The sequence below is a fragment of the Micromonospora sp. RTP1Z1 genome (assembly GCF_033804685.1).
GTDB lineage: Bacteria > Actinomycetota > Actinomycetes > Mycobacteriales > Micromonosporaceae > Micromonospora.
Genome location: NZ_JAPFQV010000031.1, coordinates 1 through 57,671, shown reverse-complemented (window position 1 = coordinate 57,671; position 57,671 = coordinate 1). Strand labels below are relative to the sequence as shown.

Genomic DNA, 57,671 nt, shown 5'->3' with positions numbered 1-57,671 from the left:
GGAGGGAGGGCCGAAGCGGGAGAAAATCCCCCAAAGCTCGCCACCCTCCGTGGCGAGTAACGGACGCAGCGTCGCCGACGCTGCGCACATTGAGCACCAATCCCGCCAGGCTTGACTACTGCACCACCGCGGCGTCGCCGGCCGCGACATGGGGAGGTTTCCAGTGATCGCCATCGAGCTCATGGGGACGGCGTCGTCCGCCGTCGGCCACGCGCTCCACGCCCTGGCGTCGACTCCACTCGCCGAGCCGGCGCCCAAGGGCATCGACACCGAGGGCGTCGTCACCTTCTTCGCCAGCAAGATCGCGCCGATCCTGCTCGCCGTGCTCGGCGTCATCTTCATCGGCCGCGCCAGCCGGGGCGAGATCTCGAAGGTGCTGACCAGCTCGGCCATCGCCATCGTCGGCCTGGCCTTCATCGCCGGCGCCGCCACCCTCTTCTTCGTCGGCGACTACCTGATCAACCTGATCTTCCAGTAGGCGCGGGCGACCATGCGGCTGCGCACCGACGACGACATCTACCGGGCTCGGCTCGTCTATCTCGGGCCACCCGGCTACACCCTTCCCGTGCACCTGCCGTACGCCCAGTACGGCCTGTTCATGCTGCTCGTACCCCTCTACATGTTCATCCACTGGCTGTTCACGCTGACGGTCGAGCTCTTCCCCGCCTGGGAGATCTCGCTCGCCATCGTGACCACCTCGTTCATCTTCCGGTACGTCGACCCGGACCGACCGGCGCGCATGGTCATCCGTACCGCGCTGACCGACTGGCGACGCACCCGGGAGCCGGCCGCCGAGCTGCGCGACCCGCGCCTGGTGGCGAGCCGGATCAGGATCCGGGAGGAACTGGCATGACCGGGCGTACGCCGATCGGGAAGACGAACGACGCGGGCGAGGCGGTCGCATGAATCGCTCTTCCACGCCGGGTTCCCCGGCCGGGGGGCACGCCGGTCCGCCCGGTGACCGTGCGCGATCGTTCGACTACCCGGAGGCCGAGGAACTGGACGAGGTCGCCCTCGACCCGGCCCTGGCGACCAGCCCCGGGCACGGGCGGGTCGGCGTCTTCCAGCCGCCCCGGCCCACCCCGCCGCGCGGCCCGTCGGCGGCGGGCGAGCAGACCGCGCCCCCGGTCGGCGACAGCGGCGACATCGACTCGCCGTTCCTCGACCTCTTCGGCGGCGCGCAGCCCGGCGGGCGACGCCCGACCGCGCCCCCCGCGCTCACCCGGTCCACGGCGCCACCCCCCGCCGAGCCGGACCCGGTGGTCGCGCCGCCCCGCCGCGGCGTCGGGCGGGAGGCGCTGCCGATCCCGCACCAGCACACCGCCCCCGCCGCGCCGGCCGGAACGACGCCGCCGGCCGCGCTCAGCCGCACCCGCGAGAGCGCGGCGGACGTTCCGCGCTCGGCGCCCCGCGCTTCCGAGCCGCCGGCCGAAGCCCCGGGCCTGGCGCCGACCCTCGATCCGACGTCCGGGACGACCGGCCGGAACCGGGTGCCGCACCAACCCGGCGACCGGCTGCCCGTACTGCGGACGACCGCCGAGCCCGAACTGACCGACCCGCCGGCGGAATTTTCGGTGGACCCGCAGAACCGCCGGCAGGCCGGCGGACTCGACCGCGGCGACCGCCGGGCGGACCAGGAGCGGACCGCCGCGCCGGGCGGACGGGAGGTGGCGGCGTCGGCCACCCGCGAGCTGGCCGCACCGCCCGGCCGCGAGGTCGCGCCGGCCCGGCAGCGCTCCGCCGCGGAGCGGAGCGGCAGACCCGCCAAGCCGGTCCGGGTCCGCCCCCCGAAGATCAAGTTCGGGGACCGCGACCCATCGGTCGAGCTGGCGATCACCGAGATCGCCGGTCACCTGACCTTCACCCCGAACACCGTCACCGCCTGGTACTGGCTGCCCGAGGTGCGCTGGGCGTTCCGCCCGGACGCCGAGCGGGAGGCGCTGCTCTCCGCCATCTCCGAGCAGTACGCCGGCCTGGCCGGCTTCCGGCTGCACCTGCGCCGCACCAGCCGGCCGTTCCCCGCCGACGAGTGGGCCCGCACCATCGACGCGCTCACCGCGTCCCCGCTGCCCGACGTGCCCGGCACGACCGGCTGGGCCGACCACCTGGTCGCCGCCCAGCGGCACCTGATGGCGGTCAACCACGCCGAGGGGCAGACCTACCTGGGGGTCACCTTCGCCCGCCGGTCCCTCGGCGACTCGCTCACCGAGCGGCTGCTACGCACCTTCGGCCGGGGCACCGCCGACGGCGAGCGCCGCAAGCTGGGCCGGACGGTCGAGCAGTTCGACGAGGTGCTCGGCGCGTTCGGCATGCGAGGCCGCCGGGTCACCGCGCAGGAGCTGGAATGGCTGCTCTACCGCTCCGTCGCGCTCTGCATGTCGCCCCCCGGCACCCTCTCCCCGGTGACCAACGGCCGGTGGGAGCGCGGCGACCTGCTCGCCCTGACCGAGCAGGTGGAGCGCTACCGCACCCCGTACGGCTCGACGGTCAAGCTGGTGAACCGGATGACCGGCGAGGAACGGCACGTCGCCGTCCTGGCGGTCGGCCGGATGGAGCCGCTGGAGATCCCCGAGCGGCACGAACCCTGGCTGCACTTCCACGAGCGGCTGCCCTGGCCGATGGAAATCTCCACCCGGGTGGACATCCTCGGCTCCGGTGACTCCTTCCGAAACCTCGAGCACCGGCTCCGAATGATCCGGTCCCAGCAGCTCGACTACGCCGAACACGGCATCGACGCCCCGCCCGAGCTGGAACGACTGGCCAAGCGGGCGCTGGTGATCGGCGACGAGATGACGACCGGGCTGCCGGTGGACTCGGCCCGCGCGCACGGCTGGCACCGGATCGCCGTCGGCGGCCGCACCCGGGAGGAGTGCCTGGAGCGGGCCCGCCGGCTCATCCAGCTCTACTCGCGCGAGCTGCGCATCTCGCTGCAGCACCCGAAGAACCAGGACTGGCTGGCCCGCGAGTTCATCCCCGGCGAGCCGATCGCCAACACCGGCTACGTCCGGCGGATGCCGGTCCCGCTGCTCGCCGCCGCGCTGCCGCAGGCCGCCTCCACGGTCGGCGACCGGCGGGGCGACCTGATCGGGCGTACCGCCGGCACCTGCCGCCGGCCGGTCTTCCTCGACCTGCACTTCCCGATGGAGGTGCGGGAACGCTCCGGGCTCGCCGTCTTCGTCGCCGAGCCGGGCGGTGGCAAGTCCACCCTGCTCGGCGCGCTCGGCTACCTGGCCGCCCGGCGCGGGGTGCAGGTCACCCTGCTCGACCCGTCCGGCCCGCTGGCCCGGCTCTGCGCCATGCCCGAGCTGCGGCCGTACTCCCGGGTGCTCAACCTGACCGGCTCCGAGCAGGGGACGCTGGCGCCGTACGCGCTGATCCCGACGCCGCTGCGCAGCGAGTTCGGCGCCGGCGCGGCCGGCGACCGGGAGTTCGAGATCGCCGTCTCCAACGCCCGGGCCGAGCGCCGGATGCTGGTGCAGGACATCTGCATGATGCTGGTGCCGCCGCAGGTCGCCCGCGAGGCCTCCACCGCCACCCTGTTCCGGCACGCGGTCCGCCAGGTGCCGGCAGAGGAAACCTCCACCCTGGACGACGTGGTCGCCTGCCTGCAGGGGCTCGACGACGACGCCGGCCGGGAGCTGGCCAATCTGCTGCTGGATACCGCCGAGATGCCGCTGGCCATGCTCTTCTTCGGCCGCCCGCCGGAGGGGCTGCTCGGCGCCGACGCGGCACTCACCGTGATCACGATGGCCGGCCTGCGGCTGCCCGACCTCAAGATCGAACGCGAGTACTGGTCCGCCGAGGAGGCCCTCGCCCTGCCGATGCTGCACACCGCCCACCGGCTCGCGGTCCGCCGCTGCTACGGCGGCTCGATGTCGTCGCGGAAGCTGGTCGGCCTGGACGAGGCGCACTTCATGGAGGGCTGGCGCTCCGGGCGATCATTCCTGGTCCGCCTCGCCCGGGACTCCCGCAAGTGGAACCTCGCCGCCCTGGTCGCCTCGCAGAACCCGAAGGACATCCTCGGCCTCGACGTGCAGAACCTGGTCTCCACCGTCTTCGTCGGCCGGATCGCCGAGGACACCGAGATCGCCTCCGAGGCGCTCCGGCTGCTCCGGGTGCCGGTCAACGACGGCTACGAGGCGACGCTGGCCTCGCTGTCCCAGGCGGACGCGGGCTCGGTCGCCCGGCTCGGGTTCCGCGAGTTCGTGATGCGCGACGTCGACGGCCGGGTGCAGAAGATCCGGGTCGACGTGTCGTACGTCGACGGGCTGTTGGAACACCTCGACACCACTCCCGCAGCGGTCGCCCAAGCGGCCGGGCAACTACCGACCGTCCTGGCTGATCTGGAGGCGTGACATGGCGAGGGCCAGGGCACGGATCGCGGCGCTCCTCCTCGCGCTCGGCATACTCGCCGTGGCCACCATTGCCTGGCCGGTGATCGGAGCGACACCCGCGTACGCCACCCCGCCGACGGCCCAGGCCCGGGCCGAGCTGTGCAGCACCACGGAGTGGCAGGCCGACTTCCGCGCCTGCGTCGCGAAGCTCAAGGAGGTCAGCCAGGATCAGGTCGAGTGCCGCAACGCCCCGGTCCCCGGGGCGCCGGACTCCGGTCTGGCCGGTTGGTTCGCCTCCCGCCCGGACTCCGCCAAGCTGCCCGGCCCGAAGGGCCTCTACAGCGACTACGGCTACGCCGGATACAGCTACACGACGTACGACGTCGACGGCGGCTGCGCGTCGTCGGTGCTCCATCCGGACTACCGCTTCACCACGATGGTGGCCAACGGCGAGTTCATGTTCGCCAACGCGGTGATCGGTGCCTCGAACGCGTTGCGGGAGCGGGCGTGGGATCCGCGGTCGATGTGGGGCTGGGCGGATCCGCTGGTGGAGCACGCCACCAAGGCCGTCTACCAGAAGGTGTTCAGCGTCTTCGGCATCGTCACCCTCTGCGTGGTCGGTCTCTACCTGCTCTGGCGCTCCCGTCAGTCGGACATGAGCAACGCCATGACGACAGCCGGCTGGGCGCTGCTGGTGATGGTGGCGGTCACCGCCCTGGCCGCCTGGCCGGTCAAGTCGGCGAACATCGCCGACAACACTCTGGTCACGACGCTGGGTGTGGTGCACGACGCGGTCGGCCCGGCTACCCGGGACACTCCGCCGGGCAAGTGCGACGACCCCAACCCCGAGGCTTGCAGGGATCATCGTCCCCCGGCGGTCCGGGCCAGCGACACGGCCACCGAGACGATGCTCTACCGGAACTGGCTGCGCGGGGTGCTCGGCTCGGCCGACAGCGAGACCGCGAAGAAGTACGGTCCGGCGCTCTACGACGCCAAGTCGCTCTCCTGGGAGGAGGCGGAGAAGCTCCGCCAGAACCCGGCCACCCGTGGGGCGACCATCAAGGCGAAGCAGCAGCAGTGGGCCCGGGTCGCCGAGCAGATCAAGACGGAGGATCCGGAGGCGTACGAGTACCTTCAGGGCGTCCGGGACATGGACCGGATCGGCGCCGGCTTCATCGCGGTGCTGGCCTCGCTGCTCTTCGCGATGTTCGACCTGACCGCCTCGCTGCTGGTCCTGCTCGGCTTCCTGATCTTCCGGTGGGCGGTGATCGCTGCCCCGATCCTCGGCACGGTCGGGCTGATGCGCCCGGCCAGCGCCGGCCTGCGTCGGCTGGCGAACGCGGTCGTCGCCGCGGTCTTCAACATCGCCATCTTCGGCACTGGCGCGGCCATCTACCTCTTCGCCGTCGACCTCATCATGAACACGCCCACCCTGCCCGGCTGGCTCCAGGTGGTGCTGGTCTGGCTCTGCGGGGTGGTCGGCTGGCTGCTGCTCCGTCCGTACCGGCGGATCACCCAGCTCGGCGGCAAGGACAGCAGCGAGGCGATCAGCTCGGCCGGTTCGTGGCACCGCCGGTTCTTCCGGGACGTGCGGGTGGCGGCCCGGTTGGACGTGGTCGAGCCCGGCGGCACGGTGGAGCCGGCGCTCGGCCGGCGGCGCGGCGTGCCGGTCGAGCAGGGCAGCCTGCGGCCGGAGGCCCGGCACGAGGACCCGTCGCACGCCGCCGCCGAGCGGCAGCGGCCGGACGGGCGCGAACGGACGGACGACGCGCCGGCACCGGAGCAGCCGGGCGGCGGGCGGACCACCACCGCGCCCCGCCCCCGGCGTCGCCAGCCGGCCACCTGGACCGAACCGAACGTGCCGGAGGAGGCCTCGGCGTTCGCCATCTACCGTCCGGGCTCCGCCGAGCCCGCGCCGGCCACCAAGCCGACGCCGCGGGTGCGCTCCGAGGCGCGGTGAGCACGATGCGACGGGCGCTGGAATTCCTGTTCACCCGGGTACTGCGGTCCCGGCTCGGCGTGGCGGTGGTGATCGCCGTCCTGGTCTTCGGCGTGATCGGGGCGGCACGCCTGGTCTCCGGCCCCGTCGACCCGTCCACCGGCCTCAGCAACCGGCCACGGGAGCCCATCAGCACGGTGGACCCGGCGGCCGGTGACGACGGGGTGCTGTCGAGCGCGGCGCCCGCCAAGCCGAAGACCCGGCCGGGCGAGCTGACCCCCGAGCAGGCCGCCGGCCGGTTCACCAGCGCCTGGCTGGCCGGACCGGGCAGCAGCGGGGACGAATGGCAGGCACGACTGCGCCCGATGTCGACCCCCGCGCTGACCGAGAAGCTGACGGGCGCGGACCCGGAGACCGTCCCCGCCCGGCGGGTGACAGGCCAGATCACGCTCCGTCCCCGGACGGAGTCCTTCGTGGAGGCCCTCGTCCCGCTGGACAACGGTCGTCTCCGACTGGAACTGGTGGCCCCCGACGGCCGGTGGCTGGTGGACGTCGTGGACTGGGAGCGCCAATGAGCGAGCAGTGGGGGGACGGCACTCCGCCACCCCGCCGCCGGAAGCTTCGGCTCGGCGTCGTGGCCGCCGCGGTGACGACCGCGCTCACTGTGCTCTGCTGCGTGGGCGGCGCAGCGGCCTTCTTCCTCACCGAGCTGGGCGGCGACGAGAAGGGCGACGCGTCCGTGGCCGGGCTGGCCTGCGACGCGGCCCACCGCGTCAGCATCATCGGTGACATGCCCCGCTTCGCCGAGTACGGCGAGGGGCAGCTCCGCAACGCCGCGGTCATCATCAAGGTCGGCCAGGACATGAAGGTGCCGGCCCGGGGCTGGGTCATCGCCGTGGCCACCGCGATGCAGGAGTCCACGCTGCGGAACCTCGCCAACAGTGGCGAGCCAGCCTCTCTGAAGCTGCCGAACGAGGGTGTCGGCTCCGACCACGACTCACTCGGCCTGTTTCAGCAGCGACCCGGCTGGGGCAGCGTCGCGCAACGCATGACGCCCACCTACGCCGCCGGCAAGTTCTACGAGAAGTTGGTCAAGGTCCGGAACTGGGAGCACCGGCCGCTGACCGTCGTGGCCCAGCGGGTACAGGTCAGCGCGATCCCGGACGGGTACGCCAAGCACGAGGAGCTGGCCGGCCGGATCGTCGACGCGCTGGCCGGCGGTGCCGCGCGGACGGTCCAGATCGCCGGCAAGGCGGTCTGTGACGCGGCCGGCGGCGCGCGGATCGCCGCGTCAGGCTGGACCGCGCCGATCCCAGGCCGCGCCGGCTCCGGCTTCCGCACCGCCGACCGGCCCAGTCACAACGGGGTCGACATCGCCGCGGACAAGCGGACGGAGATCCACGCGGCATCCGCCGGGCGGGTGCTGGTGGCCCGCTGCGACCCGGACCACGCCGGGCGACGGGACTGCGACCGCGACGGCTGGCCGGGCAAGGGCGGCTGCGGCTGGTTCGTGGACATCCTGCACGCCGGCGGGTACATCACCCGCTACTGCCACATGGTCGAGCGCCCGAAGGTGGTTCCCGGCCAGGCGGTGGCGGCCGGTGAGGTGATCGGCCTCTCCGGCAGCAGCGGCAACTCCTCCGGGCCGCACCTGCACTTCGAGGCGCACGTGGACGGCGACCGGTCCAGCCGTGGCGCGATCAACCCGGTGCCGTTCATGCGGGAACACGGCGCGCCGCTGGACGCCAGCACGTGAGGCCCGCCGACGGATGACCGGACCGCTGCCCGACCCCTTCGCGGACCAGCCCGACTGGGCACCGCAGCCGCCCCGACCGATCGAGATCGTCCCCGCCACCGGCCGGGTGGAGCTGCGCGGCCGACGGGTGCTGGTCGGGCTGCCCGGCCTGGGCTGGCGGGGTGACCTGCGCGCCGACGAACGGGTGGTGCAGGGCAGCCGGACCTACGTGCCCGTCATCCCCGAACACGAGTGGTACCGCGCCGAGTCCGAGCAGGTGGAGGTCTTCGCGCCGCTGGTACCGGTCGAACGTGTCTGGGTCGAGACGGTCGGCGACCGGAGGAACGCGCCCCGCGAATCCGGGATCCGGCTGGTCTCCCTCGACGCGCCGGCCCACCCGGGGCCGACCCCCGTCTTCGAGGCCGACGCGGTGGCCGGCCGACGGGTCGTGCACGTCGTCGAGTCGACCGAGCACCGCGACCTGCGGGCGGTGACCGAGACCTACTCCGGCGCCGAGGGAGACATCTGCGTCCGGGTCACCTCGGAACTGGACTGGTACCGCTGGGCCTGGCGCGGCCAGGCACCGACCACCCTGGAGGTCCCGGTCCACCTGCTCTGGATCGAGTAGCCGCCTCAGCCGACCTTACGACCCTCACAGACCCGCCAGCCGTCCTTCTCGATCACCTTGAACTGCCAGTCCTCACGACGGCTACTCCGCGTCTGGCCGTCTGCGGAGCTGGAGATGGTCAAGGTCGTGGTCACCAACTCCCCATCGCCACTCTGTGCTCTGGCGAGAGCGCCCCAACCGACCCGGACCACGACGTTGAAGTTCGCTTCGCGCCGCTCCAGTTCGTCTCGGAGACTTCGAACAGCGTCGAGGTTCCCGCCGCCCTCGCAGGCGAACTGGCTCGCCCTGGTGTCGTCGCGATCCACCAGGAAGGCGCGCAGGTAGTTGTCGACCACCACGTCGGGGGCGCTGCGGTCCGGGGCGGTGGCGCGGTCGTACAGGATGAATCCGGTGACGCCGCCGCCGACGCAGAGCAGCGCGAGCAGCCCGGCGACCACCGAGAGCACCGTACGCAGCCGGCGCCGGGGACGCTCCGGCGCCGGAGCCGGCGCGGGGGGCGCCAACTGCTCGGGCGGGGTCCGCTGCGCCGGTACGCGGGAGACCTGGGAACCGGCGGGGGGCTGCACTGATTCCACCCCCTGAGGCTATCGGCTGCGCGCCTCGTACCCAATGCCCCAGATTCACCGATCACGTCCGCCCGCCGCCCGGAGGCGGGACAATGTCCCGCCGATCGCGGTGACCCGGTCGCAAAGACCGCGCAGCGCCGGACGACATCCCGGAGCAGGGCCGTCGGCTGGGATACCGTCTCTGCTCGGGGAGCAGATGTCGGCCTCGGGAAGAGAGGTGGACGCGGTGGCCAGTCCGAAGGCGCGAGCCGGCCGGGCCGCCGCCCTGCACCGGCGGGCCGCGGCCACCGCGACCGCCGCCGCCGGCATCCTCGACGAGATCCGGCCCGCCCCGGCCGACCATCACCGGCAGTACGAGCTGGCGGAGCGGCTGCGGACGGCCGCCGCGCTCGCCGCCCCGGGTTGGGCCGGCGCGGCCCTGGAGACACTGACCGCGGAGACTCCGCCCGGCGACCACCCGCCGCCCTTCGTCCGGGTCGGCACCGCCGCGCCGCTGGACGACGCCCGGTTCCCGGCGCTGGTGCCGCTGCTCGGCAGCGGCCACCTGAGTGTCGACATCGACGCCACCGACCCTCGGGTGGCCGGGCTGCTGCGGGCCCTCCTGCTCCGGCTGCTCGCCGCCGCGCCGGCCGGCTCGCTGCTGGTCCGCGCGGTGGACGCCACCGCCGAGCCGGGCCCGGCCGGCGGCGCCTTCGCGGGGTTCGCGGCGTTGGCCGACGCGGGGCTGCTGCCGCCCCCGGCCGTGGACGTGGCGGGCCTGCGGACGGTCCTCACGGAGGCGGAGCAGTGGGTCGCCGCTGGCACGGCCCGGCAGCGCGGGCACGACCGTACGCTGCTGCTGGTGGTGGCCGCGCTCCCCGCCGGCACCGGCGCGACCGACCTCGGTCGGATCGAGGAGCTGGCCGCGCGGGGGCACCGGGCCGGCCTGCATCTGGTCGTCGCCGGCTGGTCGCCCGACACGCCACTGCCCCAGGCCACCCCCGTCGCGGTGCGCAACGCGTACGCGCTGGTCGGCGATCCGCCGGGGCGGGCGCTCAGCAGCCCGGGCACGGAGCCGGCCGGCGGCCTGAACTCCCCCGTGTTCGTGGAGGACGACCCGCCCGGTGAGCTGGTGACCGGGGTCTGCCGCCGGCTGGCCCGGCAGATCGAGGACGGTTCCCGGCTCTCCTTGACCGACCTGTTGCCCGCCGGGGAGCTGTGGGAGTCCGGTTCCGCCGACGGTCTCTCGACCGTGGTGGGCGACGCCGCCGGGCGGCCGGTCAGCCTCGGTTTCACCGAGCTGACCCCGCACTGGCTGGTCAGCGGCCGGTCCGGCGCCGGGCGGTCGGCGTTCCTGACCAACGCGCTGTTCGGGCTGGCCGCCCGGTACGGCCCGGACGAGCTGGTGCTCTACCTGGCCGACCTCGGCGACGGCGAGTCCTTCGTGGAGTTCCTGCAGACGGAGCGGGACCGCTCCTGGGTGCCGCAGGTCCGGGCCGCCGGGATGGCCGCCGACCGGGAGTACGTGGCGGACCTCATCGGCCAGCTCGAGGCGGAGCTGCACCGCCGGGAGGAGGCCGGCCAGCGGGCCGACGGGCAGCGCTACGCGGAGCTGCGCGAGCATCAGACGCTGCCCCGGGTCGTCTGCGTCGTCGACAACTTCCCCCTGCTGCTGCGGGAGCGGGACCGGCTCGCCAGGGACCTTCTGGCCCGGCTGGACGTGCTGGCCCGCGCCGCCCGGGCGTACGGCATCCATCTGGTTTTGGCCGGCGAGGGCGACCTCGGCATCGGTGGCCCGCGCGATCCGCTGCTGGGCCAGTTCCCGGTGCGGGTCGCGCTGCCCGGCGGGTCGGCGGTGCTGGAACCGACGAACGACGCCGCGGCCGGGCTGCCGGTGGGCAGTGCGGTGGTGAACACCGCCGGCGGCCTGGGCGGGCCGCGCGGCGCCACCCGGGGGCACGAGCGGATGGTCCGCTTTCCCGATCCGCACGAGGATCCGGGCACCCTCGCCGAGCTGCGGCACCGGCTCTGGACGGCCCGGCCGGAGGGGTCCGGCCCGCCGGTGGTCTTCGCCGGGTACGCGCGCCCGCTGCTGGGCAACGACCCACGGCACCGGGCCGCGCGGGCCGGCCGGGCGCACACGCCGGCGGCGCTGCTCGGCCGGGCGGTGGACGTCCACCGCTCCACGGTCGCGGTGCCGCTCGGACCAGCGGCCGGGCGGAACCTCGCCGTGCTGGGCCGCGACGAGGAGGCGGGCCGGCTGCTGGTCACCGCCGCGCGGAGCACGGCGGCGCACCGCGCGTCCGCCCGGTTCGTGCTGGCCCCGCTGGCGAACGGGTCGGCGGAGCCGGCCGCGGAACTGGCCGCCGAGCTGGCCGAGCGGCACCGGGTGGAGACCGTCGACGTGGCCGGGCTGCGCGCCGCGATGGACGCGGGCGAGCCGAGTTACCTGGTGGTGTTCGGGTTGGACGTGCCGGACGCGGCGGAGCTGCCGGGCGAGCGGCTGCGGTCGCTGCTGCTGGAGGGCCCGCCGGCCGGGCTGCACCTGCTCGGCTGGTGGCGTTCGGTGGGGCCGCTGGCCGGGCTGCTCGGCCCGGAGGGCGAGATCGACAAGTTGACCGCCGTGGTGGTCACGGACGTGCCGGGGGCCCGGTTGGAGTCGCTCTTCGACCGGCCGGTGCTGTGGCGTCCGCGCCCGGGCCGGGCGGTGCTCTGGGACGGCCCGGGCGAGCTGGGGACGGTGCTGGTGCCGTTCGGGGAGGAGTCGGCGACGTGAGCGAGACCGGAGCCGCCGTGCCCGCCCCCCGACCGGGCCGCCCGGCGGTCGACATCCCGGATCCGGCCGCGGCGGCCTGGGCGGACTACGTCGCCGCCGCCCGTCAGCTGGACGGGGTGCGCCGGGCCGCGACGACCGCCGCGGGCGAGCAGGCACGCTCGGTGCAGGCCGCCCGGGAGGAGCTGAGCGTCGTCCGGGCCCGCCTGGCCCCGCAGCAGGCGCAACTGCGTGAGCTCGGGGTGCCGGCGATCTCGTTGCAGCCGACCCCGCCGGAGCTGACCGAGGCGGCCCGGTCGATGGCGGCCGGCCCGGCGGCGGTGCTGACCTCGCTGCAGGCCGCCCGCCGGTGGGCCGACGCGGCGGACGACACGCTGGCCGCCCGGGGCCTGCCCCGGCTGGCGCGCTGGCCGTCCCGGCCCCGCAACCTGCTGGTGTACGGACCGCTGGCGCTGGTGGTCCCGCTGATCCAGCTGCTGGTCCTGCTGAGCACCGGCACCGGGCCGGCGAGCATCGTGGCGCTGGTGGTGGGGCTGCCGATGCCGGCGGTGGCCTTCATGGCAGGCTGGCTGGCGGTCGGCCGATTGTTCCGGCCCCGGCCGGCGGACCGGGTGGACCGGACACCCCGGTTCGGGGCGTTGGTCTGCCTGGTCCCGGCGGTGGCGACCACCGCCGGGATCGTCCTGGCGATGCTGGCCGGCTGACGCCCGACGGGCTCCGTCGACCGCGCGCCGGGTCAGCGGATGATCAGCGCCATCGCCTCGGCGCGGGACTTCGCGTCGCGCTGGAGCACGCCGCGGACGGCCGAGGTGATGGTCTTGGCGCCGCTCTTCTGGATGCCGCGCATCGCCATGCACATGTGCTCGCATTCGAGCACGACGACGACGCCGCGCGGCTCCAACTTGCTCATCAGCAGGTCGGCGATCTGTGAGGTGAGCCGCTCCTGCACCTGAGGGCGGCGGGCGAAGACCTCGACCAGCCGGGCCAGCTTGGACAGGCCGGTGATCCGGCCGTCCGGCCCGGGAATGTAGCCGATGTGCGCGCTGCCCCGGAACGGGAGCAGGTGGTGCTCGCAGAGGCTCATCACGTCGATGTCCCGGACGAGCACGAGTTCCTCGTGGTTGGCCTCGAAGGTGGTGCTGAGCACCTGGGCCGGGTCGACCCGGAGACCGGCGAAGAGCTCGGCGTACGCGCGGGCGACCCGGGCCGGCGTCTGCTGGAGGCCGTCCCGGTCCGGGTCCTCGCCGACGGCGATGAGGATCTCGCGGACGGCCTTCTCGATCCGGGCCAGGTCCATGGTCTCCTCGACCGGCCGACCGGTGAGCTTGCCGCTGATCAGTCGGGCGGCGACGTAGTCGAGGGCCTCGTCACCGTCGGGCTCGGTAGACGAGGCGGCCAGCCCCTTGTCGGGGCTGGCCGCGGCGTCCGTGTTCAGTGGGTACCGTCCGAGTTGTTCGAGGAGCCGCCGACGGACGCGCCGTCGGCCTGCGCCTGTGCCTTGAGCTTGTCCTTCTCGGCCGGGGTGAGCACCGGCGGCTCGGTGGAGGGCAGGCGCTTGCCGAAGCCGTGGTAGGGGGCCATCGGCGGGCGCTTCACCACCCGGGCGCAGATCCGGGCCATGTCGGCGGTGGAGAGGGTTTCCCGCTCCATCAGCTCCAGGACCATGGTGTCGAGCACGTCCCGGTATTCCACCAGGATCTCCCAGGCCTCGTCGTGGGCCAGCTCGATCAGCGCCCGCATCTCGCCGTCGATCTCGGCGGCCACCGAGTCGGAGTAGTCCCGCTCGTGGCCCATGTTGCGGCCGAGGAACGGCTCGTCGCCGCTGGTGCCGTACTTGATCGCACCGAGCTTGGAACTCATGCCGTACTGAGTGATCATCGCGCGGGCCAACTGGGTGGCCTTTTCGATGTCGTTGCCGGCACCGGTGGTGGGCTCGTGGAAGACCAGTTCCTCCGCGGCCCGGCCGCCCAGCGCGTACGCCAGGGTGTCGATCATCTCGGCCCGGGTCTGGGTGTACTTGTCCTCGGTCGGCAGGACCAGGGTGTGCCCCAGCGAGCGACCACGGGACAGGATCGTCACCTTGTGCACCGGCGCGGCGTGCGGCAGCGCCCAGGCCACCAGCGCGTGCCCACCCTCGTGGTACGCGGTGATCTTCTTCTCCTGGTCGCTCATCACCCGGGTCCGGCGCTGCGGACCGGCGATCACCCGGTCGATCGACTCCTCCAGGGAGTCGTTGGTGATCGCCCGCTGGTCCTTGCGGGCGGTGAGCAGCGCGGACTCGTTGATCACGTTGGCCAGGTCGGCGCCGCTGAAGCCCGGGGTACGCCGGGCGACCGCGTCGAGGTCGACGTCGGGCGTGAACGGCTTGCCCTTGGCGTGCACCCGCAGGATCGCCTTGCGGCCCTCCATGTCGGGGGCGTCCACCGGGATCTGCCGGTCGAAGCGGCCCGGGCGCAGCAGCGCCGGGTCGAGGATGTCCGGCCGGTTGGTGGCGGCGATCAGGATGACCCCGCCCTTGGTGTCGAAGCCGTCCATCTCGACGAGCAGCTGGTTGAGGGTCTGCTCGCGCTCGTCGTGGCCACCGCCCATGCCGGCGCCGCGGTGCCGGCCGACGGCGTCGATCTCGTCGACGAAGACGATCGCCGGGGCGTTCGACTTGGCCTGTTCGAAGAGGTCGCGGACCCGGCTGGCGCCGACACCGACGAACATCTCGACGAAGTCCGAGCCGGAGATCGAGTAGAACGGCACGCCGGCCTCGCCGGCGACGGCCCGGGCCAGCAGGGTCTTACCGGTACCGGGCGGGCCGAAGAGCAGCACACCCTTCGGGATCTTGGCACCGACAGCCTGGTACTTCGCCGGGTTCTGCAGGAAGTCCTTGATCTCCTCCAGCTCCTCGACGGCCTCATCGGCCCCGGCCACGTCCGCGAAGGTGGTCTTCGGCGTGTCCTTGGTGATCATCTTCGCCTTGGACTTGCCGAAGTTGAGCACCCGGGAGCCGCCGCCCTGCATCTGCGACATGAAGAAGAGCAGCAGGAGCACCAGCAGGGCGATGGGGAGCAGGTTGACCAGCAGGCTCACCCAGACGCTGTCTGAGGAGACCTTGGTGTCGGCCGGGCCGGTGACCCGGTTCGCGGCCTTGGCGGCCAGCACCTCGTTCCAGACCTGGTCGCCGGCCTGGTAAGGGAACTGCGCCTCGATTTTGTCGGTGGTGGTGTCACCGAACTTGGTCTTCTGGGCCAGGTCGAGCTGGAGCGTCTGCTCCTTGTCCTGGAAGACCGCCTTATCGATCTTGACCGTGTGGAGCTGGTCGAGCGCAACGGAAGTGTCCACGCGGTGGTAGCTGGGACCAGCGGTGAACAGTTGACTGAGCACAACGGCGCCGAGGATGACCAGGATGATCCAGACCACCGGTCGGCGGAAGAAACGCGTACGTTCCATACTGTTGTCGAGCGCCGAGACGCTCGCATCCTCCTGATCGACGTCCTGACCGTCTGAATGGTGTCGCCGCCTCGGGCGGCGGCCGGAGCCGCCGTGCGGGCCGGCCTCGACCCCGAAGCGCGCGAACTGCCGCGCCGCGGTCATTCGACGGTACACCGTTCGTGCCAGATGTGAGCTTGCGAGCCCAGCACTTACGCGTACGGCGAACCGGGTTTGGGCCGGCGTGACGGGGAGGGTTGCCTCCACGTCACCGACCCCTACCGTAGTCCGGGGAGCTGAGAGCCCGCTGAACGTCCGCTCGACGAGTGCCGATACCCGCAGGTCGGCGGGGCGGTTCAGGCGCGGGCGTAGACCTCTGGCTTGAGCACACCGACGTAGGGCAGCTCGCGGTACCGCTCGCCGAAGTCGAGACCGTAGCCGACGACGAACTCGGTCGGGATGTCGAAGCCGACGTACTTGACCGGGACGGCGACCTTGACCGCGTCCGGCTTGCGGAACAGGGCGACCACCTCGACGCTGGTCGCGGAGCGGGACTCCAGGTAGCGCAGCAGCCAGGAGAGGGTCAGGCCGGAGTCGACGATGTCCTCGACGACCACCACGTGCCGGCCGGCGATGTCCCGGTCCAGGTCCTTGAGGATCCGGACCACCCCGGAGGAGGTGGTGCCCTGGCCGTACGAGGAGATGGCCATGAAGTCGAGCTCGGCCGGGGGGCCGTTGCGGCCTAGCGCGCGGGCGAAGTCGGCCATGAACATGACCGCGCCCTTGAGCACGCAGACGAGCAGGAGTCCGTCCTCGACGTGCGCGTAGTCCGCCGAGATCTGCTTGGCCAGCTCCGCGGTCTTCTCGCGGATCTGCGCCTCGGAAATGATCACGTGGTCGATGTCGGCGTCGTACCAGGAGCCGTCAGCCATGCTCCTAGCCTGCCGTACGCCGGATGGCTTCCGTCGGCGGGGCCGCGCCTTTTGCCGCGGTCCCGCCGGGGATTTTCGGCGCGGAAGGTGCAAATCACCTCAGCAGGTGCCGGAGCGCCAGCGACGGCCGTCGGCGGTGGGCTTCCAGTCGGCCGAGTCGCGGGTGTCGGCGCCGAGGCCGGCGGCCGAGGCGACGGCCAGGACGAGGAGGAAGAGGAAGAGCAGCAGGAACTCCATGGCGGCGCTCGCTTTCGCGTGGTTGATATGGGTTTCGCCGCCGGTGCGCACCGGACTGAGACCAGTCTGCGACCACGCGAGCGGCCCGGAAAGTGGCAGGAATGCCAGTGGGCATCGATTTCCTGCCGCCCCTTCGGTTACCCTCGTCACATGCTTCGCTCCGTTGCCGTGATCGCGCTTGACGAGGTCGCCGCGTTCGAGCTCGGCGTCCTCGCCGAGGTGTTCGGCACCGACCGGACGGACGACGGCTTCCCCGGCTACCGCTTCGCCGTCTGCACCGTCGACGGCAGCCCGGTGCGCAGCCGCTCCGGTTTCCTGATCACCCCGCACGCCGACCTCGCCCCGGTCGAGAAGGCCGACCTGGTCGCCGTGCCGGCGCACGCCGAGGGGGCGACCGCGCCGGCGCCGGTGCTCGACGCGCTGCGCCGGGCCGCCGACCGGGGGGCGTGGGTGTTCAGCGTCTGCTCCGGCGCGTTCGTGCTGGGCGAGGCGGGGCTGCTCGACGGGCGGGACTGCACCACCCACTGGCGGCACGTCGACGACCTGCAACGCCGGCACCCGGCGGCCCGGGTCCGCTGCAACTCGCTCTACGTGCAGGACGGCCGGCTGCTCACCAGCGCCGGCACCGCCGCCGGGATCGACGCCTGCCTGCACCTGGTCCGCCAGGAGCACGGCTCGGCGATCGCCACCCGGCTGGCCCGACGGATGGTCGTCCCGCCGCACCGCGACGGGGGCCAGTCCCAGTACGTCGAGGCCCCGATCCCGAAGGCGCCGGAGGCGCCCACCCTGGAGCCGGTGCTGGAATGGCTGATGGGCCACCTGGACCGGACGGTGACCGTGGAGGCGCTGGCCGCGCGGGCCGGGATGGCGCCGCGTACCTTCGCCCGCCGGTTCCGGGCCGAGACCGGCACCACCCCGCACGACTGGCTGACCAACCAGCGGGTGCTGCTGGCCCGGCGGCTGCTGGAGGAGACCCGGCTGAGTGTGGAGACCGTGGCCGACCACTCCGGCTTCGGCGACGCGGCGGCGCTGCGACACCACTTCACCCGCCGGGTCGGCACCACCCCGCACGCGTACCGGACGACCTTCCGGGAACGCGTCGAGGCCTGATCACCAGCCCAGCATCGCCCCGTCCACCCGGGACTCCGAGCCGGCCACGTACCCGCCGGTCGCGTGCCGCCAGATCGCCTGCCCGTACCCGAAGACGGCCCGCTCCGCCGCGACCGTGACCTCGTGGCCGCGGGCCCGGAGGGCGGCGACCAGGCCCTGCTCCGCGGCCAGCTCCGGCTCGACGAGCACCGATCGCCCCGCGTGCCAGTACCAGCGGGGGGTGTCCAGGGCGGCCTGCGGATCCCGCCCGGCATCCAGGGTCGCCGAGACCAGCTGCACGTGCCCCTGCGGTTGCATGTGCCCGCCCATCACCCCGAACGGTCCGACCGGCTCGCCGCGCCGGGTGAGGAATCCCGGGATGATGGTGTGGAAGGGGCGCTTGGCCGGCCCCACCACGTTCGGGTGCGTCGGGTCGAGACGGAACCCGGTGCCCCGGTTCTGCAGCGCGAAGCCGTGGCCGGGCAGCACCACCCGGGAGCCGAAGGCCAGGTAGGTCGACTGGATCAGGCTGACCATCATGCCGCCCGAGTCGGCGGTGCAGAGGTAGACGGTGCCGCCCCGCTCCGGGTCGCCGGCCACCGGATCGCCGGCCCGGTCGGTGACCAGGGCCCGCCGGGCCGCCGCGTACCCGGGGTCGAGCAGCGCCCCCGTCGGCACCGGCGCGCGCTCCGGGTCGGCGACGTACGCGTGCGTGTCGGCGAAGCCGAGCTTCACCGCCTCGATCTGCCAGTGCAGCCGTTCCTCGGGCGACAGCACGGCCAGGTCCACGCCGTCGAGGATGTTCAGCGCCAGCAGCGCCGCCACCCCCTGCCCGTTCGGCGGCAACTCCCACACCTCGTGCCCCCGGTACCGGGCGCTCACCGGGTCCACCCAGGTGGACGTGTGCCGGGCCAGGTCGTCGCCGGTGATCAGCCCACCGGTCCGGGCGGCGTGCGCGTCGATGGCCGCGGCGATGCTCCCCCGGTAGAAGTCGGCCGCGCCGGTCGCGGCGATCCGCCGGAGCGTCCGGGCCGCGTCCGGGTTGCGCCACCACTCACCGGGTCGCGGCGCCCGTCCGTCCGCCGTGAACACCCGGTCGAACTCGGCGTACTCCGCGCCCGCCGGACCGGGCGCGGCGACCGCCCGGGCCCAGGTCGCGGCGGTGCCGGCGGCGACCGGGTAGCCGCGCTCCGCGTAGCCGATCGCGTCGGTGAAGAGCTCGGCGAAGGGCCGCGAGCCGAAGCGGTCGTGCAGGTCCCGCCAGCCGGCCGGCGCGCCCGGCACGGTGACCGGCAGCCAGCCGCGGGCCGGCACGGCCGGCCCGTCCGCCTGCGCGCCGCCGAGGGCGTCGACCGGCGTCGCGCCCCGCCGGTCGGTCGCGGCCAGCACCATCTCGCGGGTCAGCGCCGCCGGCGAGCGGCCGGAGGCGTTCAGGCCGTGCAGCCGCTCGCCGTCCCAGACGATGGCGAAGAGGTCGCCGCCGATGTCGTTCGACGGCGGCTGCACGACGGTCAGGGTGATCGCGGTGGCCAGCGCCGCGTCGACGGCGTTGCCGCCGCGCCGCAGCACGGCCAGGCCCGCGGCCGCCGCGAGCGGCTGGCTGGTCGCGACGGCGCCGTTCGGGGCGAAGAGCGGCTGTCGGGGGTACGCCATCCGCCATGTCTACCGCCTCCGGCGGCTCCCGGCGAGGGTCGCCCGCGCCCCAACGCACCAGCCGGCTGCCGGTCGACAGGTGCCGCCTCACGCCCTTTGCTCTGCTGCAGCCCACGCAACACGTGGACGGGCGGGTGTTGCCTCCGCTGCAGCAGAGCAAAGGGTGCGCGGAAGGTAGGCCCGAACGGTGAGCCAACGCGCTCGGCGCGGGAGGACAGCGGACCGGGGCGGCTCAGCAGGGGTCGACGCGGGTGAGCCGGCCCGCGCGGCGGGCCACGCGCAGGCCGCCGGGCAGGTGGACCGCGCCCTGCCCGTGCCACTCCGTCACCAGGGCGTCCAGCGCGGCGACGTGCCGGTGCGACAGCGCGGCCGGCGTCGCGCCCAGTTCCCGGGCCCAGGCGTGCAGCACCCGGGTGCGCACCGCCGCGGGCAGCGCGGCCAGCGCGTCGACCGCGAGCCCACCCGCGGGCGAGCCGGCGTCGGCCAGCGCGGCGGCGGCGAGGCCGTCCAGGGCGGCGGTGTCCGCGGCCACCATCCGGGCCGTCCGGGCCAGGTTGTCCAACACCGCCGGGCCGAGCGCCCGGACCAGCGCCGGCAACGCGTCGGACCGGACCCGGGCCCGGGCGTACGCCGGGTCGGCGTTGTGCGGGTCCTCCCATGGGGTGAGCCCCAGCGCGGCGCAGGCCTTGCGGGTGTCGTCCCGGCCGACGCCCAGCAGCGGCCGGAGCAGCGGCACGCCGTCCAGCTCCCGGCGCTCCGGCATCCCGGCCACGCCCCGCGGGCCGGCCCCCCGGGCCAGCGCGAGCAGCACGGTCTCGGCCTGGTCGTCGCGGGTATGGCCGAGCAGCACCGCGGCGGCGGCGCGCCGGCGGGCGATGGCGACGAGGGCCTGGTAGCGCGCCTCCCGGGCGGCCGCCTCGGGGCCACCCGGCCGGCCGGCGACGGTCACCGGGACCGCGTCGACCGGGTCGAGGCCGATCCCGACGGCCCAGCGGGCCACCGCGTCGGCCCGCTCCGCCGAACCGGGTTGCAGGCCGTGGTCCACGGTCACCAGGCCGGCCCGTCGACCCAGCCGAGGGGCGACGAAGGCGGTGGCGGCCGCCAGGGCGAGCGAGTCGGCCCCGCCGGAGCAGGCGACCAGCACCGGCCCGTCCCCGGTCAGCCCGGCCAACACCCGACGGACCGCGACCCGGACCGCGGCGACCGGCGGGGCGAGCGCGGCCACGGCGGACGGCTCAGCCGGCGGTCGGAGTCGCGGCGGCCGGGCCGTGCACCCGCGCCACCCAGGCGTCCGGGTCGCCCAGCTCCTCCAGCCTGGGCAGGGTCAGCGGCGAGCCGAAGATCTTGTTGAAGCCCGCCATGCCGACCCGCTCGACCACGCCGTGGACGAACTTGCGGCCCTCGGCGTACTGGCGCATCTTGACCTCGACGCCGAGCAGCCGGCGGATCGCCTTCTCCAGCGGGTTGCCGGACTCGCGGCGCCGGTTGAACGCGGCCCGGATCGACTCGACGCTCGGGATCACCTGCGGGCCGACGCCGTCCATCACGAACTCGGCGTGCCCCTCCAGCAGGGTCATCAGCGCGGTGAGCCGGTCGAGCACCGCCCGTTGGGCGGGGGTCTGCACGATGTCCAGGACGCTGGCCCGGCTCTCCGGGTCCTTCACCGCGTCGGAGAGGGTGGCCACGCCGCGCCGCAGCCGCTCCAGCAGGTGCTCGCCGCCCTGCGAGGCGTCGACGAACGCCTGCACCTCGCCGAGGAAGTACGCGCGCATCCACGGCACGGCGGTGAACTGGGTCCGGTGGGTCACCTCGTGCAGGCAGACCCAGAGCCGGAAGTCACGCGGGTCGCATCCCAGCTTCCGCTCCACCTCGACGATGTTCGGCGCCACCAGCAGCAACTGGCCGGGGTCGCCGGAGAAGACCTCGTACTGGCCGAGGACCCGGCCGGAGAGGTAGGCCAGCACGCTGCCGGCCTGCACCCCGGTCAGCCGGGAGCCGATCGCCTCGGTCAGCGGCCCGGGCCGCTTGTCCCCGGAGAGCCGGTTCACCAGCGGGGTGATCACTTCACGCAGCCCGGCGATGTTGGCGGCCGCCCAGTCCCGGCGGTCCACCACCCGCACCGGCGGATGTGCGACCTGCGAGCGCAGCCCCGTGTAGTCGGCGACGTGCCCGGCCGCCTCCTCGGTCAACCGCCGCAGCTCACCGACCACGTCGGTGGCCTCGGCGTACGACACCCGGGGGCCAGACTTGCCCAGCGCCCCCGCGGTCGCGGCGGCCAGATCCCAGTCCACGAACTGCGCCATGAACCCACCGTACCCGCGCCGGAACACCCCGGCCCGGGCTCGGCGGCGCGATCGACGCCGATCGCACCCCTTCGGCGGCTCAGCGGCAGCCGCAGCCGGCCAGCGCCGAGGTGATCCGGTCCAGGGCCTGGCGGGTCTCGTCCAGGGTGTCCGGCGGCGCCTGGTCGGTCAGCACCGCGAACGTCAGCAGCCGGCCATCGGCGGTGGTGACCAGTCCGGCGATGGCGTTCACCCGGGCCAGTGTCCCGGTCTTCGCGCGGACCACGCCGGCCCCGGCCTTCGTCACCGCCGCCTGGTAGCGGTCGTCGAGGGTGCCGGACCAGCCGCCCACCGGCAGGCCCCCGAAGATCGCCGCGAGCTCGGGGTGGCTGCCGTTGCCGGCGAGGGTGATCAGATCGGTCAGCAGGGACGGGCTGATCCGGTTGGTCCGGGACAGGCCGCTGCCGTCGGCGAGGCTGATCTCGTCCGCGGGCAGCCCCAGCTCGCCGATCACCGCGTCGGTCGCCGCGGCGCCACCGGCGAAGGAGGACGGCTTGTTCCGGGCCAGCGCCACCTGCCGGGCCAGCGACTCGGCGATCACGTTGTCGCTCTCGCTGATCATGATGTCGACCAGCCGGACCATCGGCAGCGACTCGACCTTGCCCAGCTCGGTGCCGGGCGCGGGCGCCCCGGCCGCCGCACTGGCCCCGGACGCGGCGGGGGCCTTACCCCGCTTCGCCTGGGCGGCGTCCCCGGAGAGCCCGCGCAGCCCGGCGAACTGCCTGCCGGCGCTCTGGTCCGGCTGCGGTACCCGCTCGGCGGCGCCCTGGGTGTCGTCGGCGGTCCGCCCGGCCGCCGCCGCGTCCCGGCGGGCCCCGTCGGTCATCAGCGCGGTGATCGCCGCCCCGACGCCGCCGGTCGGGATGTCCGCGTCCCAGCCCGGCTCGTACACCGGGCCGCTGAACAGGGACGAGTCGACGGTGACCCGGGTCGGCGCGGTGCCGCCCAGCGCCTTGCGGACCTGGGCGGCCAGGTCGTTCAGCCGGGCCGCGCCCGGATAGAAGCCGTCCTTGTCGACCGCCAGGGTCGGGTCGCCGCCGCCGACGATGACCACCTCGCCGGGGGTCGCGCCAGCCACCGCGCGGGTGGGGATCCGGTACGCGGGACCCCGGGCGGCCAGCACCGTCACCGCGGTCGCCAGCTTGGTCACCGAGGCGGGCACCGTGGGCGCGTCCTGGCCACTGCCGTACAGCGCCTTGCCGGTGGCCACGTCGGCCACCGACACGTTCACCCGGTCGCCGAGGGCCGCCGCGCGGACCAGCGGGTCGAGCGCGGCGCGCACCCCGTCGGCGGTCGGCACCGGGGCGTTGGAGTCCGGGCCGGCGAGCACCACCGGCGGGTCGGGCTCGGCGGCCTGCGCGCTGGCCGCCGGCGCGGCGGTCCCGCTGCCCAGCCAGCCGGCCACCGGCCCGGGTCGTACCACGGCCAACCCGACCGCGGCCAGCACGACGACCAGCACGGTGGCGAGCACGGCCACCGGCAGCCGGCGCCGACGACGGGCCGGCGGCGGCCCGGGAGCAACCGGCGGGGCGGCCCGACCGACCGGTGTGCCGCCCGGGCCGTCCTGGTCCGGCCAGCGAATCGGGCCGGCGCCGTACGGCGCCGGCTCGGCCCGACCCGCGAACTGCCCGGGGCGCGCCCGGCCGACCGGCTCAGGACCGTACTGCTCGGGGTTGGCCCGGCCGACCGGCGCGGAGCCGGCGCCGGGGCGGCGGCCGGGGTCGCCGGGCGTACGGGGAAACTGGGCGTCGGGGACCGGGACGCGTCCGCTGGCGCCCCCGGAGCCGGGACTGCCGAACTTCCGCCCGTCAACCCCCTCCGGGCGGTAGTGTGAATCTTCCCTCCCCACGACCCCCTCCTCCGCAGTCGTAAAGCACCTTGGGTGACACTACTTCGGTCCGAACACTATGCGGCGACCGGAGCTGGCGGGTGGGCATTCACCTGTCCGGGGGGCGGCGCCACTGGTTTCCGTCAGCCAGCGTGGGCAAACGAGGGAGCGTGGAAGATGGATTTCGACGTCACGGTTGAGATCCCGAAGGGTCACCGCAACAAGTACGAGGTGGACCACGCGACCGGCCGGATCCGGCTGGACCGCACCCTCTTCACGTCCACGCAGTACCCGGCCGACTACGGCTTCATCGAGGGCACCCTGGGCGAGGACGGCGACCCGCTGGACGCCCTGGTGCTGGTCCCCGAGCCGACCTTCCCGGGCTGCCTGATCCGCTGCCGGACCATCGGCATGTTCCGGATGACGGACGAGAAGGGCGGCGACGACAAGGTCCTCTGCGTGCCCTACGAGGACCCGCGCCAGGAGCACCTGCGCGACATCCACCACCTCGGCGAGTTCGACCGGCTGGAGATCCAGCACTTCTTCGAGGTGTACAAGGACCTCGAGCCCGGCAAGTCGGTCGAGGGCGCCACCTGGGTGGGGCGCGTCGAGGCGGAGGCCGAGGTCCGCGCCTCGTACCAGCGCGCCAAGGACGCCGCCGAGCACGGCGACGCGCACTGATCGTCAGACGTGTGACAGGCCCGGGTCGCTCGGCGACCCGGGCCTTCGCGTCGTCCGGTCAGCCGAGCAGGCCACGGGCCCGGTCGTAGAGGTCCAGCACCGCGCAGGCCACCGGGACCACGGAGACCACCAGCGCGGTGTCGGTGAGGTCGGCCAGCCGACCGAGGTACGGGGAGACCGGGCGCCGGGCGTAGCTGGTGCCGGCCGCCACCGCGACCAGGGCCAGGGCGACCCCGCCGACGGTCAGCGCGAGCAGGCCGGCGGAGCCGGACCGGTCGGCGAGCACCCCGCCGAGCACGGCGAACCCGGCCAGCCCGGCGGCCACGGCGGGCACCCGGTGCCGCAACGCGACGAAGAGCCGGGACCGCAGCAGCAGGACGGCCGACCCGACCGCGACCAGCAGCCGCCCCGCCGCCCCACCCGCCACGGCCAGCACCGCCGCGGCGGCGACCGCGAGGACGGCGTGCCCGAGCAGCATGCCGGTCAGCATCTCCTCGGTCCGGGCCACCGCCGCGTGGACCCGGCCCCGGTCGGGCAGGTCCCGGACCGCGGGCGCGTCCCCGGCGGATCCGGTGGCCGGCAGGGTGATCGGCGGCAGCGGCAGCTTGCCCAGCCGGATGGCCAGCAGCGGCAGCGCGCCCAGCGCGAAGACGAGCGCGCAGAGCAGCACCGCCGCGGTGGCCGCCGGGTCGAGGAAGAGCCCGCCGAGCGCGGCGAGCGCGCCGACCGAGCCGACGGTCGCGCCGGCCACGAAGACCCGGGACCGGGTGGCCACGCCGAGCAGGCCGAACACCGACAGCAGCAGCAGCGCCACCGAGCCGGCCAGCAACTCGGGCGCGCCCAGCCAGCGCAGCGGCCCGAACGGGCCGATCGGGTCGCCGGAGCTGACCGCCAGGGCGCCGGCCGCGGCGCCGTACGGCAGCGCGTACCCGCCGAGGGTGGCGCCGGCCGGGCCGTCCGCGTACGCCCGGGAGGCGGCCGTGCCGGCGAGGACGAGCAGCAGCGCCACGGCCGCGGCGACCGGCCAGCCGGTCCGCTGCCCGGGGCCGCCGGCCAGCACGGCGACCAGCCCGACGGCGAGCGGCACCCCCGCCCCGGCCAGCGTGGCGGCTCGGGTGGCGGCGGGCGACCAGGCACTGCCCCGGCGGCGGGCGGCGTCGGCGATCGCCTCGACCACGTCGTCGTACTCCAGCTCGGGCCACTGGGCGCGGGCCGGCACCAGGTGCAGCACCTCGCCGTCGCGCACCCCCTGCGGCAGCAGCGCCTGCGCGGTCGCCAGGACCGCGCCGTCGGCACGCCGGAGCACCCAGCCGCCGTGCCGCTCCCCGTCGTCGGCCAGTCCCTCGCCGGCGTGCCGCAGCACCTCCGGCAGCAGCTCGGCCAGGGGGACCTGCTCCGGCAGGGCCACGTCCACCCGCCGCTCGGGAGCGCTGATGGTGACCCGCGCCAGGCCGACTGTCATCGACATTTCTCCATATCGAACCGGAACGGTGGCTGACGGACGAGAGGACTTTACCTACCATGAGCCAGGCTCGGGTTACCGAGAGCCATGGGAGGGCTCAGTGTCCACTGTCGTCATCAAGCGCCCGCCGCGGCGTCCCGCGCCGGAGATTCCGGTCGGCGAGCTGCCGGTGGAGGCGCCGCCGGAGATCCCCGTCGGCGCCGGCGGGCGGTGGCAGCAGGCGCTGATGGTGCTGCCCATGCTCGGCGGCACGGTGGCGATGGCGATGATGTTCGGCCGGGGCGGTGGGGCCTACTCGTACGTGGTGGGCGGCATGTTCGGGCTCTCCTCGGTGGCCATGCTGGTCACCTCGTGGGGCAGCGCCGCCGGCACCCCGAAGAAGTCGGAGATGATGGCCGCCCGACGGGAGTACCTGCGGCACCTGACCGCGCTGCGCCGTCGGGTCCGGCAGGCCGCCGGGGCGCAGCGGGCCGGGCTCTACTACCGGCACCCCGACCCGGGCCGGCTCTGGTCCACGGTCGACAGCCACCGGGTCTGGGAACGCCGGCCGGGCGACCCCGACTTCGCGGTGGTCCGGGTGGGGGTCGGCCCGCAGACGCTGGCCACCCCGCTCGTCCCGCCGGTCACCCGGCCGCTCGAGGAGCTGGAGCCGATGACCGCGGGAGCGCTGCGGCGCTTCCTCGACGCGTACGCGGTGGTGCCGGACCTGCCGGTGGCGCTCTCGCTGCGCAGCTTCGCGCGGGTCTTCGTCCGCGCTCCCGCCGACCCGCGGGCCACCGGCGCGGCGGCCGCGCAGGCCCTCGCCCGGGCGGTGCTCGCCCAGCTGGCCGTCTTCCACGCCCCGGACGAACTGCTGGTCGCGGTCTGCGCCGGGCCGGAACGGCGGGCGCTCTGGGACTGGGTCAAATGGCTGCCGCACGCCCAGCACCCGGGCCGCACCGACGCGCTCGGGCCGGTCCGCCTCGTCGCCAGCTCCGCCGCCGAGCTGGAACGGCTCCTCGACGAGGTGCTGGCCAGCCGGTCCCGGTTCAGCCCGGCCGGCCCGGCCACCGACGGGCCGCACGTCGTGGTGGTGCTCGACGGGGGCGACCTGACCGGGGCCACCGCCCTGGTTGGCGACGGCGGCATCGACGCGGTCACCGTCATCGACCTGGACACCCCGCCACCCCGGCTGCTCGACCGGTACGCCCTCCTGCTCGACCTGCGCGACGGCCGGCTGCACTCGCACTCGGCCGAGGGGGCCGCCGAGGTCGGCGCCGCCGACGCGCTGGCGCTCGCCGACGCGGAGGCGATCGCCCGCCGGCTCGCGCCGCTGCGGCTCGCCGGCACGGTACGTGGACCGGACGCCCCGCCCGGCGCCGAACCGGGCCTGCCCGAGCTGCTCGGCCTCGGCGATCCGGAGAGCTTCACCGCCGAGCAGGGCTGGGCCGCCCGGCCGGCGCGGGACCGGCTGCGGGTGCCGATCGGGGTCGGCGCCGACGGTGGCGCGATCGAGCTGGACCTCAAGGAGTCCGCTCAGGACGGCATGGGCCCACACGGCCTGCTCATCGGGGCCACCGGCTCCGGCAAGTCCGAGCTGCTCCGCACGCTGGTGCTCGGGCTGGCCGCCACGCACAGCTCGGAGCAGCTCAACTTCGTGCTGGTCGACTTCAAGGGCGGCGCGACCTTCGCCTCGTTCGACCGCCTCCCGCACACCGCCGCGGTGATCACCAACCTGGCCGACGCGCTGCCGCTGGTGGACCGGATGGTGGACGCGATCAACGGCGAGCTGGTCCGCCGGCAGGAGCTGCTGCGCCGGGCCGGCAACTTCGCCAGCCTCCGGGACTACGAGCGGGCCCGGGCGACCGGCACCCCGCTCGCCCCGCTGCCGTCGCTGCTGCTGATCTGCGACGAGTTCTCCGAACTGCTCTCCGCCAAGCCGGACTTCATCGACCTCTTCGTGCAGATCGGTCGGCTGGGCCGATCCCTCGGCGTGCACCTGCTGCTCGCCAGCCAGCGGCTGGAGGAGGGGCGGCTACGGGGGCTCGATACCCACCTGTCGTACCGGATCGGGCTGCGGACCTTCTCCGCGTTGGAGTCCCGGACGGTGCTCGGCGTGCCCGACGCGCACGAGTTGCCCCGCTCCCCGGGGCACGGGTACCTGCGCTCCGGCACCGACCCGCTGGTCCGCTTCAAGGCCGCGTACGTCTCCGGCGCGGTCCGCCGCCGGGGCGGCCCGGCGGGCGCGGCAGGCGCCGGCGCACCCCGGCTGCTGGCCTTCTCCACCCACCTGGTGCCGGTGCCGGAGCCAGCCACCCCGGCCGCGCTGCCCGCCGCCGAGGAGGACGCCCCCACCGAGACCCTGCTCGACCTGCTGGTCGGCCGGCTGGCCGGGCAGGGCCCCCCGGCCCACCAGGTGTGGCTGCCGCCGCTGGACCGCTCCCCCACCCTCGACGAACTCCTCGGCCCGGTCGGCCCCGACCCGATACGCGGGCTCACCGTCGGCAACCCCGAGCTGCACGGGGCCCTCCAGGTGCCGGTGGCGGTGGTCGACAAGCCGTACGAGCAGCGCCGGGACCTGTTCTGGCTGGCCCTGGACGGCGCGGCCGGGCACGTCGCGGTGGTCGGGCAGCCGCAGGGCGGCAAGTCCAGCCTGCTGCGCACGCTGATCTGCGCGCTGGCGCTCACCCACACCCCGGCCGAGGCGCAGGTCTACGGCCTCGACTTCGGCGGTGGGGCGCTCGGCGTACTGCGGGACCTGCCGCACGTCGGCGGGGTGGCCGGCCGCTCGGACCCGACCGCGGTCCGCCGTACGGTCGGGGAGATCGCCGCCCTGCTCGCCGAGCGGGAACGCCGCTTCGCCGAGCTGGGCGTGGAGTCGATGGCGGCGTGGCGTCGGCGGCGGGCGGCGGCGCTGGCCACCGGGCAGCCGGGGACGGACCCGTTCGGCGACGTGTTCCTGGTGGTGGACGGCTGGGGCACCCTGCGCAACGACTACGAGGACCTGGAGCCGCTGGTCACCGACCTGGCCACCCGCGGCCTGTCGTACGGCGTCCACGTGGTGGCCAGCTCCGTGCGCTGGACCGACTTCCGGCCGGCGATCCGCGACCTGTTCGGTTCCCGGCTCGAACTGCGCCTCGGCGACCCGTCGGACTCGGTGGTGGTCAAGCGGGCGGTGGCGGCGAACGTGCCGGAACAGGCCGGCTGGGGCATCACCGCGGAGGGTCTGCACTTCCTCGGCGCGCTACCCCGGGTCGCCGCCCTAGGTGGGGAGACGGTCGACCTGGTCAAGGCGGTCGTCGGGGCCTGGGCCGGACCCGCCGCCCCCGAGGTCCGGTTGCTCCCGCCGGCGCTGCCGTACGCCGAGCTGGACCTCGCCGCGACCACCGGCCTGGCCTTCCCGGTCGGGGTGGCCGAGGCGGACCTGCGCCCGGTGGTGCTGGACTTCGCGACCGAGCCGCACTTCGTGGTCTTCGGCGACGCCGAATGCGGCAAGTCGTCGTTCCTGCGGGCGCTGGCCACCTCGATCATCACCCGGTTCGCCCCCGAGCAGGCCCGGGTGATCCTGGTGGACTACCGGCGCAGCCTGATGGGCACGATCGAGACGTCGCACCTGATCGGGTACGGCACCGCCGCCCCGCACACCACCGAGCTGATCGAGTCGGCGGCCGGCTATCTGCAGGGCCGGATCCCCGGACCCGAGGTGACCCCGGCCCAGCTGCGCAGCCGGTCCTGGTGGTCCGGGCCGGAGCTGTTCGTGCTGGTGGACGACTACGACCTGGTGGCCGGCGGGCCGACCAACCCGCTGCGCGCCCTGGAGGAGCACCTGCCGCACGCCCGGGACGTTGGGCTGCACCTGGTGCTGGCCCGCCGTTCCGGCGGCGCCGGCCGGACCCAGTTCGAGCCGATCATCCAGCGGTTGCGGGAGCTCTCCACGCCCGGCCTGGTGATGTCGGGCGGCCCGGAGGAGGGGGCGCTCGTGGGTCAGGTGAAGGCGGGCCCGCTGCCCCCGGGCCGGGGCCGGCTGGTGACCCGCCGGGAGGGGGTCCGGTTGGTGCAGCTGGCCCACCTGCCGCCGACGTGACCGGAGTCACCGACTTGCAGCGTGACGCACGGGAAACCCGGTAATCTCCGAGCAGCATGTTTCTGTCGCGATGAATGGCTGGGGAATGTGACCAGGGATCGGCACGGAGCTCCGACCGCGACCCGGCACCTCGTGGGACGCACGCTGCTCGGTGTGGCGGTCGCCGCCGTCACGGTCGCCGTCCCGCTCGCCCCGCCCGCGCACGCCGCTCCGGCCCGTACGGCCACCGCCCCGGTCGCCACGTCGCGGCAGGTCACCGCCCTGCCGGTGGCCCGCCGGCAACCGGCGTGGCTCGCCCCGCCGGACACCACAAGCCGGGTCGACCAGGTCCGTGAGGAGCAGTGGCAGCTCGACGAGCTGCAGGCCAGGACGGCCTGGCGCAGCTCGACCGGGCGGGGGGTGATCGTCGCGGTCATCGACTCCGGGGTGGACGGTTCCCACCCCGACCTGGCCGGCCAGGTGCTGACCGGCGTCGACCTGGTGTCCCCCGACGGTGCCGACGGGCCCGACCCGGTGGGGCACGGCACCACGGTCGCCGGCCTGATCGCCGGCCGCAAGGACGACGACCGGGGCGTGGTCGGGCTGGCACCGGACGCCAGGATCCTCCCGGTCCGGGTGCTCGACGACGAGAACCGCTACGACGACGCGATGATCGTCGCCAAGGGGGTGCGCTGGGCGGTCGACAACGGCGCCCGGGTGATCAACCTGTCCCTCGGCGGCGGCGGCGACAGTCCGGCCCTGGCCGCGGCCCTCGACTACGCCTTCGCCCGGGACGTCGTGGTGGTCGCCTGCACCGGCAACCTGGCCACCTCGACCAGCCCCAAGGTCTGGTATCCCGCCCGGGAGCCCGGCGTGCTCGCCGTCGCCGGCCTGGAACGCAGCAGCCAGAATCTCTGGTCCGGCTCGATCACCGGGCACGAGACGGTGCTCACCGCACCCGCGACGGCGCTCTTCGGGGCCCGCTCCGGCGGCGGGTACTGGCGCGTACAGGGCACCAGCTTCGCGTCCCCGCTGGTCGCCGCGACCGCCGCCCTGGTCCGGGCCCGCTTCCCGCAGATGTCCGCCGGGGACGTGGTCAACCGGCTGATCGCCACCGCGAAGGACCTCGGGCCCACCGGCCGCGACGACCGCTTCGGCTACGGCATGGTCGACCCGGTCGCCGCGCTTACCGCCGACGTGCCGGCGGTGGGGCGCAACCCGCTCGACGACACCGACTCCCCCGGCGTGGTGGGCTTCGGCTCGGCGCCCGGATCGGGGCAGGACGACCGGGCGGCCGGGCGGGGCGCCGACCCGTTCAGCTTCACCACACCGAAGCAGCAGACCCGGTGGACGGCCCAGCCTGCGGGCCAGCCGGACGACTCCGCGCCGGAACGGCTCTGGACCGGTCTCGCCCTCTTCGTGGCCCTGGTCACCGGTGCCGCGCTGATGATCCGCCGGTTCCGTCTGTCGCAGCGGTGACCCCGGCGCGGCCGGTCTGAGCGGGCCGTCGGTTGGGTAGTGCTGGGGGCATGAGCGGGTCGGGCGAGCACAGTCGGATGTCCACGACCGAGCGGTCCTGGCGGGGCCGCCGGCTGGACCCGGACCATTCGCTGGGCCTACGGCTCACCCTGGCCGCCGCCGCGGCGTTCCTGGTGCTGGTGCCGTTTGCCCTGCTGGCCCTGCTGGTGCTGGCGGCCTGGCCGCCGCTGTACCGGCTGGACGCCTCGGTGACCGACGCGCTGCACGGGTACGCCGTCGCCCATCCGGCCTGGGTGCGGCTGATGAGCCTCTGGACCGACGTGTTCGCGCCCGGCCCGCTGCGGGCCGCCACCGCCGTCGTGGTCGGCTGGCTGCTGTTCCGCCGGGCGCGGCGGTTGGCCCTCTGGGTGGTCACCACGATGGTGGTGGGCGGGCTGCTCGGCGCGCTGCTCAAGCTGCTGGTCGGCCGGCACCGGCCGGACCTGCTCGACCCGGTGGCCCGGGCGGCCGGCTTCTCCTTCCCGTCCGGGCACGCGCTGAACGCCACCCTGACCGCCGGGGTGCTGCTGCTGGTCTTCCTGCCGTTCACCCGCGGCCGGCGGCCGCTGCGCTGGGCGCTGTGGGTCGCCGCGATCCTGCTCGCGGTGGTCACCGGCGTCAGCCGGATCGCCCTCGGCGTGCACTTCACCAGCGACGTGCTGGGCGGTTGGCTGCTCGGCGTCGCGGTGGTGGCGGCGACCGCGGCCGCCTTCCGCACCTGGCGGACGCGGACCGGTCGGCGGCCGGCGCGGACCGCCCGGGAGGGGGTCGAGCCGGAGCTGGCCGAACCGGCCCCGGACGAGGCGCGCCGCAAGCACGCGTAGTTCCGCATCCGGTGGGGTAATGGGCCGCCCATGTCCGATGTCGCGGTTCAAGTGACCAAGCGAGTCCTGCTGCCTCTGGCCCTGCTCTTCTCCGTCATGGTGGCGCTGGGCCTCCTGGTCACCCGGGTGCTCGCGAAGGCCTGGCCGTTCACCGTGGAGGACGCGGTCAACCGCGAGCTGGCCGGCGACCGCACCGCGGGCTGGAACGTCGTCTCCCTGGTGTTCAGCACGCTGGCGAGCACCCAGATGATCGTCGTGGTCACCGTGCTGGTGGCGCTGGTGCTGCGGCTGGTGCTGCACCGCTGGCGGGAGCCGCTCTTCCTCTGCGCCGCGGTGACCGCCCAGGCGCTGGTCTTCCTCTTCACCACCATGGCCATCGACCGCCGCCGGCCGGCCGTCGAGCACATGGACGTCTCGCCGCCCACCTCCAGCTTCCCGTCCGGGCACACCTCAGCGGCGGTGGCGCTCTACGTCGGCATCGCGGTGCTGCTCGCGCTGCTGGCGAAGACCACCCCGGCGAAGATCACCTGGTGGACGCTGCTGGTCCTGGTGCCGGTCGGGGTCGCGGTCACCCGGCTGTACCGGGGCATGCACCACCCCAGCGACGTGTTGGCGTCGTTCGTCAACGGCGGCATCTGCGTGGCGATCATGGCGCGCGCGGTGCTCGACCGGACGCTGACCTGGGGTCGGGCCAAAATGCCGCTCACCCGTTCGGGTGACGACGTTTCCGCCCCCGCAACCGCGGGCGGCTGACCCGGCGTCCGTCGCGGTCGGGCGCCGCCGGTCGGCTCAGGTGCAGTCGCCGGTGCCGACCGCCCGGGTACGCTCCGCGCCGGCCAGCGCCACCGGCCGGGCCTCGGCGGCGGTCACCGCGAAGCCGGTGTTGGGGTCGTCGGCCGCCGCCGCGAAGATCACCCCGAGCACCAGCCCGTTCGCCGAGACCAGCGGGCCACCCGAGTTCCCGCTGCGCACCAGCGCCCGGATGGTGTAGATCTCCCGGGTCACGTCCCCGGAGGAGTAGATGTCCGGCCCGGTGATCCGGTCCACGTCCCGCACCCGGGCGGGCCGGGCGTCGTACGGGCCGTCGAGGGGGAAGCCCAGCACGATCGCGTCCGCGCCGCTGCCGGCCTGCCCGGCGGCGAAGCGCAGCGACGGACCGGGCAGCCCGGGCACGTGCAGCACGGCCAGGTCCCGCTCCGGGTCGTAGACCACCACCTCGCCGTCGTACCGCTCGCCGCGCAGCTCGACCGCCACCGAGCGGGTGCCGGCCACCACGTGCGCGTTGGTGATCACGCGGTCGTCGGCGTACACGAAGCCGGAGCCCTCGATGCGGCGGGCGCAGCTCGGGGCGGAGCCGAGCACCTTGACCACCGCCCGCTGGCTGTTGGCCACCACCGTGGAGCCGGCGAGCGCCGGGTCGGGCGGGGAGACCTGCCGGGCCCGGGTCGGCGCGAGGTCGCCGAAGACGTCCGGGAATCCGTTGGTGTCGACCGTGTCGCGCAGCGCGGTGGAGAGCTCCTGGGCCTTGTCGGGCAGGATCCGGTCGATCACGGTGAGCAGCGCGCTGTTCCGGATCGAGGAGGCCACCGCGGGCACCGCGGAGGAGCCCAGCGGTACCGCGACCAGCCAGGCCACCAGCATGACGGCGACGAGCGACACGATCGCCCCGCCGATGTCGTCGAGCCGCTTGACCACTTCGTTGGTGATCGTCTTGCGCAGGTGCGAGCCGAGCCAGCCGGCGAGCGCCTGACCGAGCACGGCGAGCCCGAAGATCGCGACGAGGGAGATCAGCACGCGGATCCCGCTGCCGACGAACTGCCGGGCGATCAGCGGGCCGACCTGGAGGCCGACCAGCGCGCCCAGGAAGAAACCGGACAGCGACAGCGCCCCGATAGCGAAGCCCTGGCGGTATCCGCTGACCGCGAACACGAGCATGAGCAGGAGCAGGACGAGATCCACGACGGACACGCGTCCAGGGTACGGGCAGCCGGCACGGAAGCGGCCCACCGCTCGCGCAACGTGACGGTCAGGTCAGCGGACCGGGCTCTCGTCGACCGCGTCGGTGCCGGCCGAGGGCGCCGGGGCGGCGCCGGTCGGCGGCAGCTCCACCACCCGGCCGCGCGGCCACGGACGGGCCCAGCCACCCATCTCCAGCAGTGTGGCCAGCACTCCGGCGGTGAACCCCCAGACCAGCATGCCGCGGGCCGAGAAGGCCGGCCCGATCCAGCCGCTCGGGTGGCGGACCCGCATCCGGTTGTCCGGGTCGACCAGCTCGGCGATCGGCAGCCGGGCGACGTGCGCGACCTCGGCCGGCTCCCGCGGGTGCACCGGGTGCGGCGCGTGCCACCAGGCGAGCACCGGGGTGACCACGAAGTCGCTGACCGGGATCCAGAGCTTCGGCAGCTCGGCCAGGACGGTGACGCTGGCCGGATCGAGCCCGACCTCCTCGTTCGCCTCGCGCAGCGCCGTGGCGCTGGCGTCGGCGTCCTCCGGATCGGCCGCGCCGCCCGGGAAGGCCGGCTGGCCGGCGTGGTTGCGCAGGGTGGCGGCGCGCTGGAGGACCAGGACGTCCGGGCCGGTGCCCGGCTCCTCCCCGAGCAGCACGAGCACGGCGCTCTCCCGGCCACCGCTCTCCGGGGTGGCGAGCCGGGTGAAGTCTTCGGCGCAGGCGGTGCCGAGCCGGCCGAGCAGCGGATCGAGCCACGGCGGCGGTTGCCGGTTCATGCGCTTACCGCCACGCCGAGGTGCTGGCGGACCAGCTCGGTGAGCCGGGCGTCGTCGAGCGCGCCGGTGGCGTCGGTGTGTCGGACCCGACCGTCCGCGCCGACGAAGAGGGTGAGCGGGAAGGAGTTCCGGTGGAGCGCCCGCTCGAAGGCGTCCCCCTGGTCGACCAGCATCGGGAAACGGACGCCGAAGTCCTCGCCGATGGACTGGGCCCCGCCGCGACTGTCCCGGCTGTTCACCCCGATCACCTGGAACCGGCCGGCGGCGCGTTCGCTGAGCCGCTGGAAGGCGGGCAGCTCCTTGCGGCAGGGCGGGCACCAGGACGCCCAGACGTTCACCACCGCCGGACCCTTCATCGCCCGCAGGTTCACCGGGGTGCCCCCGGTGAAGCAGGAGAGGACCAGCTCGGGCAGCGGCTCACCGGGCCCGGCGGTGGGCGCGGGGGCGGCCGAGGCCGGCCCGGCGGTCAGCGTGGCGCAGTCGGCGAACGGCGAGGGGCGCTCGGCACGGGTGGCGGGCGGCGGGGCCGCCTGCTGGTCGGTGGCGGTGCAGCCGGCGACCGCCAGCAGCACCGGGACGAGCAGGGCCGCGAGTCGGTGGTTCACGGCACCTCCGCCGCGACCGCCTGCTGCGGCACCAGCTCCGGGTCGATCCCGACGGCCGCCGCGAGGTCCCGCGCCCGGGGCCCCTTGAGCAGTTTGGCGGCCGCCGCCGGCTCGGTCGGCCCGGTCCCGTACGACGGGCAGAGCTTCGCCAGCGTGCAGGCGCCGCAGGCCGGTTTGCGCGCGTGGCAGACCCGCCGGCCGTGGAAGATGATCCGGTGCGACAGCATGGTCCAGTCGCGCTTCGGGTAGAGCGCCCCTACCACGTGCTCGATCTTGACCGGGTCGGTCTCGGTGGTCAGCCGCCAGCGCTGCACGAGCCGTTGGAAGTGGGTGTCGACGGTGATGCCGGGGACGCCGAAGGCGTTGCCGAGGATCACGTTCGCGGTCTTGCGGCCGATCCCCGGGAGGGTCACCAGGTCGGCCAGCTTGCCGGGGACCTCGCCGCCGTACCGCTCGCAGAGGGCCCGGCCCAGGTTGATCAGGGAGCTGGTCTTGTTCCGGTAGAAACCGGTCGGCCGGATCAGCTCCTCCAGCTCGGCCCGGTCCGCCCCGGCGTAGTCGGCAGCGCTGCGGTAGCGGGCGAAGAGCTTCGGGGTGACCTCGTTGACCTTCTTGTCGGTGCACTGCGCGGAGAGGATCGTGGCGACGGCGAGCTCCAACGCGTTGGAGTGGTCGAGTTCACAGTGCGCGTCGGGGTGCGTCTCGGTCAGCAGCCGGCCGATCCGCCGGGCGCGGCGCGTGCGGCCGAGATCGGTCTCGGCGGAACTGGTGGTCACGCCGGCCAGCCTACGTCGAGCGGGCGACGTGTCGGCGGGCCCACGCGGGCGCCCGCCGCCCCTCCCCGGCCTACGGCGCGGTGATCCGGCCCGCGGTGTCGAGCCGCGCCCCGGTCCTCGGGAAGTCGGCCCGGCTCACCTCCCGGACCAGCCCGAGGCCGCGGTCGCCGGCGTCGATCGACGGCTGGCCCACGCCGTTCATGGCGGTCGAGGTGAACGTCCCGCCGGCGAAGCCGCCGTCCCGCTTCAGGGACACCTTCAGCACGCCGCCCCAGCCGAGCCGGCCGGAGCTGTTCAGCGACTTGCCGCCACCGGCGAAGTTGCCCAGGCTGTACGCGATCAGCCGCCCCCGGTAGAACTCCATCCCGCGCAGCACGTGCGGCCCGTGCCCGACGACCAGGTCCGCCCCGGCATCGATCACCGCGTGCGAGAAGCGGACCGGGTCGCCTCGGTTCTCGCCGAAGAACAGCTCGGTGCCCGGCTTCACGTGGCTCCGGTCGGCGCCCTCGGCGCCCATGTGCACCTGCACCACGACCAGGTCGGCCATGGTGGCCGCCTTCGCCACCACCCGCTTCGCCGACTCGATGTCGACGAGGCTGTTGGACCAGACGTACGACGAGAAGCCGGCCACCGCGACCTTGACGCCCTGCACCTGGACCACGGTGATCTGGTCCGGCGCGCCGGTGTGCTTGAGACCGTGCTCGTCCAGTGCCCGCTGGGTGTTCTGGTAGCCCCGGGGGCCGTAGTCGTAGCCGTGGTTGTTGGCCTGGTTGAGCAGCTCGAAGCCGGCCTCGCGGAGGTGCGCCGCGTACTCCGGGGGCGCCCGGAACTGGTAGCAGTTCTTCGGCGTGGGCCCGCACTTGCCGGCGCCGGTGTCCTCGGTGAGCGGCTCCTCCAGGTTCCCCATCACCAGGTCGGCCTTGAGCGCCGCCTTGACCTGGTCGAAGAAGCCCTTGCCGCCGCCGGCCGGCAGTTGGGACGGGGCGTTGCCCATGATGACGTCGCCGGTCGCGGCGAGCGAGACGGTCTTTCCGGCGGCGTCTCCCGGTCCGGGGTCCGCCGATCCGGCGGGGTCGAGCGGGATCGGCGAGCCGGTCGACCCGCCGCCCGCGCCCGGCTGCCAGACCGGCGCATCGCCGGCGTCGTCGGCGCAGCCGGCGGCGAGGAGCGCGACGAGCAGCACGCCGAGGGCGCCGGTGAGGCGTCGACGCGGGCGGGACGCGGAGGGGGCGGGAGCATACATCGCCCGCGACGCTACCGGGCGGCAAACGCTCCGACGAGGGCCGATCGGTCGGAAAACCGGGCCCACCGAAGCGCCGCCGGCCAGGTCAGCCGGTCCGGCGGTCGGACCAGGGCACGACGGTGCCGGCGCCGCCGGCGAGCACGGCCGCGTGCACCGCCCGGGCCAGCGGCCCGCCCCAGGTCGACCGGGGGCCGCCGTAGGGGGCCGGCTCGCCGTCGGCGGGGCAGAGGACGGTGACCGCGTCGGTGGGGGTGCCGGTGGCGGGCAGTCCCAGCTCCCAGATCGCCTGCGCCTTCGCCTCGGTGGCGGTGGCCACGGCGTTGACCAGCGCCGCGTCGCCGAGCCGGGCGGGGACGTACACCACGATGTTGACCGTGCCGACCCGCTGCGCGGGCCGCGCCGGCGCCGGCTCGGCGGCCCAGACCGGGGTGCCGAGCCCGACCGTCGCCCAGGCCCGCACGCCGGTGTCGGCCCGGGCCACCACCTCGGCCACGTCGACCCCGGTCAGCAACCCCACCCCGGGCCCGTCCAGGCCGAGCCCGTCGGCCAGTTCAGCCAGGTGGGCGGCCGGGTCGTCCCGGTGGTACGACATCGGCACGGTCGCGTTGACCACCCACCGTCGTACGCCGATCCCGCCGCCCAGCGGGGCGGTGCCGACGGCCAGCAGCGGCTCGGCGGGCCGCCACACCAGCAGCGGAATGTCCCACCCGTCCTCGTGGCGGGTGGTCAGGAAGGGCTCGCTCAGCACGGACTGACCCTACGTTCCCGGGGGTGCACCTCTGATTCGCGCTCACGTGCGCCTAGACTGGCGGCGCGCGAGGGGATCAGCGGACGGCGGACCCGGCCGACGGACGGCACGCGCTGGCGGAGGTGCGCATGGACGAGGTACTGGCCCGCAGCGGGATCTTCCAGGGTGTCGACCCGGAGGCTGCCGAGGCGCTCGCCAAGGAGATGGAGACGATCGAGGTCCGCAAGGGCGAGATCGTCTTCAACGAGGGTGAGCCCGGCGACAGTCTCTACATCCTGCTGTCCGGCAAGATCAAGGTCGGCCGCCGCGCGGCGGACGGCCGGCAGAACCTGATCGCGGTGATGGGGCCGTCGGACATGGTCGGCGAGCTGTCGCTCTTCGACCCGGGCCCGCGTACGGCGACGGCCACCGCGGTGACCGACACCCGGCTGGTGCGGCTGCGCAAGCAGGCGCTGCGGCCGTGGCTGAACAACCGACCGGAGATCGCCGAGCAACTGCTACGGGTGCTGGCCCGCCGGCTGCGCCGGACGAACGACTCACTGGCCGATCTGATCTTCACGGACGTGCCCGGGCGGGTCGCCAAGAACCTGCTCCAGATGGCCGGGCGGTTCGGCACCCGGGACGGCGGCGTGCTGCGGGTGACCCACGACCTGACCCAGGAGGAGATCGCCCAGCTCGTCGGCGCCTCCCGGGAGACCGTCAACAAGGCGCTCGCCGACTTCGCCTCGCGCGGCTGGCTGCGGCTGGACGGCAAGAGCATCATCATCCTCGACCCGGAGCGCCTGGCCCGCCGCGCGCGGGTCTGACCCACCCCGACATCGACAGGGACCGCCCCCCGGGGCGGTCCCTGTCGTCGCTCTGCTAAGCACACCGCCGGCCGCCGGTCGGGCCGGTCCGTGCCGGCGCGAAGCACGGTGCAGGACGCTACAAAGCTGATGACGTGAATGAATCGCTCGGCCCGCTCCAGCTCCCGGCCGACGAATGAGGTGCCCGATCCACCGACGTCATCAGCTTCGTAGTCACCTCACCCCACCCGGTGGTCGCCACTGCCCGGAGGCGGAGCGTCCGCGACGGCGGCACGGGGCGCCTGCCCGGAAAAAGTCAGTCTTGACTGTTTGTTTCGGGGGCGGCACGCTGTCCCCGTGCCCGCCACATCGACCCGCGTCCCTCAACAGGAGCGCAGCCGCGCCACCCAGGCCCGGCTGCTGGAGGCGACCGTCGAGTGTCTGGTCGAGCACGGCTGGTCCGGCACCACGACCACGGTGGTCGCCAACCGGGCCGGCGTCTCGCGCGGCGCCCAGTTGCACCACTACCCCACCAGGGCCGCCCTGGTCACCGCCGCCGTCGCCCACCTCACCGAACGCCGGGCGGCGGAGCTGCGCACCGAGGCGGACGCCCTGCCCGCCGGCCCGCGACGGCTGGACCGGGTGATCGACCTGCTCGGCGCGGCCTTCACCGGGCCGCTCTTCGTCGCCGCCCTCGAACTCTGGGTGGCGGCCCGCACCGACACCGAGCTGCGCGCCGCCCTGGTGCCGCTGGAGGCCCGGGTGGGCCGCGAGATGCACCGGCTCACCGTCGAACTGCTCGGCGTGGACGAGCGCCGCCCCGGCGTCCGCGAGGCGGTACAGGCCACCCTCGACCTGCTCCGCGGGCTCGGCGTGGCCAACCTGCTCAGCGACGACTCGCCCCGCCGCACCGCCCTGCTGCACACCTGGAAACGCCAGCTCGCCACCCTGCTCACCCCGGACCTCAACCCAGCGGACCTCAACCCAACGAACCGGCACTGACCCGTCCGCCCTGATCGGCACACCCCGCCCGGAGGCACCATGGTCGACCTGACAGCCCTGCTCGCGGACCTGGCCGCCGAGTCCGATCAGCTCGACGCCCTCGTCGCTCCGCTGTCACCGGAGGACTGGGCGCGACCGACCCCGGCCCCCGGCTGGACGGTCGCCCATCAGGTCGCCCACCTGGCCTGGACCGACCACGTGGCCCGGCTCGCCGCCACCGACCCGGCGGCATTCTTCGCCTCGGTCACCGGCGCGCCCGACCCGGCCCGGCTGGTCGACGACGGCGCCGAGTCGTTCCTCGCCCCGCCCGCCGAGCTGCTGGCCCGGTGGCGGGACGGCCGGGCAGCGCTCGCGACGGCCCTCGCCGCCGTGCCACCCGGGGAGAAACTGCCCTGGTACGGCGCCCGGATGTCGCCCGCCTCGATGGTCACCGCCAGGATCATGGAGACCTGGGCGCACGCCGAGGACGTCGCCGACACGCTCGGCGTCACCCGCCCGGCCACCGCCCGCCTGCGGCACATCGCCCACCTCGGCTTCCGTACCCTCGGGCACGGCTTCGCCGCCCACGGCCGCGCGGTGCCGACGGCGCCGGTGCGGGTCGAGCTGACGGCACCGGCGAGCGCGAGGAGCGAGCTTGCGGGCCGCGCCGTCGGGAGCGAGGACGCCGACGGCGACACCTGGATCTTCGGGCCGGCGGACGCCGCCGATCGGGTCACCGGGCCCGCGCTGGACTTCTGCCTGCTGGTCACCCAGCGCCGGCACCGCGCCGACCTGTCCCTGGTCGCCACCGGTACGACCGCCGACGAGTGGCTGGACGTGGCCCAGGCCTTCGCCGGGCCACCCGGGGCCGGCCGCGGGCCGACGGCATGACCGGCGTGCTGCGGGTCGGGAACGCCTCGGGCTTCTACGGCGACCGGTTCACCGCCTGGCGGGAGATGCTCGACGGCGGCCAGCTGGACGTGCTCACCGGTGACTACCTCGCCGAGCTGACCATGCTGATCCTCGGCCGGGACCGGCTGCGCGACCCCGACCTCGGCTATGCGAAGACGTTCCTCCGCCAGCTCGAAGGCTGCCTCGGCACCGCGCTCGACCGAGGCGTGAAGATCGTGACCAACGCCGGTGGCCTCAACCCCGCCGGCCTGGCCGCCGCGATCGGCTCGCTCGCCGACCGGCTCGGCCTCACCGCGCGGATCGGGTACGTCGAAGGCGACACCATCCCGCGTCCGGACGCGCTCACCGCGAACGCGTACCTCGGCGCGTTCGGCATCGCCGCCTGCCTGGATGCCGGGGCGCACGTGGTGGTCACCGGCCGGGTCACCGACGCCTCCCTCGTGGTCGGCCCGGCGATCGCCCGCTTCGGCTGGGGCCGCGACGACCTGGACGCGCTCGCCGGGGCGACCGTGGCCGGGCACCTGATCGAGTGCGGCGCCCAGGTCACCGGCGGCAACTTCAGCTTCTTCACCGAGCTGCCCGACGGCGGGCACCGCCCCGGCTTCCCGATCGCGGAGCTCCACCCGGACGGCTCCTCGGTGCTCACCAAGCATCCCGGCACCGGCGGCGCGGTCACCGTGGAGACCGTCACCGCTCAGCTGTTGTACGAGGTGGGCGGCCCGGCGTACCTGGGGCCGGACGTGGTGACCCGGCTCGACACGGTCACCCTGACCGCCGACGGGCCGGACCGGGTGCGGGTCACCGGCGTCCGCGGCACCCCGCCGCCGGGCACGCTCAAGGTCGGCGTCAACAACCTCGGCGGCTTCCGCAACTCGATGACGTTCGTGCTCTGCGGGCTCGACATCCCGGCCAAGGCGGCCCTGGTCCGGGGCCAGCTCGAGGAGGCGGTCGGCAAGGAGGGGCTGGAGTTCACCCTGGCCCGCACCGACCACCGGGACGCCACGGAGACCGAGGCGGCGAGCGCGCTGCTGCACGTGAATCTCCGCGACGGTGACCGGGCACGGGCCGGACGGGCCTTCTCGGCGGCCGCGGTGGAACTGGCGCTGGCCTCGTACCCGGGCTGCACGCTGACCACCCTGCCCGGCGAGGCCACCCCCTACGGCGTCTTCACCACGGACCTCGTGCCGCAGGACGCGGTCGCGCACGTCGCGGTGCTGCCCGGCGGTGAGCGGGTGCCGATCGCCCCGCCGATCCGAACGAGCGCGACACCGGCGGACGGCACGCCCGCCGACGCGGCCGTGCCCGACGCGGCCGTGCCCGACGCGGCCGTCGGACGGGCGACCCGGCGGGGGCCGCTGGGTGAGCTGGTCGGGGCGCGGTCCGGAGACCAGGGCGGCGACGCGAACCTGGGCGTCTGGGCACGCACCGACGCGACCTGGGCCTGGCTGCGCGGCTGGCTCACCGTCGAGCGGCTGGCCGAGCTGCTGCCGGAGACCGCCCCGCCGACCGTCGAGCGGTACGAGCTGCCGAACCTGCGCGCGGTCAACTTCGTGATCCGAGGGCTGCTCGGGCAGGGGGTGGCCGCCTCCACCCGGTTCGACCCGCAGGCCAAGGCGCTCGGCGAACTGCTCCGCTCCCGCGTCGTCGACCTACCCGCCGAGGGGTGGACAGAATGACCATCGTGGACACCCCCGAGCGGCGGCAGCTCCGCGAGCTGACCCGGACCTTCGTGACCCGCGAGGTGCTGCCCTACCTGGACGACTGGGAACGGGCCGGCGAGGTGCCCCGTGAGCTGCACGCCACCGCCGCGAAGCTCGGCCTGCTCGGCATCGGCTTCCCCGAGTCGGTGGGTGGCAGCGGCGGCAACCTGCTCGACTCGATCGTCGTCACCGAGGAGATCATCCGCTCGGGCGGCTCGTCCGGCCTGATCGCCGCGCTCTTCACGCACGGCATCGCGCTGCCGCACATGGTCGCCTCCGGAAACGTCGACCTGATCGACCGATACGTCCGCCCCACCCTCGCCGGGACGATGATCGGCGCGCTGGCGATCACCGAGCCGGACGGCGGCTCGGACGTCGCCGCGATCCGCACCCACGCCCGTCGGGACGGCGACCACTACGTGGTGAACGGCTCGAAGACGTACATCACCAGCGGGCTCCGGGCCGACTTCGTGACCACGGCGGTCTGCACCGACTTCCCGGGCAGCGGCGAGCTCAGCCTGCTGGTGATCGAAAAGGGTTGGCCCGGCTTCACGGTCGGGCGGCGGCTGGAGAAGCTGGGCTGGCACTGCTCCGACACCGCCGAACTCTCCTTCGTGGACGTCCGGGTCCCGGTGACGAACCGGATCGGCCCGGAGGACACCGGCTTCCTGGCGATCATGCAGCACTTCGCCGCCGAGCGGCTCTCCCTCGCCACCCAGGCGTACGCGACCGCCCAGCGCTGCGTGGAACTCGCCACCCGCTGGTGCCGGGACCGGTCCACGTTCGGCCGGCCGCTGGCCAGTCGGCAGCTGGTCCGGCACCGGCTGGCCGAGCTGCACACCCGCGCCGAGGCAGCCCGGGTGTACGTGCACGAGGTGGCCGCCCGGGTCGCCGCCGGCGAGCCGGTGGTGACCGAGGTCGCGATGGCGAAGAACGTCGCGGTGGCCGCCTGCGACCACGTGGTCGACGCGGCCCTGCAACTGCACGGCGGCTTCGGCTACCTGCGCGACGCCGAGGTGGAACGGCACTACCGGGACGCCCGCATCCTCGGCATCGGCGGCGGCACCACCGAGATCATGAACGAGATCATCGCGAAGGGCATGGGCCTGTGACCATACTGGACAGCGCGCTCGACCCGTCCTCGCCGGCCTACGCGGCCAACCGGGAGTCCCTGCGGGAACGCCTGGCCGAGCTGGACGCCGCGCTCGACCAGGCCCGCGCCGGCGGCGGCGAGAAGTACGTGACCCGGCACCACCAGCGCGGCAAGCTGCTTCCCCGGGAGCGGATCGAGCTGCTCCTCGACCCGGACAGCCCGTTCCTGGAGCTGTCCCCGGTGGCCGGGTACGGTACCGACTTCCCGGTCGGGGCGAGCGTGGTGACCGGCATCGGGGTGGTCGAGGGCGTGGAGTGCCTGGTGGTCGCCAACGATCCGACGGTACGCGGCGGCGCGGTCAACCCCTGGTCGCTCGCCAAGACCCGGCGGGCCGGCGAGATCGCCCTCGCCAACCGGCTGCCGATGGTCAACCTGGTCGAGTCGGCCGGCGCGGACCTGCCCACCCAGGCGGAGATCTTCATTCCCGGCGGCCGGGTGTTCCGCGACCTGACCCGGCTCTCCGCGGCGAAGATCCCCACGGTCAGCGTGGTCTTCGGCAACGCCACCGCCGGCGGCGCGTACGTGCCGGGGATGTCCGACTTCACCATCATGATCCGGGGCCGGTCGCAGGTGTACCTGGCCGGTCCGCCGCTGGTGAAGATGGCCACCGGCGAGGTCACCGACGACGAGTCGCTGGGCGGCGCGGCCATGCACGCCACGAAGTCCGGCCTGGCCGACTTCCTCGCCGAGGACGAGCGGGACGGCATCCGGCTGGCCCGGCAGTGCGTCCGCCGGGTCAACTGGCGCAAGCAGGGGCCGCCCCCGCGCAACCCGGTCCCACAGCCCCCCAAGTACGACCCGGAGGAGTTGCTCGGCATCGCCAGCGCCGACCTCAAGGTGCCCTTCGACCCGCGCGAGGTCCTCGCCCGGGTCCTCGACGGCAGCGAGTTCGACGAGTTCAAGCCGGGCTACGGCACCGCGCTGGTGACCGGCTGGGGCGAGCTGCACGGCTACCCGGTCGGCGTGCTCGCCAACGCCCGGGGGGTGCTGTTCAGCGAGGAGGCGCAGAAGGCGACCCAGTTCATCCAGCTCGCCAACGCCGCCGACACCCCGCTGGTCTTCCTGCAGAACACCACCGGCTACATGGTCGGCACCGAGTACGAGCAGCGGGGCATCATCAAGCACGGCGCCCTGATGATCAACGCGGTGTCGAACTCGACCGTGCCGCACCTGACGGTCAACCTCGGCGCCTCCTACGGCGCCGGCAACTACGGCATGTGCGGCCGGGCGTACGAACCGAGGTTCCTCTTCACCTGGCCGAACGCCAAGTCGGCGGTGATGGGGCCGGCGCAGCTCGCCGGGGTGCTCTCGATCGTCGCCCGACAGGCCGCCGCCGCCCGGGGACGCGAGTACGACGAGGACTCCGACGCCGCGATGCGAATGCTGGTCGAGCAGCAGATCGAGTCCCAGTCCGGGGCGCTCTTCCTCTCCGGCCGGCTCTACGACGACGGGGTGATCGACCCTCGGGACACCCGTACCGTCCTCGGGCTCTGCCTGTCGGCGATCCACAACGGACCGGTCAGGGGCGCCGACGGCTTCGGCGTTTTCCGGATATGAGGCGGACATGATTCGGAAACTGCTTGTCGCGAACCGGGGCGAGATCGCCCGCCGGGTCTTCGCCACCTGCCGGGCGCTCGGCATCGGTACGGTCGCCGTGCACTCCGACGCCGACGTCGACGCGCCCTTCGTCGCCGACGCCGACCAGGCCGTACGCCTGCCGGGGAACACGCCGGCCGAGACGTACCTGCGGATCGACCTGATTCTGGACGCGGCCCGGAAGGCCGGCGCGGACGCCGTCCACCCGGGTTACGGCTTCCTCGCCGAGAACGCGGAGTTCGCCGCGGCGGTGACCGACGCGGGCCTGACCTGGGTCGGGCCGCCGGCGAAGGCGATCGCCGCGATGGGCGACAAGATGGAGGCGAAGGCGCTGCTCGCCGAGGCGGGCGTGCCGATGCTGCCGACCTGGACCGACCCCGACCAGATCACCGACTTCCCGGTGCTGGTCAAGGCGTCCGCCGGCGGCGGCGGGCGTGGCATGCGAGTCGTTCGGGACGCCGCCGACCTGGCCGAGGCCGTCGCCTCGGCGCGCCGCGAGGCGGCTGCCGCGTTCGGCGACGGCACGGTCTTCATCGAGCGGTACGTCGAGTGCGGCCGCCACGTCGAGGTGCAGGTCTTCGGCGACACCCACGGCACGGTGGTGGCTCTGGGCGAGCGGGACTGCTCGATCCAGCGCCGGCACCAGAAGATCGTCGAGGAGGCCCCGGCGGTCCTGCCGGAGGGGGTCCGGGCCCGATTGCACGAGGCGGCGGTGGCCGCTGGCCGGGCGGTCGGCTATGTCGGCGCGGGCACGGTCGAGTTCCTGCTCGCGCCGGACGGGGAGTTCTTCTTCCTGGAGATGAACACCCGCCTCCAGGTGGAACACCCGGTCACCGAGGCGGTCACCGGGCGGGACCTGGTCCGGCTGCAACTGCTGGTCGCCGAGGGCGAGCCGCTGCCGTCGGCGGCGACCCCGCCGACCGACGGCCACGCGATCGAGGTACGCCTCTGCGCCGAGGACCCGGGCCAGGGCTTCCGCCCCGGCACGGGCACCCTGCACCGGTTCGCGGTTCCCGGGGTGACCGGCGAGTTCGCCCCCACGAAGGGGCTGCGGCTCGACTCCGGCGTGGTGGACGGCTCGGCGGTGGGCGTGCACTACGACTCGATGCTGGCCAAGCTGGTCGCCTGGGCGCCGACCCGCGCCGAGGCGGCCCGGGCCCTGGCGGGCGCGCTGGCCCGGGCCGAGTTCCACGGCGTCGCCACCAACCGGGACCTGCTGGTCCGGGTGCTCCGCAGCCCCGAGTTCGGCGCGGCCGAGGTCGACACCGGCTTTTTGGAGCGGCACGGCGAGGTCTTCGCTCCGCTGCTGCCGAACGATCAGCTCCCGCTAGCGGCCCTCGCCGCCGCCCTGGCTTCGGCGGCCGGCCGGCGGGCCGGCGCGACCGTGCTCGCCGGGCTGCCCTCGGGTTGGCGGAACGTGCCCGCCTTCCCGCAGGTGACCCGGTTCGCCGGCCCGGACGGCGAGATCGAGGTCCGCTACCGGCTGGACCGCACAGGGGCGTTGGCGGGATGGTCCACGGATCCTTCAGTCAGCACGCCGGGTGGAACGGCTGACCTCTCCTCCGGGGCAGCGCCGGCCGTGGCGCTGGTCGAGGCCGCCCCGGACCGGGTGGTGCTCGACGTGGACGGGGTGCGGCGGGCGTTCCGCGTACACCGGGTGGGGTCGGAGGTCTTCGTGGACGGCCCGGACGGGGCGGCGAGCCTCACCGAGCTGGCGCGGTTCCCGCTGCCCACCGCGGAGCTGGCGGCCGGGTCGCTGCTGGCGCCGCTGCCCGGCGCGGTGACCCGGGTGCACGTCGGGGTCGGGCAGCGGGTCGCCGCCGGTGAGCTGCTGCTGACCCTGGAAGCGATGAAGCTCGAACACCCCGTGCTCGCCCCGACCGACGGTGTGGTCGCCGAGCTGCCGGTGCCGGCCGGCGGCCAGGTCGACACCGGCGCCGTGCTGGCCGTGGTCAACTCCGAGGAGGACCCGCGATGAACTTCGACCTCACCCCCGAGCAGGACCAGCTCCGCGACGCCGTCCGGGCGCTGGGTCGCAAGTACGGCCACGGTTACTTCGTCGAGAAGGCGAAGGCCGGCGAGCACACCACCGAGCTGTGGAACGAGGCCGGCCGGCTCGGCTACCTCGGCGTCAACATCCCCACCGAGTACGGCGGCGGGGGCGGTGGCATCACCGAGCTGGCCATCGTCTGCGAGGAACTGGCCGCCGCCGGCTGCCCGCTGCTGCTGCTGGTGGTCTCCCCCGCGATCGCCGCCACGGTGATCGCCAAGCACGGCACCGACGAGCAACGGAAGCGCCACCTGCCCGGGCTCGCCGACGGCTCCCAGAAGATCGTCTTCGCGATCACCGAGCCGGAGGCCGGCTCGAACTTCCACCGGCTCGGCACGGTGGCGCGCCGCGACGGCGACGACTGGCTGCTCTCCGGCCGCAAGTGCTACATCTCCGGCGTGGACGAGGCGAACCACGTGCTGGTGGTGGCCCGCACCGAGGACGCGTCGACCGGCAAGCTCAAGCCGGCGCTGTTCATCGTGCCGACCGACGCCCCGGGGCTCACCCGCTCCAAGCTGGACATGGAGATCCTCTCCCCGGAGAACCAGTTCCTGCTCTACCTGGACGACGTGCGCCTCCCGGCCGACGCCCTGCTCGGCGAGTCCCTCGACGCGGGCCTGCCGGCGCTCTTCGCCGGCCTGAACCCGGAGCGGATCACCGTCGCCGCGATGGGCGCCGGCACCGGCCGGTACGCCATCGAGCGGGCCAGCGACTACACCGCCACCCGCAAGGTGTGGGGCGGCCGGAGCATCGGCTCGCACCAGGGCGTGGCGCACCCGCTCGCGCACGCCGCGGTGCAGGTGGAGCTGACCCGCCTGATGATCAACAAGGCGGCCACCCTCTACGACGCCGGGCGCGACCTGGAGGCCGGCGTCGCCGGCAACATGGCCAAGTACGCCGCCGGCGAGGCCGCCGCGCTCGCCGTGGACACCGCCGTGCAGGCGCTCGGCGGCGCCGGCATGACCACCGAGTACGGGGTGGCCACCCTGCTCGGCGCGGTCCGCGCCGGCCGGATCGCCCCGGTCAGCCGGGAGATGATCCTCAACTTCGTCGCCCAGCACGTCCTCGGCCAGGACAAGTCGTACTGAGGGCTCTCACAGCGGACGGTTCAGCCCGACGTGGAGGTGGCCGGCCCACCGGGTCGGGGTCGAGGGGAACTCGTCGCGGACGGCTCGCACCGTGTCGTTGAGCACCCGCGCCGCGGCGGCCGGGTCGGGCGGCTCGGTGCCGCCGTTCGTCAGCCCGGCGTAGAACGCCTCGGCGATCCGGGCGCTGTCCGTGGTCCGCCACGCCGTGCCGACGACCCCGCGGAAGCCCGCGAGCTGGAACGCGGCGGCCAAGTGCAGCGGCTCGTCGGTGAACGTCGGGTGCGTCTCGGCGGTGCTGCACGCGGAGAGGAAGGCCAGCTCCGCCCGCTCCAGGTGGTACGAGCCCACCATGCTCGGGCTGAGCAGGCCACCTCCGCCGAGGCGCAGGCCACCGCGCAGCCCGGCGTCGATACTGGCGTCGGCGTCGCCGTGGCAGGCGAAGTGGGCGATCGGATGCGCCCGCAACGCGTCCTCGACCGCGACCGGTTCCACCGCCGTGCCGGCGAGCACGGTGGAACCCGGGATCAGTCGCGCGACGTGGTCGACCTCGGCACGGACCTGCGCCAGCGCGGGCAGGTCGCCCGCCGTCGGCACGCCGACGACGGCGGCCGTGGCGGTGGCCGGTGGACGCGGACGGTCCGCCGCGGCGTGCGCGAGGGCGGTGAGGGTCGGCGTGTACGACGACACGGCCCGGTCGAAGACCGTACGCGGGCGGCCCGGCTCTTGGTGGTGCCCGGCCGCGTGAAGCGGGAGGCGGGCCAGCGTGCCGGCCGGCGACCACCAGATCCGGGGAGCCGGACCGGACCCGGGAGCGATCCGGTCGAGCACCGGCCCGGTGACGGCGTCCCACAGCCAGGCCAGGATGCCCAGCAGGTCCTCCTGGGCGGCGGCACGCCGGTCGAACGGCACCGCCGGGTCCATCGCGTCGGACACCGCCGCGGACAACCGGAGGACGTGCTGCCGGACGACGGTCTCCCGCAGCTCGGGCAGCCGGACGAGCTGCACGCCCCGGTCCGGTTCCGGCGGGATGATCAGGGCGTCACCCCGGTCGCCGTGCGTGGTGACGACCACGACCGGCATGCCCGCCAGCCGCTCGCGCAGCAGGGGCAGCGACGGAGGCCGCAGGAAGTCGGCGAACTCGGGCAACCGGCGGATACGCGCGATCACCCGGTCCCGGTCCACCGCCAGCTCCCGGGTGCGGGCCACCCAGACGGGCCGGGGATCCCATTCCCTGGTGGCGCTGTCCAGGACCGCGCCGGACTCCGCCCGGCGCTCCACCTCGATAATGAACTTCCGGACGTGCGTGTAGGCGTCCGCCTCGGACAGTTCACGGTCGATCCGGTCCAGCTCCGCGGCGAGCTGCGGACTGGTGGTCCGCAGCTCCGCCCAGCCGCCGCGGATGCCGAGGGCCTCGTGGAACAGGAGGCCCCGGCCGCGCTCCAGCAGCTCGACGGCGCCGTCGGTGTCCCCGGCCGCGATCGCCACCGCGGCGGCCTCCGCGGCCAGCCCGCCCAGTTCCGCGACCGCGCCGAGCCGGCGGCGGCCGGCCAGCGACCGGCTGACCGAGGACGGCATCCGCTGCACCGCCCGCTCCAGCGCGGCCAGTCGGGCGGCCGGGTCCGCCGCTTCGCGGGCCAGCCCGGCCTGCTGGCGTTCGGCCCCGATCCGGTCCTGCGCGTCGGTCAGCGGCGAGGCGGCCAGCGCGGCGTACGTGGCGATGGCTTCGGCGCGCGCCCGGTCGGCGTCCGGTCCTCCCGATCTCGCCAGCTCGGCTGCCGCCCGGGCCAGGAGCCCCGCCCGCAGCGGCCACCAGTGGTGGTCGGTCGGGGTTTCCTCGACCGCCTCCCTGGCCAGGTCCACGGCGTCGGACAGGACGTCGAGGTCGCCGCCCAGCCGGTACCGCTGGTACCACACGTCGGCGATCGTGCTGCCGATCCGCGGGTGGTCCGGATGGTCCGGTGGCAGCAGCGCCAGGGCCTCCCGGAGGGTGCGCTCGGCCTCCAGCAGGGCGGCCTCGTCCTTCCGCCGCACGGCGTGCCGGGTCACGCTGCTCGCGTGGTTGTAGAGGAACCCGACGCGGCGGGAATCGCCGTCGGACAGAGCGGCGACCGCGCGGCGGCCGACCTCCACCGCCTCGGCGAGGAGCCCGTCGTCGGGTGCCAGCGCGTCGCGGCGCACCAGAAGACTGGCCAGGCCCATCAGGCGCAACGCGTACGACTCGTGCCGTGGGGGCGTGAGTCGCAGCGCCTCCCGCTGGTGCCGCAGCGCCTCGTCCAGGCTCTCGGGATCGCGGGTCAGCCAGCCGGCGTCGGACAACGTACCGGCCAGGACCACGAGTTGGTGCGGGCGCTCGTCGGGCTGCTCCTCGGGCTGCTCCTCGGTCAGCTCCAGGGCCGCCCGGGCGGCGGACAGCGCGACCTCGACCAGTTGTGCTGCCCCGCCGTGCAGTCCCGCGTCGGCGGCGGAGCCCGCCAGCAGGTTCAGAGCCTCCCGCCGCAACGGGTGCCGAGGTCCGGTGGCGTCCAGGGCCAACTGTGCCCAGGTCGCCGCCCGCCCCGCCCCGCTCAGCTCGCCGCCGTGCTCCCAGCGATCCCGCTCGGCCCCGCCGAGCAGCAGCAGGGCCTGCGGCCGGGCCGGGTGGAACGCGGGCACCGCGACGACCAGCACTGCGGCCGACTCGTACCGCGCGGCCAGCGCCGACGGCGAGGCGTCGACGGTGATCCGGGCGGCCTGTTCCTCGGCCCGGCGGAGAAGCTGGTCGAGCAGATCGGGCTGGTCGGCCGCCGCGACGATCGCCAGTACCGGGTCGAGGCCGACGGTGTCCGCCAACCGGTTGGCGACCTCGTTGAGGCGCTGGAGAGCCGAGGCCGTCGCGGGTTCGTCCGAGGCGGCGGCGTGGACCGCGTCGCGCCAGGCGCCGGTCGCCTCGAGCAGGATCTCGACCGAGGCCAGTTCCGGGATCTCGTGCAGCCGGCACAGCGCCGCGCCGAGCCGCGCCACCACGGTCGGGTCGGTGGGGTGCCGCTGCCAGCCGAGTTGCGCCGCCCGCCGGTACTCGCCGACGGCCAGCTCCAGGGCCCGGGGTCCGGCGCCCCGGTCGAAGTAGTGCTCCAGGAGGCCACCGCGGCGACCGAGGCGGTGGATCCGGTGCGGGTCCCCGGCCGACGTGGCCTTCAGCGCCCTCGTGGCGGTGTCCAACGCGTCGTCGAGCGTCAGCGCGTCGCCGGTCTCCTCGGCGAGCGCGGCGAGCGCCTCGGCGAGATCGGTCAGCAGCGCGGCACGGAGCAGGCGAGCCGCCTCGTCGCGTTCCCGTGCCAGTTGGGAGAGCCACTCCTGGTACAACGTCACGAGCATCCGGAGGGCCTTCTCCGAACCGGCCCGGTGCCGCTGCCGGAGACGCGCGACCCGATCGGCCTGCTGCTGACTCAACAGGACGTCGGAGAGCACCGGTGAGCCGGGCCGGTCGGTCGTGCCGCACTCGTCCCGGAGCGGCTCGGGTACCAGGCCCGGGTCCCGGCGGTGAAGCCGGCGGAAGAGGTCGACCGCCGCGCGGCGCTCCCGCAGACCGTCGACCCCGGGGAGGTCGAGATACCGGTACCAGTGCAGTCGCGCCAGCGCCTGCGCCGCCTGCCGGCCCGTTCCGCGGTCACCGACCGCACCGGCCAGGCTCCGCTGCTCAGCGGAGAGGTCGGTGTGCCACAGGACCCCCGGGTTGCCCGTGCGTTCGTACTCGGCGATCACGGCGGTGACCCGGTGCAGGTCACTGCCGATGGTCCATCGCGGCATCACGTCTCCATTCCGTCGCTGCGGCCGGTGCGGAGGTGTCGGGCGGCGATCGCCGTGGCGTCCTCTGATCCTGCCGGCCGACGACGGCGGGCGGAAGCGGGACGACGAGGTCCGGACAGGACAGTGCCCGGGTCGCTACTGTGGCAGCGGGAGAGGTCGACCGAGGCACTGGGAGCGGCAGTGGAACTCGTTGCGCACCGCGTCGGCCGGCTCTGCGGCCAGGCCGTCGGCGGGCAGCTCCGGGAACACGCCGAGCGGTACGACGTCGTCGAGGTGGTGGACCGGATCGCCGCCGCGGTCGGGCAGGGACGGCTCGACACGCACCTGGTGGAGGACCTCGACCGCCTCGACGCCGCGTTCGCCCGCAACGGCATCGACGGGCTGACCACCGGCGTGCGGGGGTTCGAGCCGTGGCTCGGCGGGGGTGGGCATCCGACGGTCACCGCGTGGACCTGCCCGAGCCCGCGGCCGTGTCCCCGGGCGGTGCCGGTCGGCGAGGACGACCCGCCCGCGTGCGCGCTCACCGGCGCACCGTTCACGGAGACCCGGATCCCGTTGTGAACGCGTTCCTCGCCGAACTGGGCAAGCAGTTGGTGACCCGGTGGACCGTCGCGCTGATGCTGCCGGGGGCGCTGTTCGCCGGTGCGGTGGTGCTGGGCCACGTCCTCGGCCACCAGCACGCCGTCGACCTCCGGGCCCTGCCGGGCTGGCTGGACGGGGTGACGGCCATCCCGGCCGGTGGGCGCGGCGGCGCGCTGCTGATCGCCGTGGCCGCGTTCCTGCTCGGCGCGACGGCGGCGGGGCTCACCGCCCACACGGTGGGCGTGTTCGTCGCATGGACCTGGAGCCTGGGCGGATCCGTGCCGGTGCTGCGCCGGCTCGCCGACCGGCGCCGTCGCCGGTGGGAGCGGGCGGACGCCGAGGCAGCGGAGACGGAACGCGCGCTGCTGGTGGACACCGCCGACCCCACGCTCCGCGCCCTGGTCCGCCGGGCCATCGCCCGCCGCGCGGCGATCTGCCTTGTCGAGCCGGAACGCCCCACCTGGATCGGCGACCGGCTGCACGCGGCCGACGTCCGGGTGCACCGGAGTTACCGGGTCGACCTGGCGACCGTGTGGCCGCGACTGTGGCTGGTCCTCCCCGACGAGGTACGCGGCGAGTTGGCGGCCGTCCAGGACCGGTGCGCATCGGCGGCCCGGCTGGCCGGGTGGGGCGTGCTGTACGCCGCCCTCGGGGCGTTCTGGTGGCCCGCCCTGGTCGTCGGCCTCGCGACCCTGCTCACCGCCCGGTACCGGGCGCGGCTGGCCGTCAGCGTCTACACCGACCTGGTCGAAGCCGCCGTGGACCTGCACGGCCGGGACCTGGCGGTCCAGTTGGGGCTGCCCTGCCCGGGCCGGCTCACCGCCGAGATCGGGGAGCAGATCACCGCGATCGTCCGCAAGGACGACCTGGTGCCGCGCTCCCGGCGGGCGGTGTCCGCCGCGACGGCGCACCCGCCGCGGTCGCTGCCGCGCCCGTGAACCCGGGCCCTCGGGCGTCACGGCTTCCAGGACGGGTTGTGCAGGACGGCCAGGTTCTGTCGCGCGGTCACCGCCAGGTTGTGGTCGCGGTCGGCGTCCGGCATCGCGTCGAGGACCTCCCAGTACAGGCCGATCGCCCGCTCCCGGTACCCGGCGAACGCCAGGGTCGCGGCCAGGTTGTTCCGCCGGCCGACCGTCCGGAGGTCGTCGCGCCCGTGGTTCCGCTCGCTGTGACGGACGTTCTGCTCGTGCAGGTCGATGGCCTGCGCGTACTGGCCCGCCTGCTGGTAACCCACCGCCAGGTTGTTGCGGAGGACCAGGGTGAGGTCGCCGTCGGTGCCGTGCAGGGGTTCGGCCGTGACCACGATCTCCCGCAGCACGTCCAGCCCGTCGTCGACGTCCCCGGCGGCGAGGTACGCCTGCCCCAGCGCGTTCCGGACCTTCAGCGTGTCCTCGTCGACCGGGCCGAACGCCTGCGCCGCGGCCTCGGCGAGGGGTTGGAGCAGGGCGATCGCCTCGATGAAGCGTCCACACCGGCGGTGGTCCTCGGCGACGTCCAGCCGGTACGCCAGGGTGCTGCGGCTGGGCAGCGACTCCCGACCGAGGCCGGCCGCGCGCCAGACGTCGAGGGACGTCCGGACCACGTCGAGCGGACCGGCGAACTGCCGCGCGGGTGGCGGCGGCATGGCCGACAGAGGTTCGGGTGGGCCCGCCTCCCGTACCACCCAGGACGCGAGCAGCTCGCGCAGCGCGGCGGCGTCGGTGCCGCCGACGTGGAACCGGTACACCCCGTGGTCCAGGTGCAGGTGCAGGGTCGCCCCGTCGCCGGCGCCCAGTGGGACGGAACTCAGCATGATGGCGAACAGGTGGGGCCGGCGCACCTCCAGCCCCCGCAGGTCGGGCCAGCGGACGGTCAGGAACCGGCGCAGCCGTCGGCGGAGCACGATGCCGGAGCGGTCGACGGAGGCGGTGAGAGCCGGCGTCTCGTCCGTCCGGTGTGGATGCCCGCCGAGATAGGTCACGTCGGGTATCGACAGCGCTGACATCGCGTCATCGTTCCATTCGGGGACGGAGCTGAAAACCTTCGCAGGTCGCCGGGCCCGCCCCGACGGGCCCGGGGTACGGCGGGCGCCCGATCGTCCGCCGCACCTCGACGCCTCCGCCCGGGCGGCCTCCGGCAGCTCCTGGAACGGCTGCGAGTCACCCGTGCAGGGCGCGCCCTTCGCCGGCAGCGCCACCAAACACCCACGAGAGCGACAAATTGCCGATTGATGTAACGAATTTTTCATGATCGACGCTGCTTAAGACCGTGTGTCGCGACCGGACGGTCCGCCCGGGACCCGACGGCCGGTCCCACGGTTGACAGCCGGATGACCTGGGCCATGCTTGTCGGGTGAGGTTGTTCCCCAAGCCCGACGCGCGCTTCCGGGCCGCCGCCACGACGCTGGCCGCGGTCGCCCTGCTGGTGACGATGCTGATCTGGCGTCCGGAGGGAACCCTGGCCGTGGTGCTGGCGCTGGTCCTCGTGCTGCTCACGATGACGGCGGGCGTGGCGGTCACCGCGGCCCGGGAGAGCCGCGACGCCAGGCCGACCGCCCCCCACCCGCCAGCGGGCCAGCCGCTTCCCGCCGGCTACGGGGTGGACGCGGACACGCTCGAGACGCTGGACCCGCGCGCGGTGCGGGACAGTCGGACGGTGAACGGGGTCAGCGACCGCTGAACGCCGGCGCGGCGAGCGCGTCCACGCCGCGTCCGGCCAGACAGCGGTAGGTGCGGTCGCCGTCCGCGTCGGCCGGCGGCAGCACCTCCAGGTTCCACCCCGCCTGATAGCGGATACCGCTGGTGAGCCGGAACGTGCGGGCGTTGCAGACGCCGCGGATGACCGGGTCGGCGCTGATCGCCGCATGCCCGGCCCCGACCAGGGCGTCCGGCAGGTCACCCTCGGCGTAGGTCTCCCAGGTGTGCCGGCCGTCGCATGGGATCCGGGCCGCCTCCGCGCGGGCGCCGCGCAGCCGGACCGGCCCGAAACACTCCAACCCGGACGCACAGCGAGCACCCGCCGGCAGGGCGACGCCGGACGAGCCGACCCTGCAGCCCGGCAGCACGTCCTCGGCGCTGCCCGGCGAACTGACCGCGGTGGCCACGGGCGTCGGCGACAGCACGGCCGGCGCGCCCCCGGCGAGCCAGGCGCCGGCGCTGGCGGAGGCGCCCAGCGCGAGGACCCCGGCACCGCCGAGGAACCACCGCCGTCGCCACCGCCGCCCCGACGACGGCACCGTCGGGTGCGCGTCCTCGGTCTGCGGGCGCTGGGCCGGCTGCCCCGTCCAGCCGACGGGGTACGGGCCGGTGGCGCCGCCGCTGACCGGGATGCCGGAGACCGGCGTGGCGCCCGGGTCGAGCGGCAGCGCGGCGAGCAGCCCGCGCAGCTCGACGGCGGACGGGCGCGACCCCGGGTCGTTGGCCATCCCGGCCCGCAGCACGTCGACCAGCTCCTCCGGTACGCCGGGCAGCCCGGGGACCGGCTGGTGAAACATCTCCAACACGGTGACCAGGCTCGGGTTGCGCTCGGACTGCCAGCGCGGCGGCCGGCCGTGCATCACCGCGTAGAGGGTCGCGCAGAGCGCGTACACGTCGACCGCCGGTGAGGGTGGGCTGTGGCTGAACATCTCCGGCGGCGCGTACGCCGGGGTGAGCACCTCCAGGGTGACCGAGGCGTCCCGCACCTCGGCCAGCACCGCCAGCCCGAAGTCGGCGAGCACCGCCGGGTTGAAGTGCGAGTAGAGGATGTTGGCGGGCTTGACGTCCCGGTGCAGCACGCCGGCCGCGTGCGAGTGGGCGAGCGCGTCAGCGATCTTGACGCCGACGTCGCGCGCCTCCGCCGGGCCCAGCGGTGAGGTCCGCATCCGCTCGGCGTACGACCCGTCGCAGAGCTCCATGATCAGGTAGGGGTGCTGGTCGACCGTGACGCCGACGTCGAAGAGATCGACCACGTGGGGGTGGGACGACATCTTCCCCGCGGCCCGCGCCTCGCGCAGGAAACGCGCCTGGTCCCGGTCGCTGTCCAGGGTGCGGTTCTCCACCTTGACCGCGACCTCGCGCCCCACCGAGATCTGGGTCGCCCGGTAGACGGTGGCGTAGCCACCCCGGGCGAAAACCTCCAGATCGGTCAGACCGGGCACGATGGGCAGCCGGCGGGCGCCGGGCGGGGTGTCGGTCACGGCTCGAAAATACCTGTCTCCACCGTCGGCTCAGTGGACCGGACCAGCCGCGGGCGCGCTACCTGCGGCATCGTCCGCCGCTGACGCCCCGGCCGGGGCGTCGCCGTCGGCCGCGCCGGCCGGCTCAACCGGATCGAAGCCGACCGCCGCCGGCGCGGCGCGGTGGGCGTCCCACCAGAGGCCCACCGCAGTGGCGACCGCACCCAGCCCCTCCCAGGCGGCGACCCCGAAGAACCGACCCGGGGCGACGTCGGAGAGCACCGCGATGCTGAAGACGGTGAACGTGACCAGTCGGAAGACCACCGTGAAGCGGTAGAACGGTCGCCACTCGGTCGCCGTGGCGAGCAGGTAGTAGACGCCCATGTTGAACGAGGCCATCGAGGACGCGGTGAGGAACGTGCCGGTGTAGTCGCCGGGCGCGCGGGCGGCCGGGACCTCGAAGCCGAGCAACCGCAGCTGCGTCTCCGGCCAGATCAACCCGAGCGCACCCAGCAGCAACGCGAGGACGCCGAAGACGGCCACCGTCCAGCCGGCGCCGGAGCGCGGCAGCCTCATCTTCCCTCCCCCACCCGCGACCGCCACCGTGGACGGCCGCCTCGATCAGACACACGCTAGCCGCCGCCCCCGACGCTCACATCCCCGGAACCGCCAAAACTACGGCCGGGTGGGGGTGGGGGTGGGGATGCTCCTATGGATGTCAAGGGGTGTCGAGGGCGGTGAAGTCGGCGAGTAGGGCGGTGTGGACCTCGCGGACGACGTAGCGCTTGAGGCATCGCATGATCTCTTTTTTGCTGAGGCCTTGTTTGG

General features: G+C 74.4%; 45 protein-coding genes and 1 pseudogene. 26 read left to right on the top strand and 20 right to left on the bottom strand.

What is annotated here, in order from left to right; all coding sequences use genetic code 11:
- Nucleotides 1-163 precede the first annotated feature (163 nt).
- From SLP03_RS17115 to SLP03_RS17085, 7 genes and pseudogenes are all read left to right on the top strand, one after another.
- The gene (locus SLP03_RS17115) at nucleotides 164-478 is read left to right on the top strand and encodes a hypothetical protein (RefSeq protein ID WP_319461593.1); all 315 of its coding nucleotides are present in this window, start codon (nucleotides 164-166) and stop codon (nucleotides 476-478) included.
- Nucleotides 479-490: 12 nt separating this feature from the next.
- The gene (locus SLP03_RS17110; protein WP_319461592.1) at nucleotides 491-853 is read left to right on the top strand and encodes a hypothetical protein; all 363 of its coding nucleotides are present in this window, start codon (nucleotides 491-493) and stop codon (nucleotides 851-853) included.
- 49 nt (nucleotides 854-902) lie between these two features.
- Nucleotides 903-4,355 (top strand): annotated as a pseudogene (locus tag SLP03_RS17105) (ATP-binding protein).
- Nucleotide 4,356: 1 nt separating this feature from the next.
- Nucleotides 4,357-6,294 (top strand): MFS transporter, encoded by a 1,938-nt coding sequence (locus tag SLP03_RS17100; protein WP_319461590.1) that lies wholly within the window; start codon nucleotides 4,357-4,359, stop codon nucleotides 6,292-6,294.
- Nucleotides 6,291-6,848 (top strand): hypothetical protein, encoded by a 558-nt coding sequence (locus SLP03_RS17095; RefSeq protein ID WP_319461589.1) that lies wholly within the window; start codon nucleotides 6,291-6,293, stop codon nucleotides 6,846-6,848. The genes SLP03_RS17100 and SLP03_RS17095 overlap by 4 nt, the downstream gene beginning before the upstream one ends.
- Nucleotides 6,845-8,029, top strand: coding sequence for a peptidoglycan DD-metalloendopeptidase family protein (locus SLP03_RS17090; RefSeq protein WP_319461588.1), 1,185 nt, complete (start codon nucleotides 6,845-6,847; stop codon nucleotides 8,027-8,029). Before SLP03_RS17095 ends, SLP03_RS17090 begins: the two co-directional genes overlap by 4 nt.
- Nucleotides 8,030-8,042: 13 nt before the next feature.
- Nucleotides 8,043-8,636, top strand: coding sequence for a hypothetical protein (locus SLP03_RS17085; protein ID WP_319461587.1), 594 nt, complete (start codon nucleotides 8,043-8,045; stop codon nucleotides 8,634-8,636).
- A 5-nt stretch (nucleotides 8,637-8,641) separates the two neighbouring features.
- Here SLP03_RS17085 and SLP03_RS17080 read toward each other — a convergent pair whose 3' ends face one another.
- Complete coding sequence (locus SLP03_RS17080; RefSeq protein WP_319461614.1) at nucleotides 8,642-9,202, bottom strand: hypothetical protein; 561 nt, start codon at nucleotides 9,200-9,202, stop codon at nucleotides 8,642-8,644.
- 217 nt (nucleotides 9,203-9,419) lie between these two features.
- Between SLP03_RS17080 and SLP03_RS17075 the strand changes: the two genes are divergently transcribed.
- Together SLP03_RS17075 and SLP03_RS17070 are read left to right on the top strand one after the other, a co-directional pair.
- Nucleotides 9,420-11,957 carry an FtsK/SpoIIIE domain-containing protein gene (locus SLP03_RS17075; protein WP_319461613.1) on the top strand — a complete coding sequence of 846 codons (2,538 nt, stop codon included), beginning with the start codon at nucleotides 9,420-9,422 and terminating at the stop codon, nucleotides 11,955-11,957.
- Nucleotides 11,954-12,658 (top strand): hypothetical protein, encoded by a 705-nt coding sequence (locus SLP03_RS17070; protein ID WP_413644539.1) that lies wholly within the window; start codon nucleotides 11,954-11,956, stop codon nucleotides 12,656-12,658. The genes SLP03_RS17075 and SLP03_RS17070 overlap by 4 nt, the downstream gene beginning before the upstream one ends.
- A gap of 32 nt (nucleotides 12,659-12,690) precedes the next feature.
- Here the strand turns inward: SLP03_RS17070 and folE are convergent, their stop codons facing one another.
- From folE to SLP03_RS17050, 4 genes are all read right to left on the bottom strand, one after another.
- A complete protein-coding gene (gene folE / locus SLP03_RS17065) occupies nucleotides 12,691-13,353 on the bottom strand; it encodes a GTP cyclohydrolase I FolE (RefSeq protein ID WP_319461611.1) in 663 nt (220 codons plus the stop codon).
- Nucleotides 13,354-13,385: 32 nt separating this feature from the next.
- Nucleotides 13,386-15,392, bottom strand: coding sequence for an ATP-dependent zinc metalloprotease FtsH (gene ftsH, locus SLP03_RS17060; RefSeq protein WP_319461586.1), 2,007 nt, complete (start codon nucleotides 15,390-15,392; stop codon nucleotides 13,386-13,388).
- A 335-nt stretch (nucleotides 15,393-15,727) separates the two neighbouring features.
- Nucleotides 15,728-16,303 carry a hypoxanthine phosphoribosyltransferase gene (gene hpt, locus SLP03_RS17055; protein WP_319461585.1) on the bottom strand — a complete coding sequence of 192 codons (576 nt, stop codon included), beginning with the start codon at nucleotides 16,301-16,303 and terminating at the stop codon, nucleotides 15,728-15,730.
- A gap of 99 nt (nucleotides 16,304-16,402) precedes the next feature.
- Nucleotides 16,403-16,540, bottom strand: a complete 138-nt coding sequence (locus SLP03_RS17050; protein WP_238454303.1) for a hypothetical protein — start codon at nucleotides 16,538-16,540, stop codon at nucleotides 16,403-16,405.
- A gap of 150 nt (nucleotides 16,541-16,690) precedes the next feature.
- Between SLP03_RS17050 and SLP03_RS17045 the strand changes: the two genes are divergently transcribed.
- Nucleotides 16,691-17,650 carry a GlxA family transcriptional regulator gene (locus tag SLP03_RS17045; protein ID WP_319461584.1) on the top strand — a complete coding sequence of 320 codons (960 nt, stop codon included), beginning with the start codon at nucleotides 16,691-16,693 and terminating at the stop codon, nucleotides 17,648-17,650.
- Here SLP03_RS17045 and SLP03_RS17040 read toward each other — a convergent pair whose 3' ends face one another.
- The 4 genes from SLP03_RS17040 to dacB all read right to left on the bottom strand — a co-directional run bounded on the left by SLP03_RS17040 (nucleotide 17,651) and on the right by dacB (nucleotide 23,473).
- Nucleotides 17,651-19,282, bottom strand: a complete 1,632-nt coding sequence (locus SLP03_RS17040) for a gamma-glutamyltransferase family protein (RefSeq protein WP_319461583.1) — start codon at nucleotides 19,280-19,282, stop codon at nucleotides 17,651-17,653.
- Between the two features lie 232 nt (nucleotides 19,283-19,514).
- Nucleotides 19,515-20,507, bottom strand: coding sequence for a tRNA lysidine(34) synthetase TilS (gene tilS, locus SLP03_RS17035; RefSeq protein WP_319461582.1), 993 nt, complete (start codon nucleotides 20,505-20,507; stop codon nucleotides 19,515-19,517).
- Between the two features lie 10 nt (nucleotides 20,508-20,517).
- Nucleotides 20,518-21,585, bottom strand: coding sequence for a zinc-dependent metalloprotease (locus SLP03_RS17030; protein WP_319461581.1), 1,068 nt, complete (start codon nucleotides 21,583-21,585; stop codon nucleotides 20,518-20,520).
- 79 nt (nucleotides 21,586-21,664) lie between these two features.
- Nucleotides 21,665-23,473 (bottom strand): D-alanyl-D-alanine carboxypeptidase/D-alanyl-D-alanine-endopeptidase, encoded by a 1,809-nt coding sequence (gene dacB, locus SLP03_RS17025; RefSeq protein WP_413644538.1) that lies wholly within the window; start codon nucleotides 23,471-23,473, stop codon nucleotides 21,665-21,667.
- Between the two features lie 156 nt (nucleotides 23,474-23,629).
- On the opposite strand from dacB, the gene SLP03_RS17020 reads away from it, so the two are divergent.
- Nucleotides 23,630-24,133 (top strand): inorganic diphosphatase, encoded by a 504-nt coding sequence (locus SLP03_RS17020; protein ID WP_319461580.1) that lies wholly within the window; start codon nucleotides 23,630-23,632, stop codon nucleotides 24,131-24,133.
- 58 nt (nucleotides 24,134-24,191) lie between these two features.
- Here SLP03_RS17020 and eccD read toward each other — a convergent pair whose 3' ends face one another.
- On the bottom strand, nucleotides 24,192-25,595 hold the full coding sequence (eccD, locus tag SLP03_RS17015; RefSeq protein ID WP_319461579.1) for a type VII secretion integral membrane protein EccD: 1,404 nt from the start codon (nucleotides 25,593-25,595) through the stop codon (nucleotides 24,192-24,194).
- Between the two features lie 100 nt (nucleotides 25,596-25,695).
- Between eccD and eccCa the strand changes: the two genes are divergently transcribed.
- The 4 genes from eccCa (at nucleotide 25,696) to SLP03_RS16995 (ending at nucleotide 32,732) form a co-directional block, all read left to right on the top strand.
- Nucleotides 25,696-29,658: a type VII secretion protein EccCa gene (gene eccCa, locus SLP03_RS17010; RefSeq protein WP_319461578.1), complete on the top strand. Its 3,963-nt coding sequence runs from the start codon at nucleotides 25,696-25,698 to the stop codon at nucleotides 29,656-29,658.
- 132 nt (nucleotides 29,659-29,790) lie between these two features.
- A complete protein-coding gene (mycP, locus tag SLP03_RS17005) occupies nucleotides 29,791-31,116 on the top strand; it encodes a type VII secretion-associated serine protease mycosin (RefSeq protein ID WP_319461577.1) in 1,326 nt (441 codons plus the stop codon).
- Nucleotides 31,117-31,193: 77 nt separating this feature from the next.
- Entirely contained in the window at nucleotides 31,194-31,979 is a 786-nt protein-coding gene (locus SLP03_RS17000) for a phosphatase PAP2 family protein (RefSeq protein WP_319461576.1), read from the top strand.
- 51 nt (nucleotides 31,980-32,030) lie between these two features.
- Nucleotides 32,031-32,732 (top strand): phosphatase PAP2 family protein, encoded by a 702-nt coding sequence (locus SLP03_RS16995; protein ID WP_319461575.1) that lies wholly within the window; start codon nucleotides 32,031-32,033, stop codon nucleotides 32,730-32,732.
- A gap of 36 nt (nucleotides 32,733-32,768) precedes the next feature.
- On the opposite strand, the gene SLP03_RS16990 is transcribed toward SLP03_RS16995, so the two are convergent.
- The 6 genes from SLP03_RS16990 to SLP03_RS16965 form a co-directional block, all read right to left on the bottom strand.
- On the bottom strand, nucleotides 32,769-33,947 hold the full coding sequence (locus SLP03_RS16990; protein WP_319461574.1) for a MarP family serine protease: 1,179 nt from the start codon (nucleotides 33,945-33,947) through the stop codon (nucleotides 32,769-32,771).
- A gap of 63 nt (nucleotides 33,948-34,010) precedes the next feature.
- Nucleotides 34,011-34,703, bottom strand: a complete 693-nt coding sequence (locus SLP03_RS16985) for a CoA pyrophosphatase (RefSeq protein ID WP_319461573.1) — start codon at nucleotides 34,701-34,703, stop codon at nucleotides 34,011-34,013.
- Entirely contained in the window at nucleotides 34,700-35,308 is a 609-nt protein-coding gene (locus SLP03_RS16980) for a TlpA disulfide reductase family protein (RefSeq protein ID WP_319461572.1), read from the bottom strand. Before SLP03_RS16980 ends, SLP03_RS16985 begins: the two co-directional genes overlap by 4 nt.
- Nucleotides 35,305-36,084: an endonuclease III gene (nth, locus tag SLP03_RS16975; RefSeq protein ID WP_319461571.1), complete on the bottom strand. Its 780-nt coding sequence runs from the start codon at nucleotides 36,082-36,084 to the stop codon at nucleotides 35,305-35,307. The genes SLP03_RS16980 and nth overlap by 4 nt, the downstream gene beginning before the upstream one ends.
- Nucleotides 36,085-36,154: 70 nt before the next feature.
- On the bottom strand, nucleotides 36,155-37,327 hold the full coding sequence (locus SLP03_RS16970) for a CapA family protein (protein ID WP_319461570.1): 1,173 nt from the start codon (nucleotides 37,325-37,327) through the stop codon (nucleotides 36,155-36,157).
- A gap of 85 nt (nucleotides 37,328-37,412) precedes the next feature.
- Nucleotides 37,413-38,075, bottom strand: a complete 663-nt coding sequence (locus SLP03_RS16965) for an adenosylcobinamide amidohydrolase (protein WP_319461569.1) — start codon at nucleotides 38,073-38,075, stop codon at nucleotides 37,413-37,415.
- Between the two features lie 128 nt (nucleotides 38,076-38,203).
- Here SLP03_RS16965 and SLP03_RS16960 point away from each other — a divergent pair, with 128 nt between their 5' ends.
- The 8 genes from SLP03_RS16960 (at nucleotide 38,204) to SLP03_RS16925 (ending at nucleotide 48,340) form a co-directional block, all read left to right on the top strand.
- Nucleotides 38,204-38,881, top strand: coding sequence for a Crp/Fnr family transcriptional regulator (locus tag SLP03_RS16960; RefSeq protein ID WP_007466162.1), 678 nt, complete (start codon nucleotides 38,204-38,206; stop codon nucleotides 38,879-38,881).
- A gap of 336 nt (nucleotides 38,882-39,217) precedes the next feature.
- Nucleotides 39,218-39,862 (top strand): TetR/AcrR family transcriptional regulator, encoded by a 645-nt coding sequence (locus SLP03_RS16955; protein ID WP_319461568.1) that lies wholly within the window; start codon nucleotides 39,218-39,220, stop codon nucleotides 39,860-39,862.
- Between the two features lie 39 nt (nucleotides 39,863-39,901).
- Nucleotides 39,902-40,732, top strand: a complete 831-nt coding sequence (locus SLP03_RS16950) for a TIGR03084 family metal-binding protein (RefSeq protein ID WP_319461567.1) — start codon at nucleotides 39,902-39,904, stop codon at nucleotides 40,730-40,732.
- The gene (locus SLP03_RS16945) at nucleotides 40,729-42,429 is read left to right on the top strand and encodes an acyclic terpene utilization AtuA family protein (protein WP_319461566.1); all 1,701 of its coding nucleotides are present in this window, start codon (nucleotides 40,729-40,731) and stop codon (nucleotides 42,427-42,429) included. Before SLP03_RS16950 ends, SLP03_RS16945 begins: the two co-directional genes overlap by 4 nt.
- A complete protein-coding gene (locus SLP03_RS16940) occupies nucleotides 42,426-43,565 on the top strand; it encodes an acyl-CoA dehydrogenase family protein (RefSeq protein ID WP_319461565.1) in 1,140 nt (379 codons plus the stop codon). The genes SLP03_RS16945 and SLP03_RS16940 overlap by 4 nt, the downstream gene beginning before the upstream one ends.
- The gene (locus tag SLP03_RS16935) at nucleotides 43,562-45,163 is read left to right on the top strand and encodes an acyl-CoA carboxylase subunit beta (protein WP_319461564.1); all 1,602 of its coding nucleotides are present in this window, start codon (nucleotides 43,562-43,564) and stop codon (nucleotides 45,161-45,163) included. Before SLP03_RS16940 ends, SLP03_RS16935 begins: the two co-directional genes overlap by 4 nt.
- A 7-nt stretch (nucleotides 45,164-45,170) precedes the next feature.
- Complete coding sequence (locus tag SLP03_RS16930) at nucleotides 45,171-47,180, top strand: acetyl/propionyl/methylcrotonyl-CoA carboxylase subunit alpha (RefSeq protein WP_319461563.1); 2,010 nt, start codon at nucleotides 45,171-45,173, stop codon at nucleotides 47,178-47,180.
- Entirely contained in the window at nucleotides 47,177-48,340 is a 1,164-nt protein-coding gene (locus SLP03_RS16925; RefSeq protein WP_319461562.1) for an acyl-CoA dehydrogenase family protein, read from the top strand. The genes SLP03_RS16930 and SLP03_RS16925 overlap by 4 nt, the downstream gene beginning before the upstream one ends.
- A 6-nt stretch (nucleotides 48,341-48,346) precedes the next feature.
- On the opposite strand, the gene SLP03_RS16920 is transcribed toward SLP03_RS16925, so the two are convergent.
- Nucleotides 48,347-52,126, bottom strand: coding sequence for a CHAT domain-containing protein (locus SLP03_RS16920; RefSeq protein ID WP_319461561.1), 3,780 nt, complete (start codon nucleotides 52,124-52,126; stop codon nucleotides 48,347-48,349).
- A gap of 180 nt (nucleotides 52,127-52,306) precedes the next feature.
- Here SLP03_RS16920 and SLP03_RS16915 point away from each other — a divergent pair, with 180 nt between their 5' ends.
- Nucleotides 52,307-52,687 (top strand): hypothetical protein, encoded by a 381-nt coding sequence (locus SLP03_RS16915; RefSeq protein ID WP_319461560.1) that lies wholly within the window; start codon nucleotides 52,307-52,309, stop codon nucleotides 52,685-52,687.
- The gene (locus tag SLP03_RS16910; RefSeq protein ID WP_319461559.1) at nucleotides 52,684-53,646 is read left to right on the top strand and encodes a hypothetical protein; all 963 of its coding nucleotides are present in this window, start codon (nucleotides 52,684-52,686) and stop codon (nucleotides 53,644-53,646) included. The genes SLP03_RS16915 and SLP03_RS16910 overlap by 4 nt, the downstream gene beginning before the upstream one ends.
- A gap of 17 nt (nucleotides 53,647-53,663) precedes the next feature.
- On the opposite strand, the gene SLP03_RS16905 is transcribed toward SLP03_RS16910, so the two are convergent.
- Nucleotides 53,664-54,692 (bottom strand): tetratricopeptide repeat protein, encoded by a 1,029-nt coding sequence (locus SLP03_RS16905; RefSeq protein WP_319461558.1) that lies wholly within the window; start codon nucleotides 54,690-54,692, stop codon nucleotides 53,664-53,666.
- 347 nt (nucleotides 54,693-55,039) lie between these two features.
- Between SLP03_RS16905 and SLP03_RS16900 the strand changes: the two genes are divergently transcribed.
- A complete protein-coding gene (locus tag SLP03_RS16900; protein ID WP_319461557.1) occupies nucleotides 55,040-55,366 on the top strand; it encodes a hypothetical protein in 327 nt (108 codons plus the stop codon).
- On the opposite strand, the gene SLP03_RS16895 is transcribed toward SLP03_RS16900, so the two are convergent.
- Both SLP03_RS16895 and SLP03_RS16890 read right to left on the bottom strand, forming a co-directional pair.
- Nucleotides 55,353-56,864, bottom strand: a complete 1,512-nt coding sequence (locus tag SLP03_RS16895; RefSeq protein WP_319461556.1) for a serine/threonine-protein kinase — start codon at nucleotides 56,862-56,864, stop codon at nucleotides 55,353-55,355. The genes SLP03_RS16900 and SLP03_RS16895 overlap by 14 nt on opposite strands.
- A gap of 30 nt (nucleotides 56,865-56,894) precedes the next feature.
- Nucleotides 56,895-57,419 (bottom strand): hypothetical protein, encoded by a 525-nt coding sequence (locus tag SLP03_RS16890; protein WP_319461555.1) that lies wholly within the window; start codon nucleotides 57,417-57,419, stop codon nucleotides 56,895-56,897.
- Nucleotides 57,420-57,671: the final 252 nt, after the last annotated feature.

Bases quoted from the DNA above. Each gene is read 5' to 3' on its own strand.
- SLP03_RS17110 (WP_319461592.1), top strand. From the start codon at position 491: ATGCGGCTGCGCACCGACGACGACATCTACCGGGCTCGGCTCGTCTAT.
- SLP03_RS17100 (WP_319461590.1), top strand. From the start codon at position 4,357: ATGGCGAGGGCCAGGGCACGGATCGCGGCGCTCCTCCTCGCGCTCGGC.
- SLP03_RS17090 (WP_319461588.1), top strand. From the start codon at position 6,845: ATGAGCGAGCAGTGGGGGGACGGCACTCCGCCACCCCGCCGCCGGAAG.
- SLP03_RS17085 (WP_319461587.1), top strand. From the start codon at position 8,043: ATGACCGGACCGCTGCCCGACCCCTTCGCGGACCAGCCCGACTGGGCA.
- ftsH (WP_319461586.1), bottom strand. From the start codon at position 15,392: ATGGAACGTACGCGTTTCTTCCGCCGACCGGTGGTCTGGATCATCCTG.
- hpt (WP_319461585.1), bottom strand. From the start codon at position 16,303: ATGGCTGACGGCTCCTGGTACGACGCCGACATCGACCACGTGATCATT.
- SLP03_RS17050 (WP_238454303.1), bottom strand. From the start codon at position 16,540: ATGGAGTTCCTGCTGCTCTTCCTCTTCCTCCTCGTCCTGGCCGTCGCC.
- SLP03_RS17045 (WP_319461584.1), top strand. From the start codon at position 16,691: ATGCTTCGCTCCGTTGCCGTGATCGCGCTTGACGAGGTCGCCGCGTTC.
- SLP03_RS17040 (WP_319461583.1), bottom strand. From the start codon at position 19,282: ATGGCGTACCCCCGACAGCCGCTCTTCGCCCCGAACGGCGCCGTCGCG.
- SLP03_RS17030 (WP_319461581.1), bottom strand. From the start codon at position 21,585: ATGGCGCAGTTCGTGGACTGGGATCTGGCCGCCGCGACCGCGGGGGCG.
- SLP03_RS17020 (WP_319461580.1), top strand. From the start codon at position 23,630: ATGGATTTCGACGTCACGGTTGAGATCCCGAAGGGTCACCGCAACAAG.
- eccD (WP_319461579.1), bottom strand. From the start codon at position 25,595: ATGACAGTCGGCCTGGCGCGGGTCACCATCAGCGCTCCCGAGCGGCGG.
- SLP03_RS17000 (WP_319461576.1), top strand. From the start codon at position 31,194: ATGTCCACGACCGAGCGGTCCTGGCGGGGCCGCCGGCTGGACCCGGAC.
- SLP03_RS16985 (WP_319461573.1), bottom strand. From the start codon at position 34,703: ATGAACCGGCAACCGCCGCCGTGGCTCGATCCGCTGCTCGGCCGGCTC.
- SLP03_RS16970 (WP_319461570.1), bottom strand. From the start codon at position 37,327: ATGTATGCTCCCGCCCCCTCCGCGTCCCGCCCGCGTCGACGCCTCACC.
- SLP03_RS16960 (WP_007466162.1), top strand. From the start codon at position 38,204: ATGGACGAGGTACTGGCCCGCAGCGGGATCTTCCAGGGTGTCGACCCG.
- SLP03_RS16950 (WP_319461567.1), top strand. From the start codon at position 39,902: ATGGTCGACCTGACAGCCCTGCTCGCGGACCTGGCCGCCGAGTCCGAT.
- SLP03_RS16945 (WP_319461566.1), top strand. From the start codon at position 40,729: ATGACCGGCGTGCTGCGGGTCGGGAACGCCTCGGGCTTCTACGGCGAC.
- SLP03_RS16940 (WP_319461565.1), top strand. From the start codon at position 42,426: ATGACCATCGTGGACACCCCCGAGCGGCGGCAGCTCCGCGAGCTGACC.
- SLP03_RS16930 (WP_319461563.1), top strand. From the start codon at position 45,171: ATGATTCGGAAACTGCTTGTCGCGAACCGGGGCGAGATCGCCCGCCGG.
- SLP03_RS16925 (WP_319461562.1), top strand. From the start codon at position 47,177: ATGAACTTCGACCTCACCCCCGAGCAGGACCAGCTCCGCGACGCCGTC.
- SLP03_RS16920 (WP_319461561.1), bottom strand. From the start codon at position 52,126: ATGCCGCGATGGACCATCGGCAGTGACCTGCACCGGGTCACCGCCGTG.
- SLP03_RS16905 (WP_319461558.1), bottom strand. From the start codon at position 54,692: ATGTCAGCGCTGTCGATACCCGACGTGACCTATCTCGGCGGGCATCCA.
- SLP03_RS16890 (WP_319461555.1), bottom strand. From the start codon at position 57,419: ATGAGGCTGCCGCGCTCCGGCGCCGGCTGGACGGTGGCCGTCTTCGGC.